48 protein-coding genes, 1 tRNA gene and 3 pseudogenes (1 of these 52 running past the window's edge) are annotated in these 57671 nt (G+C 63.7%); 30 read left to right on the forward strand and 22 right to left on the reverse strand.

What is annotated here, in order from left to right; all coding sequences use genetic code 11:
* Window positions 1–34: 34 nt before the first annotated feature.
* On the forward strand, window positions 35–355 hold the full coding sequence (locus HDG39_RS30605; RefSeq protein ID WP_409259224.1) for a lysis system i-spanin subunit Rz: 321 nt from the start codon (window positions 35–37) through the stop codon (window positions 353–355).
* 319 nt (window positions 356–674) lie between these two features.
* On the opposite strand, the gene HDG39_RS30610 is transcribed toward HDG39_RS30605, so the two are convergent.
* The 3 genes and pseudogenes from HDG39_RS30610 to HDG39_RS30620 all read right to left on the reverse strand — a co-directional run bounded on the left by HDG39_RS30610 (window position 675) and on the right by HDG39_RS30620 (window position 2720).
* The gene (locus HDG39_RS30610; protein WP_184011436.1) at window positions 675–1205 is read right to left on the reverse strand and encodes a chromate transporter; all 531 of its coding nucleotides are present in this window, start codon (window positions 1203–1205) and stop codon (window positions 675–677) included.
* Window positions 1202–1776: pseudogene (locus tag HDG39_RS30615) on the reverse strand (chromate transporter). Before HDG39_RS30615 ends, HDG39_RS30610 begins: the two are co-directional and overlap by 4 nt.
* A gap of 200 nt (window positions 1777–1976) precedes the next feature.
* The gene (locus HDG39_RS30620; RefSeq protein ID WP_035471771.1) at window positions 1977–2720 is read right to left on the reverse strand and encodes an LOG family protein; all 744 of its coding nucleotides are present in this window, start codon (window positions 2718–2720) and stop codon (window positions 1977–1979) included.
* Window position 2721: 1 nt separating this feature from the next.
* Here HDG39_RS30620 and polA point away from each other — a divergent pair, with 1 nt between their 5' ends.
* The 3 genes from polA to HDG39_RS30635 all read left to right on the forward strand — a co-directional run bounded on the left by polA (window position 2722) and on the right by HDG39_RS30635 (window position 7939).
* The gene (gene polA / locus HDG39_RS30625) at window positions 2722–5463 is read left to right on the forward strand and encodes a DNA polymerase I (RefSeq protein ID WP_184011438.1); all 2742 of its coding nucleotides are present in this window, start codon (window positions 2722–2724) and stop codon (window positions 5461–5463) included.
* A gap of 157 nt (window positions 5464–5620) precedes the next feature.
* Complete coding sequence (locus HDG39_RS30630) at window positions 5621–6976, forward strand: NAD(P)/FAD-dependent oxidoreductase (protein WP_184011440.1); 1356 nt, start codon at window positions 5621–5623, stop codon at window positions 6974–6976.
* 90 nt (window positions 6977–7066) lie between these two features.
* Window positions 7067–7939, forward strand: coding sequence for a dienelactone hydrolase family protein (locus HDG39_RS30635; RefSeq protein ID WP_184011442.1), 873 nt, complete (start codon window positions 7067–7069; stop codon window positions 7937–7939).
* A 50-nt stretch (window positions 7940–7989) separates the two neighbouring features.
* On the opposite strand, the gene HDG39_RS30640 is transcribed toward HDG39_RS30635, so the two are convergent.
* Both HDG39_RS30640 and HDG39_RS30645 read right to left on the reverse strand, forming a co-directional pair.
* The gene (locus tag HDG39_RS30640; RefSeq protein ID WP_184011444.1) at window positions 7990–8859 is read right to left on the reverse strand and encodes a sulfurtransferase; all 870 of its coding nucleotides are present in this window, start codon (window positions 8857–8859) and stop codon (window positions 7990–7992) included.
* Window positions 8860–9008: 149 nt separating this feature from the next.
* Window positions 9009–10115, reverse strand: coding sequence for an aromatic ring-hydroxylating oxygenase subunit alpha (locus HDG39_RS30645; protein ID WP_184011446.1), 1107 nt, complete (start codon window positions 10113–10115; stop codon window positions 9009–9011).
* A gap of 319 nt (window positions 10116–10434) precedes the next feature.
* Between HDG39_RS30645 and HDG39_RS30650 the strand changes: the two genes are divergently transcribed.
* The 4 genes from HDG39_RS30650 (at window position 10435) to folE2 (ending at window position 14667) form a co-directional block, all read left to right on the forward strand.
* A complete protein-coding gene (locus HDG39_RS30650; protein WP_018424190.1) occupies window positions 10435–10743 on the forward strand; it encodes an exodeoxyribonuclease VII small subunit in 309 nt (102 codons plus the stop codon).
* Window positions 10740–11621 carry a polyprenyl synthetase family protein gene (locus HDG39_RS30655; protein ID WP_184011448.1) on the forward strand — a complete coding sequence of 294 codons (882 nt, stop codon included), beginning with the start codon at window positions 10740–10742 and terminating at the stop codon, window positions 11619–11621. Before HDG39_RS30650 ends, HDG39_RS30655 begins: the two co-directional genes overlap by 4 nt.
* Before the next feature lie 86 nt (window positions 11622–11707).
* Window positions 11708–13615 (forward strand): 1-deoxy-D-xylulose-5-phosphate synthase, encoded by a 1908-nt coding sequence (dxs, locus tag HDG39_RS30660; RefSeq protein WP_184011450.1) that lies wholly within the window; start codon window positions 11708–11710, stop codon window positions 13613–13615.
* Window positions 13616–13860: 245 nt separating this feature from the next.
* A complete protein-coding gene (gene folE2 / locus HDG39_RS30665) occupies window positions 13861–14667 on the forward strand; it encodes a GTP cyclohydrolase FolE2 (RefSeq protein ID WP_018424193.1) in 807 nt (268 codons plus the stop codon).
* Between the two features lie 94 nt (window positions 14668–14761).
* Here the strand turns inward: folE2 and tsaD are convergent, their stop codons facing one another.
* The gene (gene tsaD / locus HDG39_RS30670; RefSeq protein ID WP_184011452.1) at window positions 14762–15790 is read right to left on the reverse strand and encodes a tRNA (adenosine(37)-N6)-threonylcarbamoyltransferase complex transferase subunit TsaD; all 1029 of its coding nucleotides are present in this window, start codon (window positions 15788–15790) and stop codon (window positions 14762–14764) included.
* Between the two features lie 145 nt (window positions 15791–15935).
* Between tsaD and HDG39_RS30675 the strand changes: the two genes are divergently transcribed.
* The 8 genes from HDG39_RS30675 (at window position 15936) to HDG39_RS30710 (ending at window position 25524) form a co-directional block, all read left to right on the forward strand.
* Window positions 15936–17171, forward strand: a complete 1236-nt coding sequence (locus HDG39_RS30675) for a BaiN/RdsA family NAD(P)/FAD-dependent oxidoreductase (RefSeq protein ID WP_184011454.1) — start codon at window positions 15936–15938, stop codon at window positions 17169–17171.
* Window positions 17172–17220: 49 nt separating this feature from the next.
* On the forward strand, window positions 17221–17433 hold the full coding sequence (gene rpsU, locus HDG39_RS30680; RefSeq protein ID WP_018424196.1) for a 30S ribosomal protein S21: 213 nt from the start codon (window positions 17221–17223) through the stop codon (window positions 17431–17433).
* Window positions 17434–17673: 240 nt separating this feature from the next.
* Window positions 17674–18120 carry a GatB/YqeY domain-containing protein gene (locus HDG39_RS30685; RefSeq protein WP_184011456.1) on the forward strand — a complete coding sequence of 149 codons (447 nt, stop codon included), beginning with the start codon at window positions 17674–17676 and terminating at the stop codon, window positions 18118–18120.
* 117 nt (window positions 18121–18237) lie between these two features.
* A complete protein-coding gene (gene dnaG, locus HDG39_RS30690; RefSeq protein ID WP_184011458.1) occupies window positions 18238–20118 on the forward strand; it encodes a DNA primase in 1881 nt (626 codons plus the stop codon).
* 91 nt (window positions 20119–20209) lie between these two features.
* The gene (gene rpoD, locus HDG39_RS30695) at window positions 20210–22600 is read left to right on the forward strand and encodes an RNA polymerase sigma factor RpoD (protein ID WP_184011459.1); all 2391 of its coding nucleotides are present in this window, start codon (window positions 20210–20212) and stop codon (window positions 22598–22600) included.
* Between the two features lie 153 nt (window positions 22601–22753).
* Window positions 22754–22841 (forward strand) — tRNA-Ile (locus HDG39_RS30700).
* Between the two features lie 462 nt (window positions 22842–23303).
* Window positions 23304–23480: a hypothetical protein gene (locus tag HDG39_RS30705; protein ID WP_184011461.1), complete on the forward strand. Its 177-nt coding sequence runs from the start codon at window positions 23304–23306 to the stop codon at window positions 23478–23480.
* Window positions 23481–24375: 895 nt separating this feature from the next.
* Window positions 24376–25524 (forward strand): porin, encoded by a 1149-nt coding sequence (locus tag HDG39_RS30710; RefSeq protein WP_184011463.1) that lies wholly within the window; start codon window positions 24376–24378, stop codon window positions 25522–25524.
* 153 nt (window positions 25525–25677) lie between these two features.
* Here the strand turns inward: HDG39_RS30710 and HDG39_RS30715 are convergent.
* Window positions 25678–26781 (reverse strand): annotated as a pseudogene (locus tag HDG39_RS30715) (porin); the annotation flags it as partial.
* A 246-nt stretch (window positions 26782–27027) separates the two neighbouring features.
* Here HDG39_RS30715 and HDG39_RS30720 point away from each other — a divergent pair.
* The gene (locus HDG39_RS30720) at window positions 27028–27384 is read left to right on the forward strand and encodes a transposase (protein WP_184011465.1); all 357 of its coding nucleotides are present in this window, start codon (window positions 27028–27030) and stop codon (window positions 27382–27384) included.
* 18 nt (window positions 27385–27402) lie between these two features.
* Here the strand turns inward: HDG39_RS30720 and HDG39_RS30725 are convergent.
* Window positions 27403–27782, reverse strand: a pseudogene (locus tag HDG39_RS30725) (helix-turn-helix domain-containing protein); the annotation flags it as partial.
* Between the two features lie 147 nt (window positions 27783–27929).
* On the opposite strand from HDG39_RS30725, the gene HDG39_RS30730 reads away from it, so the two are divergent.
* The gene (locus tag HDG39_RS30730; RefSeq protein ID WP_184011467.1) at window positions 27930–29564 is read left to right on the forward strand and encodes an acyl-CoA synthetase; all 1635 of its coding nucleotides are present in this window, start codon (window positions 27930–27932) and stop codon (window positions 29562–29564) included.
* Between the two features lie 81 nt (window positions 29565–29645).
* On the opposite strand, the gene HDG39_RS30735 is transcribed toward HDG39_RS30730, so the two are convergent.
* Window positions 29646–30284, reverse strand: coding sequence for a LysE family translocator (locus tag HDG39_RS30735; protein ID WP_184011469.1), 639 nt, complete (start codon window positions 30282–30284; stop codon window positions 29646–29648).
* A 475-nt stretch (window positions 30285–30759) separates the two neighbouring features.
* Between HDG39_RS30735 and HDG39_RS30740 the strand changes: the two genes are divergently transcribed.
* Window positions 30760–31026, forward strand: a complete 267-nt coding sequence (locus HDG39_RS30740; protein ID WP_184011471.1) for an H-NS family nucleoid-associated regulatory protein — start codon at window positions 30760–30762, stop codon at window positions 31024–31026.
* 96 nt (window positions 31027–31122) lie between these two features.
* Here HDG39_RS30740 and pcaG read toward each other — a convergent pair whose 3' ends face one another.
* Window positions 31123–31710, reverse strand: a complete 588-nt coding sequence (gene pcaG / locus HDG39_RS30745) for a protocatechuate 3,4-dioxygenase subunit alpha (RefSeq protein ID WP_184011473.1) — start codon at window positions 31708–31710, stop codon at window positions 31123–31125.
* A gap of 3 nt (window positions 31711–31713) precedes the next feature.
* A complete protein-coding gene (gene pcaH / locus HDG39_RS30750; protein WP_090808441.1) occupies window positions 31714–32418 on the reverse strand; it encodes a protocatechuate 3,4-dioxygenase subunit beta in 705 nt (234 codons plus the stop codon).
* Window positions 32419–32529: 111 nt separating this feature from the next.
* Here pcaH and pcaQ point away from each other — a divergent pair, with 111 nt between their 5' ends.
* Both pcaQ and HDG39_RS30760 read left to right on the forward strand, forming a co-directional pair.
* Entirely contained in the window at window positions 32530–33552 is a 1023-nt protein-coding gene (gene pcaQ / locus HDG39_RS30755; RefSeq protein ID WP_184011476.1) for a pca operon transcription factor PcaQ, read from the forward strand.
* A gap of 270 nt (window positions 33553–33822) precedes the next feature.
* Window positions 33823–34950 carry a 4-hydroxyphenylpyruvate dioxygenase family protein gene (locus HDG39_RS30760; RefSeq protein ID WP_184011478.1) on the forward strand — a complete coding sequence of 376 codons (1128 nt, stop codon included), beginning with the start codon at window positions 33823–33825 and terminating at the stop codon, window positions 34948–34950.
* Between the two features lie 52 nt (window positions 34951–35002).
* Here HDG39_RS30760 and HDG39_RS30765 read toward each other — a convergent pair whose 3' ends face one another.
* A complete protein-coding gene (locus HDG39_RS30765) occupies window positions 35003–35941 on the reverse strand; it encodes a LysR substrate-binding domain-containing protein (RefSeq protein WP_184011480.1) in 939 nt (312 codons plus the stop codon).
* Window positions 35942–36065: 124 nt separating this feature from the next.
* Here HDG39_RS30765 and HDG39_RS30770 point away from each other — a divergent pair, with 124 nt between their 5' ends.
* Together HDG39_RS30770 and HDG39_RS30775 are read left to right on the forward strand one after the other, a co-directional pair.
* Entirely contained in the window at window positions 36066–37103 is a 1038-nt protein-coding gene (locus tag HDG39_RS30770; protein ID WP_184011482.1) for a DUF1338 domain-containing protein, read from the forward strand.
* 63 nt (window positions 37104–37166) lie between these two features.
* Window positions 37167–40139 carry an FAD-binding and (Fe-S)-binding domain-containing protein gene (locus HDG39_RS30775; protein WP_184011525.1) on the forward strand — a complete coding sequence of 991 codons (2973 nt, stop codon included), beginning with the start codon at window positions 37167–37169 and terminating at the stop codon, window positions 40137–40139.
* Window positions 40140–40162: 23 nt separating this feature from the next.
* On the opposite strand, the gene HDG39_RS30780 is transcribed toward HDG39_RS30775, so the two are convergent.
* From HDG39_RS30780 to HDG39_RS30790, 3 genes are all read right to left on the reverse strand, one after another.
* Window positions 40163–40798 (reverse strand): helix-turn-helix domain-containing protein, encoded by a 636-nt coding sequence (locus HDG39_RS30780; protein WP_184011484.1) that lies wholly within the window; start codon window positions 40796–40798, stop codon window positions 40163–40165.
* A 196-nt stretch (window positions 40799–40994) separates the two neighbouring features.
* Complete coding sequence (locus HDG39_RS30785; RefSeq protein WP_184011486.1) at window positions 40995–41816, reverse strand: isocitrate lyase/PEP mutase family protein; 822 nt, start codon at window positions 41814–41816, stop codon at window positions 40995–40997.
* Window positions 41797–41964 carry a hypothetical protein gene (locus HDG39_RS30790; protein WP_184011487.1) on the reverse strand — a complete coding sequence of 56 codons (168 nt, stop codon included), beginning with the start codon at window positions 41962–41964 and terminating at the stop codon, window positions 41797–41799. The genes HDG39_RS30785 and HDG39_RS30790 overlap by 20 nt, the downstream gene beginning before the upstream one ends.
* A 115-nt stretch (window positions 41965–42079) precedes the next feature.
* Between HDG39_RS30790 and HDG39_RS30795 the strand changes: the two genes are divergently transcribed.
* A complete protein-coding gene (locus tag HDG39_RS30795) occupies window positions 42080–42391 on the forward strand; it encodes a hypothetical protein (RefSeq protein ID WP_184011489.1) in 312 nt (103 codons plus the stop codon).
* 188 nt (window positions 42392–42579) lie between these two features.
* Here HDG39_RS30795 and HDG39_RS30800 read toward each other — a convergent pair whose 3' ends face one another.
* The 3 genes from HDG39_RS30800 to HDG39_RS30810 all read right to left on the reverse strand — a co-directional run bounded on the left by HDG39_RS30800 (window position 42580) and on the right by HDG39_RS30810 (window position 45428).
* Entirely contained in the window at window positions 42580–42888 is a 309-nt protein-coding gene (locus HDG39_RS30800; protein ID WP_184011491.1) for a DUF4148 domain-containing protein, read from the reverse strand.
* Between the two features lie 191 nt (window positions 42889–43079).
* Complete coding sequence (locus tag HDG39_RS30805) at window positions 43080–44174, reverse strand: aldose epimerase family protein (protein ID WP_184011493.1); 1095 nt, start codon at window positions 44172–44174, stop codon at window positions 43080–43082.
* Between the two features lie 33 nt (window positions 44175–44207).
* A complete protein-coding gene (locus HDG39_RS30810; protein WP_090808461.1) occupies window positions 44208–45428 on the reverse strand; it encodes a XylR family transcriptional regulator in 1221 nt (406 codons plus the stop codon).
* A 270-nt stretch (window positions 45429–45698) separates the two neighbouring features.
* Between HDG39_RS30810 and xylA the strand changes: the two genes are divergently transcribed.
* The 6 genes from xylA to HDG39_RS30840 all read left to right on the forward strand — a co-directional run bounded on the left by xylA (window position 45699) and on the right by HDG39_RS30840 (window position 54109).
* Entirely contained in the window at window positions 45699–47021 is a 1323-nt protein-coding gene (gene xylA / locus HDG39_RS30815) for a xylose isomerase (protein WP_184011495.1), read from the forward strand.
* Between the two features lie 130 nt (window positions 47022–47151).
* On the forward strand, window positions 47152–48180 hold the full coding sequence (xylF, locus tag HDG39_RS30820) for a D-xylose ABC transporter substrate-binding protein (RefSeq protein WP_184011497.1): 1029 nt from the start codon (window positions 47152–47154) through the stop codon (window positions 48178–48180).
* Window positions 48181–48275: 95 nt separating this feature from the next.
* Window positions 48276–49835, forward strand: coding sequence for a D-xylose ABC transporter ATP-binding protein (xylG, locus tag HDG39_RS30825; RefSeq protein ID WP_184011499.1), 1560 nt, complete (start codon window positions 48276–48278; stop codon window positions 49833–49835).
* Entirely contained in the window at window positions 49832–51031 is a 1200-nt protein-coding gene (locus HDG39_RS30830; RefSeq protein WP_184011501.1) for a sugar ABC transporter permease, read from the forward strand. The genes xylG and HDG39_RS30830 overlap by 4 nt, the downstream gene beginning before the upstream one ends.
* A 290-nt stretch (window positions 51032–51321) precedes the next feature.
* A complete protein-coding gene (locus HDG39_RS30835; RefSeq protein ID WP_184011503.1) occupies window positions 51322–53592 on the forward strand; it encodes a xanthine dehydrogenase family protein molybdopterin-binding subunit in 2271 nt (756 codons plus the stop codon).
* A gap of 55 nt (window positions 53593–53647) precedes the next feature.
* Entirely contained in the window at window positions 53648–54109 is a 462-nt protein-coding gene (locus HDG39_RS30840) for a (2Fe-2S)-binding protein (protein ID WP_184011505.1), read from the forward strand.
* Between the two features lie 215 nt (window positions 54110–54324).
* On the opposite strand, the gene HDG39_RS30845 is transcribed toward HDG39_RS30840, so the two are convergent.
* The 4 genes from HDG39_RS30845 to HDG39_RS30860 all read right to left on the reverse strand — a co-directional run.
* The gene (locus HDG39_RS30845) at window positions 54325–55893 is read right to left on the reverse strand and encodes an efflux transporter outer membrane subunit (protein ID WP_184011507.1); all 1569 of its coding nucleotides are present in this window, start codon (window positions 55891–55893) and stop codon (window positions 54325–54327) included.
* Window positions 55890–56897, reverse strand: coding sequence for an efflux RND transporter periplasmic adaptor subunit (locus HDG39_RS30850; protein WP_184011509.1), 1008 nt, complete (start codon window positions 56895–56897; stop codon window positions 55890–55892). Before HDG39_RS30850 ends, HDG39_RS30845 begins: the two co-directional genes overlap by 4 nt.
* Window positions 56894–57103, reverse strand: a complete 210-nt coding sequence (locus tag HDG39_RS30855) for a DUF1656 domain-containing protein (protein WP_184011511.1) — start codon at window positions 57101–57103, stop codon at window positions 56894–56896. Before HDG39_RS30855 ends, HDG39_RS30850 begins: the two co-directional genes overlap by 4 nt.
* 70 nt (window positions 57104–57173) lie before the next feature.
* A protein-coding gene (locus HDG39_RS30860) for an FUSC family protein (RefSeq protein WP_184011513.1) crosses the window boundary here: on the reverse strand, window positions 57174–57671 show its final stretch. The gene runs 1605 nt beyond the window's last position; the window shows 498 of its 2103 coding nt (coding positions 1606–2103); the start codon falls outside the window, past its right edge — the gene reads right to left on this strand; the stop codon is at window positions 57174–57176.

Below are 57671 nucleotides of genomic sequence, written 5' to 3' on the forward strand. Positions count from 1 at the left end.
CGCGCTCGCAGAAACCGTGCGCGCAGCGTCGGCTGTGGCCGCAGTCGAACAAACCTACCGAACGGAACAAACCAATGCTCAAAAGACGATTGATACTCTTCGCGCCGATGTGCGTGCTGGCGATGTTCGGCTGCGCGTTGCAACCGCCAGTTGCGCTGCTTCAGCCGGTGGCAGTGGCGTGCCCGGTGCTGGCGCCGCCGCCGGCGGAACTGATGGAACCGGAACAGCCGAACTTGACGGATCGACTGCTGATGCTCTTCTCGGCATCACCGGGGACGGTGATCGGGCAATCCGAAAACTGACCGCGTTGCAGGAGTACGCGCGCGAAGCACAGCGGATATGCGGGCCGCGATGAGTTCCTGGCGATCGGCAATGCACGGGGTCTCAATGGAACCCGCGAATGGCTGTCTAACTTGGCGAGCGAATCTGCCGCAAACCCTCGCCAGAGCCTGCTCAATAAATAGGCGTTAAGTTAGACAAAGTGCGGTAACACATTGATTCTTATAGATTGAACAACTACAAGCTGCGGAGTTTCGCGGAAGTCGCGTTTCAGTAACTCAGGCCGAGGCACTGACAAACAGCCCGCTTACGCTGGATGTGCCGCTTTGAAGATGGCTCGCGAGCGACGTCGGAACCAATCGGCTTCGTTGGTTGTCGAGGTGACGCTCGCCGGCTCAACCCTGCCCGAACCCGGTCAACCCGATCAAGCTCCCCGCCGCCAGCAGCCACAGCGGATGAATTCGCGTCTTCGTCGCCATCACGGCCGTGAATGCAGTAATCGCCCACGCTATCGCGGTCGGATTCGACGCGCGTGTGATCAGCGCCGCGCTCGCCGCGACGAGGCCGGCCGTCACCGGCACGAGTCCCAGCTGCGCAAAGCGGCGCCACGGACGGTCCTTGAAGCGGTCCCACGCATGCAGCGCGAGAATCGTCACGAGCGACGACGGCCCGAACTTCGCAATCGACGTGACGAGCATGCCTGCCCAGCCGGCCACATGCCAGCCGATCAGCGTGACGACCATCAGGTTCGGGCCGGGCGCGGCTTGAGCGAGCGCGAACAGCGCGCTGAACTCGCTGGCCGGCATCCAGTGATGCACGTCGACCACCTGCCGCTGCGTCTCCGGAAGGATCGTATTGCCGCCGCCGAACGCGAGCAGCGACAGCTGACTAAAAATCGCCGCAAGTGAAACGAGCGTGTCGTTCATCGCGCGCTCCTTGCAGCAAGATAAATGCTGAGCGGCGTGAGCACGAGCATCGTCGGCAGCAGCGGCAGTCGCAGCATGGCAATCGCGACGAAGCCGAGCGCGGCGATCAGCGCGGCCAGCGGCTTGTTGCGCAACGGCAGCACGATCTTGAACGCCATCGAAATCAGCAGGCCCGAAGCCGCCGCGGCGAGCCCCGCGAACAGATGACGCACGTGCGGATTGTTCTGCGTGTGCTCGTACAGCACGCCGAGCCGATCACCGCCAGCGAAGGCCCGGCGATCAAGCCGAGCAAACCGGCCAGCGCGCCTGGCACGCCGCGAAAGCGCATGCCGATCGCGACCGACAGATTGATCACGTTGCCGCCCGGCAGGAATTGACAGAGCCCGAGCAGGTCGGTGAATTCGTCGCTGGTCAGCCAACGGCGTTGTTCGACGAGTGCGCGGCGCGCGAGCGGCAAGGCGCCGCCGAATGAAATGAGACCGAGGCCGAGAAAGCCGCCGAAGATCTCACGCAACGTCGGCGTGGGCGCGAGCGCGAGCGCGGCTTCGGGTGAGCTGAGTTCGTTGTTCATATTGCGAGCTTCGAGTACCAGCTGAGCACGTTAGCGCCGGACGGCATGAGTGCAAAACGATTTGTTCGCCAATCCGGTTGACAGTCAGCGCGCCGCAAACTGGCCTGCAAAACGAAAGCGGGCAGCCGGAAGGCTGCCCGCCATGCGCGCGACGATAGGCATCGTGCTACGCGCAATGCGAGGCGCGCAGCCTCTTTCCATTACAGGTAGAACATCCGGTCTTCTTCCGACTTGACCGGATGAACTTCGCCTTCCTCGCGGTCTTCGTAGAACTTGAGCACCGCTTCGAGCACCTGGTCCGGATTGTCGATCACCTGCATCAGATCGATGTCGGTCGGATTGATCAAACCCATCGGAATCAGAGCGCTCTTGAACCACGCGAGCAGACCTTCCCAGAACTCGGCGCCGACCAGAATGATCGGCACATGGCGCGACTTCTTGGTCTGGATCAGCGTGAGCACTTCGGCTAGTTCGTCGAGCGTGCCGAAGCCGCCGGGCATCACGATCACCGCGTCCGAGTTCTTCACGAACGTGACCTTGCGCGTGAAGAAATGGCGGAAGCGCAGCGAGATGTCCTGCCACTGGTTGCCCGACTGCTCGTGCGGCAACTCGATGTTCAGACCGACCGAAGGCGCCTTGCCCGCATGCGCGCCCTTGTTGGCCGCTTCCATGATGCCGGGGCCGCCGCCCGAGATCACCGCGAAGCCAGCATCCGACAATTTGCGCGCGATCTGCGTGGCGAGTTTGTAGTACGGCGAGTTCGGTTTCAGGCGTGCCGAACCGTAGATGCTGACCGCCGGGCGAATCTCCGACAGGTACTCGGTCGCCTCGATAAACTCTGCCATAATCGTGAACATCTGCCACGATGCGCGGGCTTTCTTGGCCGTTGCGCGCTCTTGATCTGCGAGCGATCGCAGACTCGGAATCACTTTTCTCTTAGTCATAATGCCTGAAGAACGAAGCCTTGAAGGTAAGACCCTGCTGTTGGTCGACGGTTCGAGTTATCTGTACCGGGCCTACCATGCGATGCCTGATCTGCGCGGTCCCGAGGGTGGCCCGACGGGTGCGCTCTACGGGATGATCAACATGCTGCGGCGCATGCGCAAGGAAGTCACAGCAGAGTATAGCGCGTGCGTGTTCGACGCCAAGGGCAAAACGTTTCGCGACGACTGGTATCCGGAATACAAGGCGAACCGTCCGTCGATGCCGGAAGATCTTGCCCGTCAGATCGAGCCGATTCACGTCGCGGTGCGTGCACTCGGCTGGCCGCTGCTGATGATCGATCGCGTCGAAGCGGACGACGTGATCGGCACGCTGTGCACCGAGGCGGAAAAGCTCGGCATGAACGTGGTCGTGTCGACCGGCGACAAGGACCTCGCGCAGCTCGTGTCGAACCGCGTGACGCTCGTCAATACGATGACCAACGAAACGCTCGACCGCGACGGCGTGGTCGCGAAGTTCGGCGTGCCACCCGAGCGCATCATCGATTATCTGTCGCTGATCGGCGATACCGTCGACAACGTGCCGGGCGTCGAGAAATGCGGCCCGAAAACCGCGGTCAAATGGCTGACGCAGTATGAGTCGCTAGATGGCATCGTCGAGCATGCGAGCGAGATCAAGGGCGCGGTCGGCGAGAATCTGCGCAGCGCGCTGGACTTTTTGCCGATGGCGCGCAAGCTCGTCACAGTCGAGCGTCATTGCGATCTGACCGGGCACATCGTGTCGATCGAGGAGAGTTTGCCGAGCCTGCCCGAATCGCGCGAAGAGTTGCGCGAGGTGTTCACGCGCCACGGCTTCAAGACGTGGCTGCGCGAAGTCGAAATCGCCGATGCGGTCGAAGGTCCGGAAACCGACGTGCCCCCCGCGTTGTCCGTCGATCACGAGCGCCACTACGAGACCGTGCAAACATGGGAGCAGCTCGACGCGTGGCTCGACAGGATCAATGCGTCTGAGCTGACCTCGTTCGATACCGAGACCACCTCGCTCGATCCGATGATCGCGCAGATCGTCGGCTTGTCGCTGTCGGTCGAAGCGGGCCGCGCCGCGTATGTGCCGCTCGCGCATCGCGGCCCCGACGCGCCAGTGCAACTGCCGCGCGACGAAGTGCTCGCGAAGCTCAAGCCGTGGCTCGAAAGCGCCGAGCACAAGAAGGTCGGCCAGCATCTGAAGTACGACGAACAGGTGCTCGCGAATTACGGCATCGAAATGCGCGGCGTCGAGCATGACACGCTGCTCGAATCGTACGTGCTCGAATCGCATCGCACGCACGACATGGACAGCCTCGCGCTGCGTCATCTCGGCGTGAAGACGATCAAGTACGAAGAGGTCGCGGGCAAGGGCGCGCAGCAGATCGGCTTCGACGAAGTCGCGCTCGACAAAGCCGCCGAATATGCGGCCGAAGACGCAGATATCACGCTGCGTTTGCATCAGGCCTTGTATCCGCAGATCGCCGCGGAGAAATCGCTCGACCATGTGTATCGCGAGATCGAAGTGCCGACTTCGCGCGTACTGCGCAAGATGGAGCGGACCGGCGTGCTGATCGACGCGGAGAAGCTGCGTCAGCAGAGCAGTGAGATCGCCACGCGTCTGATCGAACTCGAAGGCAAAGCGTACGAACTGGCCGGCGGCGAATTTAACCTCGGCTCGCCAAAGCAGATTGGTCAGATTTTCTTCGAGAAGCTCGAACTGCCGGTCATCAAGAAGACGCCGAGCGGTGCGCCTTCCACCGACGAAGAGGTGTTGCAGAAGCTCGCCGAAGACTATCCGCTGCCGAAGATTCTGCTCGAACATCGCGGCCTGTCGAAACTGAAGTCGACCTATACCGACAAGCTGCCGCGCATGGTCAATCCGCACACCGGCCGCGTACATACGAACTACGCGCAGGCCGTCGCGGTGACGGGGCGGCTCGCGTCGAACGATCCGAACCTGCAGAACATTCCAGTGCGTACCGGCGAAGGTCGGCGCATCCGCGAGGCGTTCATCGCGCCGCCCGGGCACAAGCTCGTCTCCGCCGATTATTCGCAGATCGAATTGCGCATCATGGCCCACATCTCTGGCGACGAATCGTTGTTGCGCGCGTTTTCGCAGGGCGAGGACATTCACCGCGCGACCGCGTCGGAAATCTTCAGCGTGACGCCGCTCGAAGTGTCGAGCGATCAGCGGCGCGTCGCGAAGGTCATCAACTTTGGGCTCATCTACGGCATGAGCGCGTTCGGACTCGCGTCGAACCTCGGCATCACGCGCGATGCGGCGAAGATTTATATCGACCGCTACTTCGCGCGCTATCCCGGCGTCGCGCGCTATATGGACGAGACGCGTTTGAGCGCGAAGGCGAAGGGCTACGTCGAAACGGTGTTCGGCCGTCGTCTGTGGCTGCCCGAGATCAACGGCGGCAACGGTCCGCGCCGCCAGGCCGCGGAGCGGGCCGCGATCAACGCGCCGATGCAGGGTACCGCGGCCGACCTGATCAAGATGTCGATGATCGCCGTGCAGAACTGGATCGAAGACTCGAAGATCGGCACGCGGATGATCATGCAGGTGCATGACGAACTGATTCTCGAAGTGCCCGACGCTGAGTTATCCGAAGTCCGCAAGCGTTTGCCAGAACTGATGTGCGGCGTCGCCGCTCTGAAGGTGCCGCTCGTCGCCGAGGTCGGTGCGGGCCTGAACTGGGAGGAAGCGCATTGACATGCACGTGACATGCGCACGATAACGTCGTGCGCATGTCACACATGGGTTTTGGCGACTTGTGACTTCCCAGGCGGGTCGAGGACAATCGGTTCAGGACGGCGCATTCACGCGCAGCGTCGCGACAGATAATTCATCGGCTACACGGAGAAGTGCAATGCATCGATTTATCGTCGTTGGCGGAGGTGCGGGAGGATTGGAACTGGCGACGCGTCTTGGCGATCGCTATGGGGCCGACAAGAAGGGGCGCAGCGCGCAGGCCCAGGTCACGCTGGTCGACCGCTATCCGACGCATATCTGGAAGCCGCTGCTGCACGAGGTGGCGGCGGGCAGCATGGACCCGTTCACGCAGGAGCTCCCGTACGCGGCGCAGGCGCGCTGGCATGGCTTCGCATTCCAGCAAGGCGACCTGACCGCACTCGACCGCACGAACCGACGCATTACGCTCGGCACCGTGCTGGACGACGACGGCGCTGAACTGCTGCCCGAACGCGAGCTCGAGTACGACACGCTGATCATCGCGATCGGCAGTACCACGGCCTTCTTCGGCGTCAAGGGAGCGGCCGAATTCTCCATAGCACTGGATACGGTCAGCGAGGCAGAGCGTTTCCGCAAGCGCCTGATCGCCGCATGCATGCGCGCCGAGCATCAGGCGCACGAACCCGTCGAGTCGAGACCGGGACCCGGCACGTGGACCTCCAGCGAGCCGCGCATTCAGGTGGCGATCGTCGGCGGCGGCGCGACGGGGGTCGAGTTGTCGGCGGAGTTGCGCAATACCGCGCAGGTGTTGTCCGCGTATGGCTTGCACAAGCTCGATCCGCGGCATGACGTCGGCATCGTGCTGATCGAGGCGGGGCCGCGCATTCTGCCCGCGTTGCAGGAGCGCGTTTCCACGGCCACCGCCGAATTGCTGACCAAGCTCGGCGTGAAGCTGATGATCGGCGAGACGGTTGCCGAGGTCGCGCCGGGCTACATCCGCACCGCGAGCGGTCACACCGTGCGGGCCGATCTGACCGTGTGGGCGGCGGGCATCAAGGCGCCGGCGGTGCTCGGTCAGCTCGACGGCTTGCCGGTCAACCGGCTCGGCCAGCTGGTCGTGCGCCGTACGCTCCAAACCGGGATCGACGACAACATCTTCGCGCTCGGCGACTGCGCGGCCTGCGAGTGGCCGGGCAACGAGCGCAACGTGCCGCCGCGCGCGCAGGCCGCGCATCAGCAGGCGAACTTTCTGATGAAAGGACTGGCGGCGCGCCTCGACAACAGGCCACTACCGGAATTCACTTATCGCGACTTCGGCTCGCTGGTCTCGCTCGGCCACTTCAGCGCGGTCGGCAATCTGATGGGCGGGGTGATTGGCGGCAATATGCTGATCGAAGGGCTGTTCGCGCGCTTCATGTACATGTCGCTGTACCGGCTGCATATCGCGGCGCTGCACGGCTATCCGCGCATGGTGCTCGACACCTTCGCGCACTGGTTGCGCCGTACCACGCTGCCGCGCGTCAAGCTGCACTGACGCGCGCGGACGATCTCCTCAGTTGAATGTGCAACGGGATGCGCGCAAGGCGTATCCTGTTGCCTCTAACAATACTTCGAGGAGCGCCCCATGCTGAAGCCTGAAGTCGACTGTCTGATCCCGCACGTTCCTTTCGATCGGCGCACCTTTATCAAGGCGACGCTGGGCTCCAGCTTCGCGGCGGCGGTGCTGCCAGTCTCGGCGCAAACCATTCATACCGACAGCGACGGCCTCGAAGCAGGGGAGGTGGCATTTCATTCGCTCGGTACGCTGATACCGGCTTATCGCGCGCAGCCGAAGGGCAAGACGCATCTGCCGGTGATCCTCGTCGTGCATGAAATCTTCGGCGTGCACGAGCATATCGCCGACGTCTGCCGGCGCTTCGCGAAGCAGGGCTACCTGGCGATCGCGCCGAACCTGTACGAGCGCGAGGGCGATCCGACTGTCTACACGAGCATGCAGCAACTCAACGAGCAACTGGTCAGCAAGGTGCCCGACGAGCAGGTGCTGGCCGACCTCGACGCGGCCGCCGCGTGGGCCGGCGAGAATGGCGGCGACCTCAACCGGCTCGGCGTGAACGGCTTCTGCTGGGGTGGGCGCATCTCGTGGCTGTATGCCGAGCACAATCCGCGCGTGAAGGCGGGCGTCGCCTGGTATGGTCGCGTAACCGGGGCGAAGAATGCGATGACGCCGGCCAATCCGATCGATCTCGTCGCTGACCTTCATGCGCCGGTGCTCGGCCTGTACGGGCGCCAGGATCAAAGCAATCCGCAGGACACGCTCGAGCAGATGAAGCAGGCGATCGCGCAAGGGCCGCAAGCAGGACGCGGCTCGCAGTTCGTCGTTTATGACGACGCGGGTCACGCGTTTTTCGCCGATTACCGTCCGAGCTACAGGAAGGCCGATGCCGAGGATGGCTGGCGTCGCGCGCTCGTGTGGTTCAAGCAGCACGGCGTGGCTTGAAGCGCTGCTCGAATTCCTCGCGTCCGGTTACGACTTGCGGCGGCTCGCGCTCAAGGTTTCGCCCCCGTCGCCACCGGCCGTTTCGGGTCGGAACTCCATTCGCTCCAAGAGCCCGCGTACAACGCTGAACCATGCAGGCCGGCAACCTCCATCGCTAGCGAATTGACGCAGGCGGTCACGCCCGAGCCGCATTGCAGCACCACGTGTTCGGGCGGCGTATCGCCGAGCAGCGCGTGGAATTCCTCCCGCAGTGTGTGCGCCGGCTTGAAGCGGCCGTCGGGGGTAAAGTTGTCCTTGAAGAAGCGGTTCAGCGCGCCCGGGATATGGCCGCCGACGCGGTCGAGCGTCTCGTTTTCGCCGCGATAGCGATCGGCCGCGCGCGCATCGACGACGATTCGCTCCTTCGAACCGAGGTTGCGCTCGACCGCCCGGGTATCGATGGTCACGGCGAGCGGCGCGGCCGCCTTGAAGTCGCCGGTGTTCTGCGCGGGCACGTCCTGCGTCAGCGGTTGGCCGGCCGCTTCCCATGCCTGCAGCCCGCCGTCGAGCAGCGCGACCGCGTCGTGACCGAGCCAGCGCAACAGCCACCAGACGCGCGCCGCGTACATGCCACCTTGTGCGTCATATGCGACGACCTGTTGACCTTGCTTCAGCCCCCGCGACTCCAGCGTTTCGACGAGCCGCGCGCGATCGGGCAGCGGATGCCGGCCGTTCGAGCCGTTCTTCGGCCCGGACAGATCGCGATCGAGATGCAGATAGTGCGCGCCCGGCAGATGGCCGGCCAGCCAGGCTTTCTCACCCGCGTCGGTATCGGCGAGGTCGAACCGGCAGTCGATCAGGAACACGCTGCCCGGCGCGGCCGTGAGCCGCTCGGCAAGATTGGTCGCGGAGATCAGGGTGGTGTAATGAGTGTGGGGCATGAGCGTCTCCTCGATACGGGCGATGGCGGCTGCGGGCCGCGTCGTTCACGCGGCTGGCGAATGGCCGGTCTATGTCGGTAGTCTAAACAAAAAAAGACGGGTCGAAGCCCGTCTTTCCTTGAGTCGATCGATGCGCCACGCGGCGCGGATCAGATCGTGCCGAGTTCGCGCCGCAGAAACTCGTGGAAGTGCTGCATGCCGTCTTCCATCGGGCTCTGATACGGTCCGACCTGTGATTCGCCGCGCTCCATCAGCGCGAGGCGGCCGGCGTCCATGCGCTCGGCGATCTCGTCGTCTTCGCGGGCCGTCTCCATATAGGCGGCGCGCTCGGCTTCGACGAAGTCGCGCTCGAACAGCGCGATTTCCTCGGGGTAATAGAACTCGACCACGTTGGTGGTCTTCTGCGGACCGCGCGGAATTAGCCACGACACGACCAGCACGTGCGGATACCACTCGATCATGATGCCCGGGTAGTACACCATCCAGATCGCGCCGAACTCGGGCGGATTGCCGTCGCGAAAGCGCAGCACTTCGTCGTGCCACTTGCGATACGTCGGGCTGCCCGGTTGCTCGAGCGCCTTGTGCACGCCGACCGTCTGCACGCTGTACCAGTCGCCGAACTCCCACGTCAGATCGTCGCAATTGACGAAGCTGCCGAGGCCCGGATGGAACGGTGCGACGTGATAGTCCTCCAGATAGACCTCGATGAAGGTCTTCCAGTTGTAGTTGCACTCATGGACTTCGACGTGATCGAACATGAAGCCCGAGAAATCGAAGTGGCGCTTGGTGCCGAGGCGTGCAAGATCTTTCGCGACGTCGCGACCCGGCGCCTCGAACAGCAGCCCCTGCCAGTTCTGCAGCGGCGTGGCGCCGAGATTCAGGCACGGGTTGTCGGCAAAATGGGGGGCGCCGAGCAAGTCGCCCTTCAGGTCGTACGTCCAGCGATGCAGCGGACAGACGATGTTCTGCGTCTGGCCGCGGCCGTTGAGCATGATGGCTTGCCGGTGGCGGCACACATTCGACAGCAACTCGACTTGCGACTGCTGGTTACGGACGAGTACCCGCCCCTCGCGTTCGCTGGGCAAGGCGAAATAATTCCCCGCTTCGGGCACCATTAGATCGTGGCCGATGTAGCGAGGACCTTTCTTGAAAAGGGTGTCGATTTCGCGCGTAAGAAGCGCTTCGTCAAAGTAAGCCGTGACTGGCAGCTGGCTGTGAACAGACCGCAACTGCAATGCATTGCTCAGATTGGACATTCCCACTCCCGATGAAGACGTGAAAGCAGTGAACAACCCAACCATCGAAGATTCGATTTAGGGAGCCCGCGATTATACCCGTTTCCCCGTGACAGGGGCACTTAAGTCCCTGATTTGGGTTAAAAATGTCAGGAAAGTTCGGCATTTTCGCCGCAGACCTCAAGCTTTTTTTCTGAGAAACTTCAGGGTCGAAGCGGGGCAAAGGTGGGCATCAGACAGGCTCGAAGCGAGGCGGCAAGGCAGGACGCAGGCGGGCGGCGGATCGAAAATGTCGCTTTTGCCGTAGAATGTCCGACTTGTTTTAATTTTGCGACTATTCATGGCGAAGACCGCATCGAAAGATTCCGCCGCCGCGCCAGCCGAATGTGGCGACAGCGCACCGCTGCCGGAGAACTACGAGGCCGCGCAGGCTGAGCTGGAAGAGCTCGTCGCGCGCATGGAGGGCGGTAGCCTGAGCCTCGAGGAATCGTTGGCCGCATACCGTCGCGGCGCGGCACTTGTCGGATTCTGTCAACAGCAGCTCGAAAAGGTCGAGCAGCAGGTGCGGGTGCTGGACGGCGAGACACTCAAGCCGCTGCCCATGAATAGCGCAGGCACAGCCGCGACTGAGAGCGGGGACGACCTATGACATTCGAACAATGGACGCGCGCGGTGCTCGAACGCGTCGAAGCGGCTCTGGAACACTATCTGCCGGCCGGGACGACCGAACCCGCCAGGCTGCACGAGGCGATGCGCTATGCGGTGCTCGGTGGCGGCAAGCGGGTGCGGCCGCTCCTGTGCCACGCGGCCGGCGAGCTGACCGGCGCGCGCGCCGAATGCCTCGATGCGGCGGCGGCGGCACTGGAAATGATCCACGTGTACTCGCTCGTGCATGACGACATGCCCTGCATGGATGACGACGCGCTGCGCCGCGGCAAGCCGACGGTCCACGTCAAGTATGACGAAGCGACCGCGCTGCTGGTCGGCGACGCGCTGCAGTCGCAAGCATTTGTCGTGCTCACGTCCGACGTGATGGGCCTGCCGCAGCAGGCGTCGCTCGTGCGCGAGCTTGCGCTCGCAAGCGGCTCGATCGGCATGTGCGGCGGCCAGGCCATCGATCTGGCGAGCGTCGGCCACACGCTGACCCGCCCGCAGCTCGAGACCATGCATCGAATGAAGACCGGCGCGCTGCTGCGCGCGGCCGTGCGCATGGGCGCACTGGCCGGCGAGACGCCGGACACGCAGGTTCTGGCGTCGCTCGACGCCTACGCCGCCGCGGTCGGTCTCGCGTTTCAGGTCGTCGACGACATTCTCGACGTCACGACCGACTCCGCAACGCTCGGCAAGACCGCCGGCAAGGACGCGAAAGACGGCAAGCCAACCTACGTGTCGATTATCGGGCTCGACGCGTCGCGCGCGCTCGCGGCGCAACTGCGCAGCGACGCGCACGCAGCGCTCGCGCCGTTCGGCGCACGCGCACAGCGTCTTGCCGAACTGGCCGACCTGGTGGTGAACCGGGTCAGCTGAACGCGAAAGCCCGCCGTCGCGCACCCTCCATGCCCGGGGTGCATGTATGAAGTGCGGGCGCGAAGTTTTCCTACAATGGAACGACGATGTACGACTTGCTGAAAACCATCGACGACCCGGCAGCCCTGCGCCGCCTCGATCGCCGCCAATTGCAACCGCTTGCCGGCGAGTTGCGCGCCTTCGTGCTCGACAGCGTATCGCAGACGGGCGGCCATCTCTCGTCCAACCTCGGCACGGTCGAGTTGACCATCGCGCTGCATTACGTCTTCGATACGCCGCACGACCGGATCGTCTGGGACGTCGGCCATCAGACCTATCCCCACAAGATCCTGACCGGTCGTCGCGACCAGATGCACACGCTGCGTCAGTTGGGCGGTATCTCGGGCTTCCCGAAGCGCGACGAATCGGAATTCGACACCTTCGGCACCGCGCACTCGAGCACGTCGATTTCGGCCGCGCTCGGCATGGCGATCGCGAGCAAGCTGCAAGGCGACAACCGCATGGGCATTGCCGTGATCGGCGACGGCGCGATGACGGCGGGCATGGCCTTCGAGGCAATGAACAACGCGGGCGTCGAAGACGACGTGCCGCTGCTCGTGATCCTCAACGACAACGACATGTCGATCTCGCCGCCGGTCGGCGCGCTCAATCGCCATCTCGCGCGTCTGATGTCGGGGCGCTTCTATGCGGCCGCGCGCGCGGGCGTCGAACGCGTGCTGCGCGTCGCGCCGCCGGTGCTCGATCTCGCGCGCAAGCTCGAGGAGCACGCGAAGGGCATGATCGTGCCGGCGACGCTGTTCGAAGAGTTCGGCTTCAACTACATCGGACCGATCGACGGTCACGATCTCGATTCGCTGATTCCCACCCTGCAAAACATCAAGGAACTGCGCGGGCCGCAGTTTCTGCACGTGGTCACGAAGAAAGGCCAGGGCTACAAGCTGGCCGAGGCTGATCCGGTGCTGTACCACGGTCCGGGCAAGTTCAATCCGGCCGAGGGTATCAAACCGGCCGCGACGCCGTCGAAAAAGACCTACACGCAGGTGTTCGGCGAGTGGCTGTGCGACGCGGCCGAGCTCGACTCGCGCGTGATCGGCATTACGCCGGCAATGCGTGAAGGCTCGGGCATGGTCGAGTTCGAAAAGCGCTTCCCGGATCGTTACTTCGACGTCGGCATCGCCGAGCAGCACGCGGTGACGTTCGCGGGCGGCCTTGCCGCGGACGGCATGAAGCCGGTCGTGGCGATCTATTCGACCTTTCTGCAACGCGCGTATGACCAGCTGATTCACGACGTCGCGCTGCAAAACCTGCCGGTGGTGTTCGCAATCGATCGTGCGGGTCTCGTTGGTGCGGACGGCGCGACGCATGCGGGCGCGTACGACCTCGCGTTCATGCGTTGTATTCCGAACATGACCGTGATGGCGCCGTCGGACGAAAACGAGTGCCGGCAGATGCTGTACACCGCGTTGCAGCAGTCGCATCCGACCGCTGTGCGCTACCCGCGCGGCGCGGGTGCCGGGGTCGCAACGGTCAAGCAGATGGCCGCGTTGCCGCTCGGCAAGGGCGAAGTGCGTCGCGAGACGTCGGCGCCGGCCGGCAAGCGCATCGCGATTCTCGCGTTCGGCACGATGGTCGCGCCGTCGCTCGCGGCCGCCGAGCAACTCGACGCCACCGTCGCGAACATGCGCTTCGTGAAGCCGCTCGACACCGAACTCGTGCGCGAGCTGGCCGAGACGCACGACGCGATCGTCACCGTCGAGGAAGGCTGCATCATGGGTGGCGCGGGTTCGGCGTGCGTCGAAGCCCTGCTCGCAAGTGGGGTTATGCGCCCCGTACTACAATTGGGCCTCCCCGATCGGTTCATCGATCACGGGGACCCGGCCAAGCTGCTCGCCGCGTGCGGTCTCGACGCCGCGGGTATCGCCCGGTCGATCCGCGAACGCTTCCTTGCGAGCGGCGCGGTCGGCGGTCAGTCGTCCGTGAAGCGCGTCGCGTAAAGCGCTGTCGGCTGTCGTGCCGTCGTAGGTTCGACTCATGCCGCCGTCATGCGACGGCGGCTTCGGCAATCTCCAGTTTGAACCGACGGGTGTTGTGGGCCGTCACCCAACGCCGGCGCGAGCCGGCGTTCGCCGTTGCGCGCGCTGCTCCGCATTGCCGATGGGTGCCTCGCACTCGCTGCGCGACAGTCGCCAATGCAGCGAAACCTTGGCGCAGCCCGGCGCTTTCCAGAAAGGACAAAAGAATGAATCAGATGAATCCCGCTTTCGTGATGCCCGACGTGCAAAGCACCCCCGACACGCGCCAGATTCCGATCCAGCGGGTCGGCGTGAGGGGCGTGCGTCATCCGTTGACGATTCGCACGCAAGGTGGCGAAGCGCAGCCGTCGGTCGGCACGTGGAATCTCGACGTGCATCTGCCGGCCGAGCAGAAGGGCACCCACATGTCGCGCTTCGTCGCGTTGCTCGAAGAGAACAAGGCGCCGCTCGAACCGGCCACGTTCCGCACGATGCTCGCGGCTATGCTTGAAAAACTCGAGGCCGAGGCGGGCCGCATCGAAGTGTCGTTCCCGTACTTCGTGAACAAGACCGCGCCGGTGTCGGGCGTGCAGAGCTTGCTCGATTATGAAGTCACGCTGACCGGTGAGACCCGCCATGGCGCGACGCGGGTATTCCTGAAGGTGCTGGTGCCGGTCACGAGCCTGTGCCCGTGCTCGAAGAAGATCTCGCAGTACGGCGCGCACAATCAGCGTTCGCACGTGACCATCGATGCCGAGCTGAACGGCGACGTTGCTGTCGAAGAGTTGATCCGTATCGCCGAGGAAGAAGCGTCGTGTGAACTGTGGGGCCTGCTCAAGCGCCCGGACGAGAAGTTCGTCACCGAGCGCGCGTATGAAAATCCGAAGTTCGTCGAAGACCTCGTGCGCGACGTTGCCCAGCGTCTGAATGCCGACGAGCGCATCGTCGCGTATGTGCTCGAAGCGGAGAACTTCGAGTCGATTCACAATCACAGCGCGTATGCGGTGATCGAGCGGGACAAGCGCCTCGCCTGATACATTCCTGATCGCTCCACGCCGGTTCGTTGCGAAAGCATTGAAGCAAAAAAGCCGCTTGTAAAGCGGCTTTTTGTCCTCTTGGGGCGGCGGTTCAGTGCGCGAGCGACGTCAGATCCCAACGCGGCTTCACGGTGAACGCGTACTCGTGGCCGGCCTGTTCGGGCCAGCGTTGCAAACGCAGCGCGCCGGCCAGCGCGATCATCGCCCCGTTGTCCGTGCACAGCGACAGGTCCGGGTAGTGGACATAGAAATTGCGCTTCTGCGCGGCGGCCGACAGCGCTTCGCGCAACTGCCGGTTCGCGCCGACGCCGCCCGCCACCACCAGCCGGTTCAGCTTCGTGCGCTTGAGCGCCGCTAGAGATTTCGCGGCCAGCACTTCGACGGCGGCATCGACGAAACCGCGCGCGAGGTCGGCCTTGGCCTGCTCGCAGATGTTCGCGCCGCCCAGCCGGTTCGCGTGTGTGAGCACGGCGGTCTTCAGGCCGCTGAAGCTGAAATCGAGGTCGCCGGAATGCAGCATCGGGCGCGGCAGCACGACTGCGCCGGGTGTGCCGAACTCGGCCATGCGCGAGACTTCGGGGCCGCCCGGATAGCCGAGGCCCAGCAGCTTGGCGGTTTTGTCGAAGGCTTCGCCGGCGGCGTCGTCGAGCGTCTCGCCGAGCGTCTCGTAGAAGCCGACGTCCGTCACGCGCATCAACTGCGTGTGGCCGCCCGAGACCAGCAGCGCGACGAACGGGAACGGCGGCGGCTCGTCGACGAGCAGCGGCGACAGCAGATGCCCTTCGAGATGGTGAATGCCCACGGTCGGCTTGTTCCACGCCATCGCCAGCGAATTGGCGACGCTCGCGCCGACCAGCAGCGCGCCCGCGAGCCCGGGCCCTTGCGTGTAAGCGATCGCGTCGATGTCGCCGCGCGCGACGCCGGCGCGCTGCATCACCTCTTCGAGCAGCGGCAGCGCGCGGCGGATATGGTCGCGCGATGCAAGCTCCGGCACGACGCCGCCGTACTCCCGATGCATCGCAATCTGCGAATGCAGCGCGTGCGCGAGCAGGCCGCGCTCCGTGTCGTAGAGCGCGAGACCGGTTTCGTCGCAGGAGCTTTCGATGCCGAGAACGAGCATGATGAATCGCTTGAGACGGCCGCGCGCGACGCGCGTCCGAAAGTAGAAGGTAATCCTGAAAGTATACCAGCGCGGACAGGCAGCCGCAGGCGGCCGGCAGAGCACGGGCATGGATGCGCGGGCCCGGCAGGTACAATGCGGCCCCATGGAATCCTTCGATATCGCGGTGATCGGCGCGGGCGCGGCCGGCATGATGTGCGCGGCCGTGGCCGGTCAACTCGGCCGGCGTGTGGCGCTGATCGACCACTCGCAGCGTCTCGCGGAAAAAATCCGTATTTCCGGCGGTGGTCGCTGCAACTTCACGAATCTGTATGCGGGGCCGGCCAATTATCTGTCGGCGAATCCGCATTTTTGCCGCTCGGCGCTCGCGCGCTATACGCCGCGCGATTTCATGGCGTTGCTGAAGCAGCATCGCGTGACATGGCATGAGAAGCACAAGGGCCAGCTGTTCTGCGATCAGTCGAGCGACGCGGTCATCGACGTGCTGAAGAACGAGTGCGACGCCGGTGGGGTTGCATGGCGCACGCCGCTGTCGGTCGAAGAGGTGCGCCAGGACGCCGAAGGACAGTTCCTGCTCGGCGCGACGACGGGCACGATCGCCGCCCGTGCGCTCGTGATCGCGACGGGCGGTCTGTCGATCCCAAAGATCGGCGCGACCGATTTCGCGTACCGGATCGCCAGGCAGTTCGGCCACAAGTTGATCGACACGCGTCCCGCGCTGGTTCCGCTGACCTTCGCTCCGGCCGACTGGGAGCCGTTCGCGGCGCTATCGGGCGTGTCGCTTGAAGTACAGCTGTCGACTGGCAATACGAAGACCGGCGCCGAATTCACCGAAGATCTGCTGCTCACGCACCGCGGCCTGTCGGGCCCAGGCGTGCTGCAGATATCGAGCTACTGGCAGCCCGGCGAGCCGATTCACATCAATCTGCTGCCGGAGCGCGACGCCGCGACCGCGCTCATCGACGCGAAAAACGGCACGAAGCGGCAGATCGCCAATCTGCTATCGGAATGGGTGCCGCAGCGGCTCGCGCATGTCTGGCTCGACACTCACCAGGTGGCCGCCGAGGCTCGCGTCGCCGATCTGCCGGACAAGGCGCTGCGCCGCATCGGTGAGGCTCTGTCGCGCTGGAACCTCACGCCGAACGGCACCGAGGGTTATCGCAAGGCCGAAGTGACTCGCGGTGGGGTCGATACGCGCGGTTTGTCATCGACCACGATGATGAGCGCGCGGGTGCCGGGCCTCTACTTCATCGGCGAGGCGGTCGACGTGACCGGTTGGCTCGGCGGCTACAACTTTCAGTGGGCGTGGGCGTCGGGTGTCGCGGCGGGCGAGGCGGCAGCCGAATATGCCCGGGGGCTTGACGGCGCAATGGCTTTGTGAGAAAGCTCTGCTATACTCCTGAACCTTTACAAAGTTCCGTTATTGAAAAATGACGACCATCCGCGTAAAAGACAATGAGCCGTTCGAAGTCGCCATGCGCCGTTTCAAGCGCACCATGGAGAAAAACGGCTTACTGACGGAACTTCGCGCTCGCGAGTTTTACGAGAAACCCACAGCCGAACGCAAGCGCAAGAAAGCGGCGGCAGTGAAGCGTCATTTCAAGCGTCTGCGTGGCCAGATGCTGCCAAGGAAGCTCTACTGATTCTGGCGTTGCCGCGCTCCGCTTCGCACGAGGCGCGGCAGCATCCAAGCCGATGGCGGCACGTCAGGTGCCATCACGGGAAACCCGGCCCATCGGGCCAACCGGCAGGGTCGCATCCACTACGCATATTGCCCAACCCGCTTGAGGAAGAAGTCCCAAGCGGGTTTTTGTGCTGATGCGGCGGTATCGCCGCCGTCGACCGGCCGGTTTTTCAACTTTTCAACGCAATTCAGGTGAGTGATGAGTCTCAAGGACCGGATCAACGACGATATGAAAGCTGCCATGCGGGCGCGCGAGACCGAACGTCTCGGGACGATCCGCCTGCTGCTCGCCGCGATCAAGCAGCGTGAAGTCGATGAGCGGGTCACGCTCGACGACGCCGCCATAACCTCCGTCGTCGACAAGATGATCAAGCAGCGCAAGGATTCGATCAGCCAGTTCGAGGCCGCAGGACGTACGGATCTTGCGGACAAGGAAAAGGCCGAGTTGGCCATTCTTTCCGCGTACATGCCTGAGCAGATGTCCGAAGCGGAAATCGTTGCCGAGGTGCGGGCGGCAGTCGCGCAAACCGGCGCTGCCGGCCCGCAGGACATGGGCAAGGTGATGGGCGTGCTGAAGCCGAAGCTGGCCGGCCGCGCCGACATGACGGCCGTCTCCGCACAGGTCAAGGCCGCGCTCGCTAAGTAACTCTGTCGATTTGTCCGGGTCGCGCGCCTCCTGAAGGCGAGGCGCGGGATCCGGTCGCGGTGTCGAGCCCGGGCTCCGGGCTTGGATTTTGAAGCTTTCCAGGCAGCGTCATTTACTGTGATCCCACCGTCATTCCTGCAGGACCTGCTCAACCGCGTCGATATCGTCGACGTGGTCGGCCGGTATGTGCAGCTGAAAAAGGGCGGCGCGAACTTCATGGGGCTGTGCCCGTTTCACAACGAGAAGAGCCCCTCGTTTACGGTTAGTCCGACTAAACAGTTTTATCACTGCTTCGGCTGCGGTGCGCATGGCACGGCCATCGGTTTCCTGATGGAACACGTGGGTGCGTCGTTTCCCGAAGCGGTCAACGAGCTCGCGCAATCGGTGGGTCTCACCGTGCCGAACGAGCCTTCTTCCGGATATGGCGGCGGCGGTGGTGGCGGAGCTGGCAGCGGCTACGCGCCGGCGGCATCGAAGGCCGTGACAACCGCGCTGTCCGATCTCATGCAGACCGCCTGCGACTACTACCGTAAGCAACTGCGCGGTGCGCCCGGTGCGATCCAATATTTGAAGAAGCGCGGCCTGACCGGCGAAGTCGCCGCGCGCTTCGGTCTCGGCTATGCGCCGGACGGGTGGCAAAACCTCGAGGCGGCGTTTCCGAACTATCGCGACGACGCCCTGGTCGAAGCGGGTCTCGTGATCGTCAGCGAAAAGTCGGACGCGCAGGGTCAGAACCGCCGCTACGACCGCTTTCGCGAGCGGATCATGTTCCCGATCCGCAATGTCAAAGGGCAGGTGATCGGCTTCGGCGGCCGCGTGCTCGACAGCGGCGAGCCAAAATATTTGAATTCACCGGAAACGCCGCTATTTAACAAGGGCAGCGAGCTGTACGGGCTGTTCGAGGCGCGTCTTGCGATTCGAGAGCAACATTACGTGCTGGTCGTCGAAGGTTATATGGACGTGGTCGCGCTGGCCCAATTGGGCTTCCAGAACGCGGTCGCGACCCTCGGCACCGCTTGCACGCCGATTCATGTGCAGAAACTGATGCGCCAGACCGATACGGTCATCTTCAGTTTCGACGGCGACGCGGCCGGCCGGCGCGCCGCGCGTCGCGCGCTCGATGCGTGCCTGCCGCATGCCGCCGACAACCGGACGATCCGTTTCCTGTTCCTGCCCAGCGAGCATGATCCCGACAGCTACGTGCGCGAGTTCGGCACCGAGGCTTTCGCCGAGCAGGTCGAACGGGCGATGCCGTTGTCGCAGTTCATGCTCAATGAGGTGTTGACCGGCAAGGAGCTCGATCAGCCCGAAGGCAAGGCCCGCGCGCTGTTCGACGCGAAACCGCTGCTGCAGGCGTTGCCGGCCAATGCGCTGCGCGCGCAGATCATGCATATGTTCGCAGACCGGCTCGATGTGCCGTTCAGCGAAGTCGCGGCGCTTTGCGAAGTCGACGCGCGGATCGCGGCCGCGGCGCGCGAGGCGCCGGCCCGCAAGGACCGGCGCAGCGTGACCGGCATCGAGGAAAAGACGCTGCGCAATCTGGTGATGTATCCGCGCACGGTCGCGATGCTCGACGAAGAGGCCGAAGAGGCGCTGCTCACCGTGACCCGGCACGGCGAACTGTTCGCGGAAGTGACGACGCACGCGCGAGCCCTCGGCGATTCGGCAGCGTTCCAGTTGTTGTCCGATCTCTTGCGAAATGGCGCGAACGCCCCAACTTTCGAGGAAATCTTTCGCAAAATTCTAGACTATGATGAAAACGTCCGGGATTTGCTGCTGAAAGACCCGCAGGACGCGGCCGTCATCGAGGAACGGCGCGAGCAGGAACGAATTGTCGGCGAGGAGCTGAAAGCCGCGATTTTGAAGATGCGATACGACGCTTATTGCGATCGTCTCGAACAGCTTTCGCGACAGTCGCGGCATACGCCGGAAGAGTTTGCCGAGTTTTCGGAGCTCAACCGGAAGCGGGCCGACATGAAGCGTCAACTCGGGCTGTAGCGGAGAGGCCGAAACCTCGGGTGGTATAATCAAAAGTTTCTAGCGGTTTGTTTTTTCAAGGGTTTTCCTAGCAAAGGCGAAAGGCGATGCGATGGCAAAGACGACAGGCGGAAATCAGACAACGGGCTCACGCGCTAAAGAGCGCACCGGAAAAGTTACCGAAGCCAAGCTGACTACAACCGCCAGAAGAACGTCTGCTGCCAGCGTTGCACCGGCTGCCGGGAAGAAGTCGTCGACCACTGCGGCCGCGCAGGCCGCACCGGTTCGGGCGGCGAAAGCTGTAGCACCGCCGGCTGCCAAGCGGGCGGGTGTCAGAAGCGCAAGGGAAGCGGCTGCCGTTCAGGACGATGCGGTAGCGCGCGTGACTTCAGTATCCACGGTTCAACCGGCTGTTGTCCAACAGCCGGGGATCGAGACTACAGCCGGTACGGCGAACTCCATGACGAAAAAGCTGAATGAAGTACCCGTCGATGACGATGCAACCCAGACCGAAGAAACCGCTGCCGCCGCACCGGGCAAGACGGAGAAGGTCAAGGCTCGCGACCGCCGTGCAAAGGAAAAAGCGCTGCTGAAGGATGCGTTCGCGTCGTCGCAGCCTGGCACGGTGGAGGAACTCGAGGAGCGTCGCTCCAAGCTGCGCGCGCTGATCAAGCTCGGCAAGGAGCGCGGCTTCCTCACGTACGCTGAAATCAACGATCACCTGCCGGACAACTTCACCGAGACCGAGGCGATCGAAGGCATCATCAGCACGTTCAACGACATGGGCGTCGCGGTCTACGAACAGGCCCCGGACGCTGAAACGCTGCTGCTCAACGACAACGCGCCCGCAGCTTCGTCCGACGACGAAGTCGAAGAGGAAGCCGAAGTCGCGCTGTCCACCGTTGACTCCGAATTTGGCCGCACCACCGATCCCGTGCGTATGTATATGCGCGAAATGGGCACGGTCGAGCTGCTTACGCGTGAAGGCGAAATCGAAATCGCGAAGCGCATCGAAGACGGCCTGAAGCACATGGTGATGGCCATCTCCGCGTGCCCGACCACGATCGCCGACATTCTCGCGATGGCCGAGCGCGTCGCCAACGACGAAGCGCGCATCGACGAACTCGTCGACGGTCTGATCGACGCCGACGCGGAAGACGCCGACGGCTTCTCCGCGCAGGAGGCGGAAGCGATCGAGAACGAAGACGAGGAAGCCGAGGAAGAGGACGAAGAGGACGAGGAAGAAGACGATGGCGCGGCGCAAGCCACCGCCAACGCCGCGCAGCTCGAAGCGCTGCGGCGCGCGTCGCTCGAAAGATTCGCGTCGATCAGCGAATGGTTCGACAAGATGCGTCGCGCATTCGAGAAGGAAGGCTACAAGTCCAAGTCGTATCTGAAGGCGCAGGAAACCATCCAGAACGAGCTGATGACGATCCGCTTCACCGCGCGTACCGTCGAGCGTCTGTGCGACACGCTGCGCGCGCAGGTGGATGAAGTGCGTCAGGTCGAGCGTCAGATCCTGCATACGGTCGTCGACAAGTGCGGCATGCCGCGTGCGGAATTCATCGCGCGTTTCCCGGGCAGCGAGACGGACCTCGAATGGGCCGGCAAGATCGTCGCCGAAGGTCACGCGTATAGCGCGATCCTCACGCGCAACATTCCGGCGATCCGCGAACAGCAGCAACGTCTGCTCGATCTGCAGGCGCGCGTGGTGCTGCCGCTGAAGGACCTGAAGGAAACCAACCGTCAGATGGCGGCTGGCGAACTGAAGGCGCGCCAGGCGAAACGCGAGATGACCGAGGCCAACCTGCGTCTCGTGATCTCCATCGCGAAGAAGTACACGAACCGCGGTCTGCAGTTCCTCGACCTGATTCAGGAAGGCAACATCGGCCTGATGAAGGCGGTGGACAAGTTCGAATACCGTCGTGGCTACAAGTTCTCCACGTATGCGACGTGGTGGATCCGCCAGGCCATTACGCGTTCGATCGCCGACCAGGCGCGCACGATCCGGATTCCGGTTCACATGATCGAAACGATCAACAAGATGAACCGCATCTCGCGTCAGATCCTGCAGGAAACCGGTCTCGAGCCGGATCCGGCGACGCTCGCCGAGAAGATGGAAATGCCGGAAGACAAGATCCGCAAGATCATGAAGATCGCGAAGGAGCCGATCTCGATGGAAACGCCGATCGGCGACGACGACGATTCTCATCTGGGCGACTTCATCGAAGATACGAACACGGTCGCCCCGGCGGATGCGGCGTTGCACGCGAGTATGCGCGACGTCGTGAAGGACGTGCTCGATTCGCTGACGCCCCGCGAAGCGAAGGTGTTGCGCATGCGTTTCGGTATCGAGATGAGCACGGATCACACGCTCGAAGAAGTCGGTAAACAGTTCGACGTGACGCGTGAGCGGATTCGCCAGATCGAGGCGAAGGCGCTGCGCAAGCTGCGTCATCCGAGCCGTTCGGACAAGCTGAAGTCATTCCTCGAAGGGAATTGACGGCGACGGCCGCGGTTGGCCGCAAATGATGCGATCAAAGGGGCCTCCCGGTCGTTTCGCCGAAGCGAAGCGGTTGCGGAGGCTCCTTTTTCGTGTAGTATGTCGGCCAATCGACGAAACGGGCCCGGCCTTCACGACCGGGTCTTTTTTCTTGGGCTGGACGCCGTGTTGGTTGCAGGCAGTGGACTCATAATCCACCTCCGAAAGGACATCGTGGGTTCGAATCCCACCCGGCCCACCAAAGTATCGAAAAAAGGGTTCCGAATTCCGGAACCCTTTTTTGTTTTTTGGGCGGCCTTCGGCCGCCTGAGCTTGGCGACCCGGTGCCCAGCTTCAACCCCCCAGCCGCGTCGCTCGACGAAGCCAACGAGACCTGCCGCAGCGTCGCGTCGAGCGCTGACGCGGGTCGCATTCTGTTTCGCATGGCTATTCGGGCTGGAGCCGTGCCTCACAGCATCGTCCGATGAGGTGGCGAACTCGCGCCCGGAGCGTCACTGAGTTGTCGGGCGTTGCAAACTCCGTTTCGAGTCAGCGCAATTTCTACAGACGGCGTCGCTAAGCGAGTTGGGCCGCGCGGTGCTCGCACGTTCGGGCGGCTGAAAGCGGCGCCTGCCTCGCCGTTCATCGAGCGCCGCACGCGATCGCGGGAATAGCCGTTGCGCATCCAACGTAGGGAAACCTTCCCATTCACCTGGAGGCCGTCATGCAAACCGATCCAACCATCGATCCCGCCGCGCCTCCTAATCAGCCGCTCGAGGAACCCAACGGCGAGCCGCGTCCGTTGCCCGACACACCTCCGGACACCGACCCGCTCGCGCCGGGCTCCTCGCCCGAGGACGAGGACGAGGAGGCGCTTAAGCGCGCTCCGCGCAAACCATAAGCGGTGATCACGCGTAATCAGGGAAAATCCGTGTAAAAACGGGCGCCACCCCGCCGTTAATTGAATGCGGAAGGCTTGTTGACGCACGCCGCCCCCTTTCAGCGCGGGCCTTGTCACGCGACGGCCGGGGTCGCAATTCAACTCCGCGTAACGCCCGTGCTGAAGGCTTTTTCGAATCGCGCGCGCATCTTATAGAGACGTGACAGTGGGTGCTCTCTAAAGCGAGCAATTAGAAGACCGCCGCAATGGCAGTGTCTCAATAGTGAATGCTGATTCGACGCGGCGGGCCCGGACCGTTGCGCTGCCCGGGGGCGGCGGCGATTGCTTGCGTCGATCAATAAAGATTGGGTGAATAAGTCGCCTTGGTGAGCCGACGAGTTAATCGCCCCGCCGGAAACCATTAATTGGCGTATACGCGAGGAGGACTGCATTAACTCTATTAAGTTCCGGCGCTCCGAAAATAAATCTCAAGCGACGCGGAAACCGTCTCTTCAACCATTCGATTACAAAAAATATCGGCCGGTCTTTTCGTCAATTTGCTCCGACCCGATTACGTCACGCGTATTAAAGTACTGTTGCAAACGCACAACTTAGGATATTGACGCGTTGCAAATTCGTTTTGGCCGGAGCTGGCGATCCCGCACCTAGATCTTGCAATAAACGATGGAAAAACAAGAAGTTATACCCATCGGCACCAACATTGTTGCGAATTTCGAAAAATCCTGTTGCGTGAATTACCTGCGTCGGTACCAGGGTGTCCCCCTACACTCACGCTTCGCTTCAAGGGTGCCCGGTCGATCCCCACGGTTCGGCCAAGCGGGCGGCGGCAAATGCGATGCATCGGCTGCTGAAGCAGGTCCTGCTCCCCGTATAAATTTTTCGAATTGGAGTTCCCATGAAAAAGAGTCTCATCGTCGTTGCGGCTGCCGCATCGTTCGCTTCGGTCGCTGCTCACGCACAAAGCAGCGTGACCCTGTACGGTCTGCTCGACGCAGGTCTGACGTACACCAGCAACGTTGCCCACAACTCCAAGTGGGCAGCAGGTAGCGGCGGTATCAACCAGAGCATGTTCGGCCTGCGTGGTTCGGAAGATCTGGGCGGCGGTCTGAAGGCAATCTTCACGTTGGAAAGCGGCTTCAACATCAACAACGGCAAGTTCGCTAACAACAACGGCATGTTCAACCGTCAGGCCTTCGTCGGTCTGTCGAGCTCGCAATTCGGTACGGTCACGCTGGGTCGCCAGTACGACGCAGCGCAGGACTACCTCGCACCGCTGACCGCGACGGGCAGCTGGGGCGGCACGTACTTCGCGCACCCGTTCAACAACGACAACCTGAACACCAACGGTGGTCTGTCGGTCAACAACTCGGTCAAGTACTCGAGCGCTAACTACGCTGGCTTCACGTTCGGCGGCACGTACGGCTTCTCGAACCAGGCTGGTGGCTTCGCAAACAACCGTCAGTACAGCTTGGGCGCCGCATACCAGTGGCAAGGCCTGCACCTCGGTGCTGCCTACGCTCAGCAAAACAACCCGGCTGCTAACGCAAGCGGCGCATCGGACGGCGTTCTGGCGAACACCGCGGGCGTGCTGCAAGGCGACTTCCGTCAGCGTCAGTTCGGCGCAGGCGCTTCGTACGGCTTCGGCCCGGCGCTGGTTGGCGTGGCATGGACGCAATCGCGCGTCGACAACCTGGTTGGTGCAGCTCCTGGTCAGCGTCAAGGCCACACCAACAACTACGAAATCAACGGCAAGTACAACGTGACCCCGGCTATGGCTCTCGGCGTCGCGTACACGTTCACCGACGCGCGCGGCTACGGCATCAACGCCGACGGTAACGACATGAAGACCCGTTACCACCAGATCGGCCTGCAGGCTGACTACTCGCTGTCGCGTCGCACCGACGTCTACGCTCAGGCTGTGTACCAGCACGCAATGGGTGACGGCGGCGTGGCTTCGATCTACAGCGGCGACAACACGGTTCCGACCGCGTCGTCGTCCAAGAACCAGACGGCTGCTACGGTCGGTCTGCGTCACCGCTTCTAAGCTTCAGCAGAAGCTGCCTGTAGTACAGAAAGGTGCCGTTCGCGGCACCTTTTTTTATGCGCGCGGCAGACCGGTGAGCCGGTTTCCGTATGCGAGGCGAAAAAAACGGGCGTCCCTGGGGACGCCCGTTTTGCCATGACGACGTGAAACGATTTAGAAGATTGTCAGCAAACCGAGCGCAACGCCGGTCTGGTTGTCGCGGCCCGGCAGTTCGACCGACGCCGCGCCCGACACCTTGTCGAAATCGACGGTGCCGTACACCTCGGTGCGCTTCGACAGCGCGTACTCGGCCAGTGCGACGAACGTGTAACGCTAGCCACTGCCGAGCTGACCAGCGCCGATCGCCGCGTTCGACATGTGGTGGTCGTACGCGGCGCCCGTCAGCGTCAGCGCGCGCGTGGCCTGCCACGTGACGCCGGCGAACGGTCCGTTGTCGATGCGGCCCGAGCCCTTGACGATATCGACGCCCGGCACGAGCGTCTGCTGCGCGAGCGCGCTGTCGACGAAGCCGGTGTCGTCCTTCGAATGCAGATAGCCGACGTACAGCTTCGTCGAGCTGAACGCATAGACCGCGTTCGCGTCGAAGATGGTCTGCTTGTGATTGCTGTTGTCGCTGTTCTGCTGCACGCCGGCCGCGACCGATAGCGGACCCGCCACGTACGACAGCGTGAAGCCGTACATGTTGCCCGCGCCGAGATGGCCCGGCACCTGGCCCGAGAAGCCGCCGCCGGTCGATTCCGAGTTCGTGCCGAATGAGTAGATCGCGGCCACCGTCAGGCCTTTGAACGCGCCTGTGTACTTGATCGCGTTATCGGCGTATAGCCCCGCGCCGAGCGCGCCAGGCAGCCACGAGTTCTCGTTGTAGTTGCCGACCGTGAGCGGGTCGTAGGTGTCGCCGAGCAGGTCGAACAGCGGCGTCTTCTGGCGACCGAGTGTCAGCGTGCCGTACGGGCTGCTGACGCCGACGTACGCGTTGCGGTTGAAAATGCGCTGGCTATCCGAGGCCGAGCCGTCCTGCAGGTTGATGCCGCTTTCCAGATCGAAGATCGCCTTGAGACCGCCGCCGAGCTCTTCCGAGCCGCGCAGACCCCAGCGGCTGTTGGTGATCGCGCCGTTCGTCATGTAGAGACGATCGTCGTTTTTGGCGTTCGAGTTCGTCAGATAGCGTACGCTGACGTCGGCGACGCCATACAGCGTGATCGAGCTTTGTGCCGAAGCTTGTTCGGACGTCGCGGCAAGGGCGGCGCTGCCGACGAGCGCGGCGGACGCGGCGCGCGCCGAGTGGGGCGGCGCCGGGCGCGCCGATGATAGATCACCGTCCGCGCAGCACCATCAGCGCTTTCGCGCAATAACCTATTGCAATTTTCGACAATTGCACCACCATTCTTGGTGACAAAAGTTGACTTTCTCCCAGGCACGCTTCGAGTAGTCTCGAACGAATTGACGTATCGACACGACTTTCGGAGCGACGCCAACACGCGTTTTACGCGTGCGCTTTCCCGCATGAATAGTCCATCTTCCGAATCCATCGCGACCTCGCCAGTCGTTCAGGAGCTGACCGACGAGCAATGGCAGCGGGTCGCGCCGCTGTTACCTGAAACCTTGCATGATGACGGCCCGCGCCGTGGTCGTCCGCCGATCGAAATTCGCCACGTGCTCAATAGCGTGATGTGGGTGCTGCACACGCGCGCGCCGTGGAGCGCAATGCCCGAGCACTACGTCCCGTACCAGACCGCGCATCGCTACTATCTGCGCTGGAAAAAAACGGGCGTGTTGAGCGCGATCATGTTCGCGCTGTTCAAGACCGACGACGCTCTCGAAACGCGCGCGACGCGCAAGAGCGGCGTGCGCGCCGGGTAGGGAGCGTCAGTCGCGTCGCTAGATCTGTTCCCGCCCGTACGCAGCCAGCCGCTCGAGATCGAGCACCTCGATCCGGTTATACGACAGTCGCAAAATCCCCAGCTTCCCGAGGTTCTGCAGCGCCTGATTGATGCGCTGCCGCGACGCTCCCGCGAGCAGACCCACTTCTTCCTGTGAAATCGCCAGTGTGCGACCTGTGTCCGGATACAGATCCGGATTGAAAAGCTACGCGAGCGATTGCGCGACGCGCGCGGCGGCACGCCCGATAGCGTGCAGCTGCGGCCCGACGCGTAGCAGATAGCGAGCTTGATGAGCCCCGAGTGCACGCCGAACCAATAGTCGGACAGTTGCTGGCGACGGGCGATCCACGCACCGCCTTCAAAGTGCTCGGCGTGAGCCAGGTCAAGGCGGGGCGTCAGTGGTGGCACTCTGTCATTTGAATCACAGACAGTTGATGACGACAATTGCTAGGCTAGGCCCTGGTTCATTCATAGAACACGATCACAACAATCGGCGGCGCGGCTCGCGCCTCAGGAGACGAAGCAATGACACAGCACATGTTCGACGAAGGCCTCGGGCAGCGCGAGGCCAATTATGTCCCGTTGACGCCGATCGATTTCCTCGTGCGCGCAGCGCAAGTGTATGGCGAGCGGCTCGCGATCGTCCATGGGGAGATCCGCCGCAACTGGCGCGAGACCTATGAGCGTGCGCGGCGGCTCGCGAGCGCGCTGCACGAGGCCGGCATCGGCCGCGGCGACACGGTCGCCGCGCTGCTGCCGAACATCCCGCCGATGGTCGAGGCGCACTTCGGCGTGCCGATGGCCGGCGCCGTGCTGAATACACTGAACACGCGGCTCGACGTCGCGACGCTGCTGTTCATGCTGCGCCACGGTGAGGCGAAGGCGCTGATCGTCGACACCGAATACGGCGAGTTCGCGCATCGCGCGGCGCTAGAATTCCCGGAGCTCCGCGTGATCAGCGTGGCCGACGCGCAGCCCGCCGACGCTGCGCAGTTCATTCGCGCGACGGACTACGAGCAGTTCCTGCAAACCGGCGACCCTTCCTTCGAGTGGACTCCGCCCGCCGACGAATGGGACGCGATCGCGCTGAACTACACGTCGGGCACGACCGGTGACCCGAAGGGCGTCGTATACCATCACCGTGGCGCATATCTGAACGCGCTGAGCAACATCCTCGAATGGGACATGCCGAAGCACGCGGTCTATCTGTGGACGTTGCCGCTGTTCCACTGCAACGGCTGGTGCTTTCCTTGGACGGTGGCCGCCCGCGCGGGCGTCAACGTCTGTCTGCGCAAGTTCGACGCGAAGATCGTGTTCGAGTTGATTCGCCGCGAACACATCACGCACTACTGCGGAGCGCCGATCGTACAGAGTTCGCTCGTCAATGCGCCGGCCGAATGGCGCGGGGGCATCACGCATCGCGTGTCGACGATGGTCGCGGGCGCCGCGCCGCCGCCCGCGGTGATCGCGAAGATGAAGCAGATCGGCTTCGATCTGACGCACGTGTACGGGCTCACCGAAACCTACGGGCCGGCGGCCGTCTGCGCGAAGCAGGACGAATGGGACGCGCTCGACGATCAAATCCGCGCCGACCTGACCGCGCGCCAGGGCGTGCGTTATCACCTGCAGGCGGCGGTCGCGGTGCTCGATGCGGACACGCTCGCGCCGGTGCCGGACGACGGCGAAACGATCGGCGAGATCATGTTTCGCGGCAACATCTGCATGAAGGGCTATCTGAAGAACGAGCGCGCGACCGAAGCTGCTTTCAAAGGCGGCTGGTTCCATACCGGCGATCTCGGCGTGCGCACGGCCGACGGCTATATCCGCATCCGCGACCGCAGCAAGGACATTATCATTTCGGGCGGAGAGAACATTTCGAGCATCGAGGTCGAGGACACGCTGTACCGGCATCCTGCGGTGTCGGTGGCGGCGGTGGTCGCGATGGCCGATCCGAAGTGGGGCGAGGTGCCGTGCGCGTTCATCGAGTTGAAGGAAGGCGCGCAGGTGACCGAGGAGGAAATCATCGCGCACTGCCGACTGTTTCTGGCCGGCTACAAGTTGCCGAAGGCGGTGCGCTTTGGCGAGTTGCCCAAGACGTCGACGGGGAAGATCCAGAAGTTCGAGTTGCGCGCGCGGATCAAGGCGGAGGCGAAAGGGTAACGCGTCGCGATTACCGCTGATTCAGGGCGGCGCGAGTGGCGCGCATCGAGTCACGACGGTGCGCGCCGCTTCGTGTTGCCGTCAAATTCCCATCTTGTGCGCGTTAAAAATCAGCCGCAGGCCCAGCGCGGTCACCGCGCTCGCGGCGATGCGATCGATCCACGCCTTCCAGCGCAGATAGATTTCGCGCGGCCGTTGGCTCGAAAAGCACAGTGCGACGATCGTGTACCAGCCCGCCTCGATCGCGAAGATCGCCGGCGGCAGCGCGAAATAGCACCACACCGGCGGATGCTGCGGCAGCAGCGCAGCGAAGATGCTGCCGTAATAGACAGCCGTTTTCGGATTGCTGAGCTGCGTGCTCAGGCCGATCCAGAACGACTTGCGCGGATTGCCGCCGCTGCCGGTTTGCGTTTCGCTGAATGCGAGCGGCTTCGCGGCGCCGCGCCAGATTTTCGACGCCAGATAGACCAGGTAGACGCCGCCGGTCACTTTCAGCCCGACGTAGAGCCATTCGACCGTCGCGAGCAGCGTATAGAGCCCGAGCAGCGCGATGCCGCTAAAAAACACACCGCCGATGCCCATGCCGAGCGCTGTCGCGAGACCGTCGCCGCGCGACAGACCGATCGCATTGCGTGCGACGATGACGAAGCTGGGCCCCGGACTCATCGCGCCCAATAGCAGCGCGGCGAGGATCGTGAGGATGGCGGTCGAGGCGGGCATGGTGATGTCTCCTGATGTCGGGCCGATGACAGAAGTTCTAGCGAATACCGGGTCTCGCATTGTCCGCCAACTGCGCGGAGGAAGCCACGAATACCGAAAACTCGGAAGCCGTGCAATCAGTGCAATTAGAAAGAGTTCTTTGCTGCGGCAAAAATACATCGAATGCTAGAATGACTTTTCATACGCGGAAGCTCCCTTGTGACGACGAGGCGACGCACGACGCGAAACACGGGCGCAATTCGAGCCACGCCGATCTTTCGAGTAGCCGATTCGCTTGATTCCAGCACTTCAACTCAGGCGCTTTAATTCAGGATCTGACAGGCATCACTTGCAAATGCGGGTTTTCACGCATTTGCATGGATCGCGTGAATTCGTCGAATTGCTTCCATTCAAATTGAATTACGCACGAGCCTCGTGTTGTTATGCGAGTTGCCCGTTTGTCTAATGCCAGCAAGAGCTGCGACACCAATACGTTATGAAAGAACGAGAAGGACAACAACGACTGTTCGAACGCGACGAGAACCTGCGCGAGCGCATGATCGCGTGGATCCGCCGACGCATGGACGACCACGGCATCACACTCGAAGCGCTGGCAGAATCGCTCGAGGCCGATGCGAACGCCGTGGCCGCAGTGCTGTATCGCGACGCGTTCGGTAACAAGTGGGACGGTCGCGGCGATAAACCGGCGTGGCTCGCGCGCGCGATTCACGCCGGACAAAGCATCGATCATTTCCGCTGCTGAGCGCGCGCAGGCGCACCGCGAAACGGCCGCGCGAAAAAAAGCCCGCGCAAGGCGGGCTCGATCTTTACTGCTCGCAGTCTCGCGACGGATCGCGCATCACAGGTCGAAAAACACGGTTTCCTGCTCGCCCTGCATGTGGATGTCGAAGCGATACACGTTGGCCGTACTGGCAACGCGGCGCGCGATCAGCGTATTACGGCGCTCGGCCGGCACCGACGCCAGCACGGCGTCCTGCTCGTTCGCCTGCGCTTCGTCCTCGAAATAGATGCGCGTGAACGTGTGCAGCAGCATGCCGCGCATCGTCAGGATTACGTCGATGTGCGGGGCTTCGTCGGGATTCGCGCGGCCCGGCTTCACCGTCTCGACGATGAAGCGCTTGTGCGGATCCGTGCCCGTACCGACGCGCGCAAAGCCGTGAAAGCCGGTCTTCAAAATTTCTTCGCGCGATTCCGGATAGTGGCCGTTCGAGTCGACTTGCGACATCTCGATCATCGCGTCGCCGATCACCTTGCCGTCGCCGTCGAACACCTGACCGACGATCGTGATGTGCTCGCCGGCCGCTTCCATGTCGGCCAGCACGTTCGTGAACAGGCTCTTGAAGTCGAAATCGTATTGCTGCGGGCAAAGACCGTAGGCGAAGTACGGACCAACGGTTTGCGAAGGCGTTTGCTTGAGGGTCGTCATGGCTTAGCGCTCCATCGGGGTTTCGTTCGGGCCGCGCAGCACGATGTCGAAATCGTAGCCGAGCGCGTAGGCCTCTTGCGTGGTGTCGAGCGAGAACTTCGAGACCATGCGCTCACGGGCGTGCTCGGGCGTGCCCTGGTAGATCGGGTCGAATGCGAGCAGCGGATCGCCGGGAAAGTACATCTGCGTGACGAGACGCGAGCCGAAGTGGTCGCCGAACAGCGAGAAATGGATGTGCTGCGGACGCCAGGCGTTCGGATGGTTGCCCCACGGATACGCGCCCGGCTTGATGGTCATGAAGCGGTAACGGCCTTCGTTGTCGGTGATGCAGCGGCCCGCGCCGAGGAAGTTCGGGTCGAGCGGCGCGTCGTGCTGGTCGGCCTTGTGCACATAGCGGCCGGCGGCGTTCGCTTGCCAGACTTCCACCAGCGTGTTGCGCACCGGGCGGCCGCCTTCGTCGAGCACGCGACCCGTCACGATGATGCGCTCGCCGAGCGGTTCGCCATTGCGCACCGCGTTGCGGGTCAGGTCGCTGTCGAGCGGGTCGAGGTCGTCGGTGCCGTAGACCGGCACGCGCTGGTCGCGCAGCCGCTCCTTCAGCGGAATCAGCGGACGCGACGGACCGCGTTTGACCGACGAACCGTACGGCGGATAGATGTACTCGGGATGGGACGCGAAATCTCGCGGCGAAAGAATTGAATCTTCCATGAGGTGTCTCCGTTGGAGGAATCGGGGGATGCGACGTTATGACTGGCACTTTATACAAAACGTGCGGTTATGAAAAATGACGTTTTTGCCCGTTTCGTATAACCTTCCGTTATGCAACGCAGTCTCGCGGATAGCCGCGTCAAATTTCGTCATCTCCAGTGCTTTCTGGCCGTCGCGCAGTTCGGCAGCGTCCAGCGGGCGGCGGACAGTTTGTCCATTACGCAGCCGGCGGTATCGAAGACGGTCGCCGAGCTGGAGACCATTCTCGGCGTGAAGCTGTTCGAGCGCGGCCGTCACGGCGCGGTGCCGACGCGCGAGGGGCAGCTTTTCATGCCGCACGCGAGCGCCTGCGTGAGCGCGCTGCGCCAGGGCGTCGATCTGCTTGCGCGGGCCGAGGGCGCGGCCGCCGCGACGCTCGAAGTCGGTGTGCTGCCCACTGTCGCCGCGGTGCTGGTACCGCCCGTGCTGAGACAGTTCGCGACGCAGTGGCCGCGCGTAATCGTGCGCCTCGCGACCGGCGCAAATCCGGAATTGCTCGAACGCCTGAAAGCGGGGTCGATCGAATTGGCGATCGGCCGCCTCGCGGACCCGGAGCGGATGGTCGGCCTGAGTTTCGAGCAACTGTTTACCGAGCCGCTGATCGCGGTCGTGCGCGCCGGGCATCCGCTGGCGCAAGGGAAGGCATTGCCCGCCACGTCGCTGGAGGAATTTCCGATCGTGCTGCCGCCGTTCGGCACGCTGATCCGCCAATCGGCCGAGAGCCTGCTCAGCGCGTGGGGCGTGCCGCCGTTGTCGGCGTTCGTCGAGGTGTTGTCGGTATCGACGGGGCGCGCGCTGACGCTCGAAAACGGCGCGGTGTGGTTCGTGCCGCAAAGCGCGGTCGAATACGAACTCACGCACGGCATGCTGGTGCGCTTGCCGCTGCCGTTTGCGGGCACCGGCGAGCCGGTGGGGCTGATTCGTCGCTCGGATACACAGCCGTCGGCGGTGGGACGCGCGTTCATCGAGGCGGTGCGCGAGGTCGCGCGGGGCAGAATGGCGGCGGTGTCGGGCAAGGATGCGGGCAAAGGCGTCGGTAAAACCGTCGGCAAAACGGCGCGCAAAGGCAGCCCAGAGGACGCGCCGCTCGACTGATGCGCCCGCCTGCCGCACGCATGCCCGCGAGCACCGGCGGCGTGCCGTTCGACATATGAACCAACCAGTACAAAAGGAAGCTTGCGAACGCCCCGCGACCCGGTGTAAAAACACGGTGCGAAAGCCGCCACAGGCCGTTGTTCCTGCGGCACGCCGCGTGCGCGCCACGAGCGAGCACGTACCACGCAGCCCCTCGCGAACGACCGGAACACTTCGCGCCGAACCCGGAAAGACCGGCCCCGCATCGAAAGACCGTACAAGGAGATTGCCATGCCCAGCGACTTGCCCACTCCAGAGGCCGCGCAGCGCGCCGTATTGGCGCCGGAGCACAATCCGCTCGGCACGGCGGGCCTCGAGTTCGTCGAGTTCGCCGCGCGCGATCCGCAGGCGCTCGGCGAGACCTTCACGCGGCTCGGCTTCAAGGCGATCGCGCGTCATATCAGCAAGGATGTGACGCTGTATCGCCAGGGCGAGATGAATTTCCTGATCAACGCGGAGCCCGATTCGTTCGCAGCACGCTACGCGGAAGAATACGGGGTCGGCATCTGCGCGATCGGGATTCGCGTCGCCGACGCACAGCGCGCGTTCGAACGCGCGGTGGAACTCGGCGCGTGGGCGTTCGAAGGCGAACGCCTCGGTGCCGGCGAACTGTTGATCCCGGCAATTCAAGGCATCGGCGATTCGCACATCTATTTCGTCGATCGTTGGCGCGGGCGAGGCGGTCAGCGCGGCGGCCTCGGCGATATCTCGATCTTCGACATCGACTTCCGGCCCATCGAAATCGACACGGCCGCAGCCGATCTGAATCACGCGGGCAGCGGCCTGATCGCGGTCGACCATCTGACGCAAACCGTTGGCGAAGGCCGCATGCAGGAGTGGATCGACTTCTATCGCGACCTGCTGAATTTCCGCGAGATTCACGAGCTGCACGCCAACTGGCACGTGTCGGCGGAATCGCGCGTGATGGTGTCGCCGTGCGGCGCGATCCGCGTGCCGCTATACGAGGAAGGCACGGGCCGGACCAACCTGATGCACGAGTATCTGCCCGATCATCCGGGCGAAGGCGTGCAGCACATCGCGCTCGCCACCGACGACATCCTCGCGTGCGTCGAGCGTCTGCTCGCGAACGGCGTCGAATTCGTCGAGCCGCCGCCGCGCTACTACGAGCAGCTCGATGCACGTTTGCCGGGACACGGGCTCGATGTCGAACGACTGCGGCGCACGCATGTGCTCGTAGATGGCGAGATCGGCGCGGACGGCGTGCCGCTGCTGTTTTTCCAGACCTTCGTGCGCCGCCGCGCCGGCGAGATTTTCTTCGAGATCGTGCAACGCCAGGGACATCATGGCTTCGGCGAAGGCAATCTCGCCGCATTGGCCCAGGCGCGCACCGGCAGCTGAACACTGCGCGTAGTCGCATGCGTGATTGGATCACTTCCGCATGCGGCTTTCGTCACCTCACGCCCCCCTCGGGCCGCTCCACCAGCTCCGGATAAATCGCGCCGTATGCGGCGGCCTCGCGCAGCAGCCACTCGCGGAAACTCGCGAGCGGCTTGCCGTGACTCAATTCGGTCGGATAGACAAGGTAGTACGCGGCCTCGGCGAGCGCGGGTGTGTCGAACGGAATCACGAGACCGAACTGCCGCAACTGCGTGTCGACGAAAAAGCGCGGCACCAGCGCAATGCCGAGTCCGGCCGCGGCCGCGCTGATCAGCATCGTGTGCAGTTCGTAGCGCACGCCCTGCATCGTGCGGTTGTCGTCGACGCCGAAATTCGCGAACCAGGTCGCCCAACCATCGGGTCGCGTCGTCGAATGCAGCAGCGGATAGTGAAGTAATTCGGCGACGTTGCGGACCGGCCGCTTCAGCAGACTCGCCGCGCAGATCGGCACCACTTCCTCGCGAAACAGAAAATCCGCCGACGTACCCGGCCAAGTCGGCTTGCCGTAATGAATTGCCGCTTCGAAATGCGTGTCGGCGAACGGAAACGTCGCGGTACGCACGCCCATGTTCACGCGCACCTCGGGGTATTGTTCATTGAACGAGGCCATGCGCGGAATCAGCCATTGCGATGCGAACGTCGGCAATACCGCGAGTTCCAGATAGCCGCCGCCGCTGCCGTGCGCGATGATCGATAGCGTGTCGCGATCGAGGTGTTCGAGCGAGCGTCTCACCTGCGCGCTGTAGACCTTGCCCGCGCGCGTCAGCACCACGCGTTGCTTGACGCGCACGAACAGCCGCACGCCTAGATTGCTTTCGAGCGTATTGATCTGTCGCGACACCGCGCTTTCGGTGAGGAACAGTTCGCGCGCCGCATGCGTGAAGCTCTGATGCCGCGCGGCGGCTTCGAACGCGAGCAGCGCGCCCATGTTGGGAATCTTGAACTTTCGCACGTTAATTCCAAAAACGCATCAAGTCGCGAGTTTATCTCGCTTTACGGGGCGCAGAGCGTTTTGAATAATCTCGCCCGTTATGAGGCGCTCGTGCAGCGCTCAACGTATAGCGTGGAGAAGCCGGATGCGAAACTTGAAGAATGCGAACGTCGAACAACTGCTGGTGAAGCTGCTGGGCGCGGAGAAAGCCGCGCGCCTTTTTGCGACGCTGAATCATCCGCATGTGTTGAACGAGTGGGAGAGCGGCAGCGTCACGCGCGCCGAACTCGCACAGGCGATGAACATGGCGCTGTTCGACGATCTGCTCGCGCGCTCGGAAAACGGCCGCCGCTATACGGAGGAAACCATCGCCGCCGGCGGCAGCGTGTACTTCGATCATGGCGCGCTGCGCACCGTGCGCTGGCCGCACAGCGGCGCGCTGCCGTCCGGCGAGGCCGCGTTCGCGCGCATCCTGCGGCCGCTCGGTTTTCGGATCAACGGCCGTTACCCGCTCGATCGTCTCGGCATGACCGGCCGCGCGTGGGCGCATGAGGACGCCGCCGACGAGATCGCGCAGTTCTTCGTCAGCGAACTGCACCCGGAGCGTTTTTCCGCGGCGTTCCAGCAGGCGGTGACGAACGTGATCGGTGCCTCGCGCGATCCGTTGACGCCGCGCGCTCACGGCCTCTTGTGGGAACTCGAACGCGATGGCGTGCTGCCGCTCGATGCGGCGCACGAGTTGCTACCGGTGATCGTCGGTGCGTTCGCGCGTCAGCACGAGATGCCACACGAAGCCGATTACGAAGTATTGTTGAAGGAATCGGCGGAGATGGCGTGGATCGCTACCGAAGGTAACGCGTTCAATCACGCGACCGATCGCGTCGCGGACGTCTTCAAGCTGTCGGACGAACAGAAGGCGAAGGGTCGGCCGATGAAGCCCGAAGTCGAGCATTCGCGTTCCGGGCGTGTGTTCCAGACCGCGTATCGCGCGGATGTCGTGCCGCGTGAATTTCGCGCGGCCGACGGCAGCGTCGTTACGCGCGACGTGCCGGGCTCGTTCTTCGAATTCATTACGCGCAAGCGCAGTTTCGATCAGAACGCGCGCCGCTGGGAAACGGACCTGCGTTTCGACGCGGGCAACGCACAGGGCATCTTCCGGATGACCGCGAGCCAGGCGGCCTGAGCGCATACGGCGGCGCGAGCGCCGACATCGCAGACGAGGTGCGCAGTGGGGACGTCATTGTCATTGGATGAAGAGCGGCGGCTTGGCGCGCAGCGGGGCGCTTTGAATGAACCGCGTGTCGCCACGCCTTTCTCGGCCAGCGCGGAGCTATTGCAGGCGCTCGAAAGCGACCTGCGCCAGCACGTGCGCGGCGAGGTGCGATTCGATCAGGGTTCCAAGGCATTGTACGCATCGGATGCGTCGAACTATCGGCAAGTCCCGCTCGGTGTCGTGGTGCCGGCCGATATCGACGATCTGCTCGCAACGCTCGCCGCATGCCGTCGCAACGACGTGCCGTTTCTTGCGCGCGGTGGCGGCACGTCGCAGAACGGCCAATGCGTGAACGTCGCGGTCGTGGCCGATGCGAGCAGGTATCTGAACCGCGTCGTCTCGATCGATCCGCTTGCGGGCGTCGCGGTCGTCGAACCGGGCGTCGTGTGCGACTCCTTGCGCGATGCCGCCGAACAGCACGGCCTCACGTTCGCACCCGACCCCGCCACGCATAGCCGCTGCACGCTCGGCGGCATGATCGCGAACAACTCGTGCGGCGCGCATTCGGTGATGGCCGGTAAGACCGTCGAGAACATCGAAGCGCTCGAAATCGCGACCTTCGACGGCGCGCGTTTCTGGGTCGGCCCGACCTCCGGGGAAGAACTCGAACGCATCATCGCGGCGGGTGGCCGACAAGGCGAAATCTACGCGGCGCTCAAGCAACTGCGCGACACGTACGCCGAACGGATTCGCGCGAAATTCCCACAGATCAAGCGGCGCGTGTCGGGCTTCAATCTAGATCAACTGCTGCCGGAAAACGGCTTCAACGTCGCGCGTGCGCTCGTCGGCAGCGAAGGCACGTGCGCGCTCACATTGCAGGCGAAAGTGAGGCTCGTGAAGAGTCCGGCCAGGCGCGTGATCGTCGTGGTCGGCTTTACCGACATCTATACGGCGGCGGACGCGGTGCCGCATTTCATGCGCTGCGGGCCGATCGCAGTCGAGGGACTCGACCGCGCGATCATTCGCGGCTTGCAGGCGCGCGGCCTGAAGAAGGACGAGATCGCACTGCTGCCCGAAGGCGATGCGTGGGTCGTGCTCGAATTCGGCGCGGACACGCAGGACGAGGTGCTGCAACAGGCACGCGACGCGGCCGCGTATTTCCAATCCGGCGCGGCCGGGCCGCAAATCTCGACGATGCTCGTCGAAGATCGCGCCTTGCAGGCGAAGGTGTGGTCGATTCGCGAGACGGGGGCGTCGGCGGTCGCGTTGTCAGTGGATCGCGACAAGCCCGATCCAGTGGTCGGATGGGAAGACGCGGCGGTCGATCCGCTGCGGCTCGGCGACTATCTGCGCGCCTTTCAGGCGCTCGTCGATCGCCATGGCTACGAGACGAGCCTGTACGGCCATTTCGGCGACGGCTGCGTGCACGCGCGCATCACGTTCGATCTGCGCAGCGCGGAAGGTATCGCGACGTGGCGCGGGTTCTTGCGCGAAGCGGCGGAACTGGTGGTCCAATTCGGCGGCTCGCTGTCGGGCGAACACGGCGATGGTCAGGCGAAGGCCGAGTTTCTGCCGATCATGTACGGCCCCGAGCTGATGCAGGCGATGGAGCAGTTCAAGGCGATCTGGGACCCGGCGAATCGTCTGAATCCAGGCAAAGTCGTGCATGCATACCGCGCCGACGAAAACCTGCGCATGGGCCCTGCGTACAAGCCGGTGACGCTGCATACGAGGCTCGCGTTCGCGAGCCAGGAAGGCGACGGCTTTCAGCGTGCGATCGAACGCTGCATCGGGATGGGCAAATGCCGCTCGCTCGAAGGCGGCACGATGTGTCCGAGCTATCGCGGCACGCGCGAGGAAAAGTACTCGACCCGCGGGCGTGCGCATCTGTTCTGGGAAATGCTGCAAGGCGACGTGATCGCCGACGGCTGGAACAGCCGCGAAGTAAAAGAAGCGCTCGATACCTGCCTCGCATGCAAGGGCTGCAAGTCCGATTGCCCGACGCATACGGACATGGCGTCGTACAAGGCGGAGTTCCTTTCTCACTACTATGAGAACAATCGTCGGCCGCGTCAGGCGCTGTTCATGGGGCGGATCGGCGAATGGGCACCGTGGGCCGCGCGTTTTCCGCGCGTGACAAACTTTCTGACAACGGCGCCCGGTTTGTCCGCGCTCGGCAAATGGATCGCGGGCGTGGCGCAGACGCGTGCGTTGCCGCGGTTCGCCGCTGCAACGTATAGGCGGAGTGCGTCGTCGCAAGCATCCGCGATTCATGCGCTCGGCGGCGACGCAAACAAGGTGATCCTGTGGGTCGATACATTCAACGACCACTTCACGCCCGAGATCGCGCAGGCCGCCGCGGATGTGCTCACGCAACTCGGCTGGTACGTCGTGTTGCCGAAGAAACGTTTGTGTTGCGGGCGTCCGCTGTACGACTTCGGCCTGCTCGAACGCGCGCGCGAGCTGCTCACGCATATCGTCGACGACCTCGCGGACGACATCGCCGCCGGCGTGCCGCTGGTCGGTCTGGAGCCTGGCTGTCTATCGGTGTTCAAGGACGAGTTGCTGAAGCAACTCCCCGATCATGCGTTGGCGAAGAAGCTGTCCGCGCAAACGTATCTGTTTGCCGATTTCGTCGCGCGTCAGCCGTTCGAGTGGCCGACGCTCGCGGCCGATGTGATCGTGCATGGCCATTGTCATCAGAAGGCGCTATTCGGCATGCAGGGCGATACGGCGTTGCTGAACAAGCTCGGCGTCAGATGGAGGCTGCTCGATACCGGCTGCTGCGGGATGGCGGGATCGTTTGGCTTCAACGTCGAGCATCATGCGTTGTCGAAGAGGATCGGCGAGGACATGTTTGAGGCCGTGCGTGACGCTGTGGCGGCGAATGCGGAAACGATCGTGTTGACCAACGGCTTCAGTTGTCGCGAGCAGATCGAGCACGGTACGGGGCGACACGCACTGCATATCGCGCAACTCGCGCAACGGGCGCTGGCGGCGCGCTGAGTGCGCGCGCCGCGCAGGGTGCGCTATTTCTTCGCTGACTCGTTCGCGGCAGGCGGTGTATGCGGAAGGTCCGCGTTGGTCGCCATCCACAACACTTCGGCGTCTTCCTCGCTAGTCGACACCGCCGCGTGACCCGTGCGGCTGTCGAAGTAGAGGCTGTCGCCCGCGTTCAGATGTGTCGGCGCGTACAGCTCCGAATAGAGGCACACGCTGCCGCTGATCACGTAGAGAAACTCCTCGCCTTCGTGGCGGCCCCAGTCGTCGAATGCATCGAGCGTGTGCGCCGAGATGCGGATGCGAAACGGCAGCATCGCCTTGTGCGCCAGGTCGGTGGCGAGCAACTCCATCTGATAGCCGCGATAAGCGTGGCGCTGGCCCTCGTTCCTGCGAGTCAGTGCGCGCCGGCCGCTCGCGCTGACTTTCGGCGTCGAGCCGAATAGTTCGCCAATTTCGATCTTCAAGCCCAGCACGATTTTTTGCAGCACGTCGAACGTGGGGGACATCAGGCCGTTTTCGACTTTCGACAGCGTCGAGCGCGAGACACCGCATAGGCGGCTCGCGGTTTCGAGCGTCAGATCCTGCGCTTGACGGGCGGCGCGCACGCGCCGGCCGAGATCGGTGGAGGACGTGTCGGCGGATTTGGTGAGGTGGGTGTCCATGAGGCTTGCTGCTGGTCGGGTATGCGCTTGATCGGGCGAATAATGTTTCCGATCATAACATTTGGCGTGATCGGGGCCTTTGTGCGCCGATTCACGCGCTCGTGCGCTTTTCTCATCGGAAACGTCACGGTTTTTCCGATGCGTTCGACGCAGCGTGGCGATCTGGAATTGATGAGGCGTCCTTTGCGCGGCGTTTTCACGCGCTGCGATTGAAAAGCTCATTGAGCTGCGTGCCCGCCGTCGCGCCGGTGAAGTCGAAGCGGCCATCGGCCAGCGCCTGAGCGGCGTGCATGAAGCCACCCCACGCCGCGCGCGCGAGCCCGCCGCCGACACTGATCCGCCGCACGCCGAGCGCCGCCACGTCCTGCAACGTCAGGGTCGATGTCGAGCCGATCAGCAGATTGACGGGCTTCGGCGCGACGGCCGCGACCACCGCTTCGATCTGCTCGCGCGTCTGGATGCCGGGCGCATACAGGCAGTCGGCGCCCGCCGCCGCATAGGCCTTCAGACGCGCAATGGCATCGTCGAGATCGGGCTTGCCGGCGAAGAAATTCTCCGCGCGGCCGACGAGCAGCGTGTCGCCGCCGTTCTGATCGATCGCGCGTCGTGCCGCGCTGAGCCGCTGCACGGCGACGTCGACCGGAAACAGCGGCGCGGCGGGGTTGCCGGTCGAGTCTTCGATCGACAGACCCGCGACGCCCGTTTCCACCGCGAGCGTCACGCTCTCGGCGACTTCTTCCGGGTCGCGGCCGAAACCGTTTTCGAAGTCGGCGTTGACCGGCAGATCGGTCGCGTCGACGATTGCGCGCAGGTGCGCGAGGATCGTTTCGCGCGGCAACGTGTTGTCCGCATGTCCGGTCGACCACGCAAAACCAGAACTCGTGGTCGCGAGCGCCCTGAAGCCGAGTGTATGCAAATAACGGGCGCTGCCCGCGTCCCACGGATTGGGCAGCACGAAACAGCCAGACGAGTGCAGCGCGCGGAAAGCGGCGCGTTTTTCAGCGGCGGTGCGGGGCATCGCATGTCTCCTTGGTGTGAGAGGGAGCGGCTCCCTCGTTGAGGGGATAACGCCGGGCCAACTGTTGCGCAGGCGAATCGGCATTCACCAGGGGAAAGTCTATGTCCGTATCGAAACCGTGGTAGATGAAATTGGTGGCGACTTTCATAGACGTTTCCAATAATTGAAAACGGCGGCAGGTGAATAAGCCGGCTCAGAGATGCGAAGGGCCGAGCGGGAAGACGGCATTCGCGACGAGGTCATTTCCCCAAAGGAGGCACAACATGAACATCGCGACCCAGATGCGGTCGATCCCTGCCGTGTTGGTGCTCACGCTCGTTGGCTGCGCCGCAGGCGGCGGGAATGGCGGCGCGCAAACGCATCTGAGTGCAACGCAATGCCGCGATCTGACCGATCTCAGGAACAAGGCACCGGCCACGCACCAGCGGAGCATGAGCGAACTGACAGCGCTGCGGCAAGCGGGCTACCACCCTGAACGACGCTTTGATCCTGACTATCCGGCGAGTCTCGAGCGCGCGCAGAGGCAGGTGGACCTCTGGTATCAGGCGGAATGCCCGCAGGCACGGGCTGGGTGAATCTGCGGCGGCGTCAGAATTAGCGGTACGTTGTTGGCGCCGCATAAACGTAAAAAGCGGGCACATGCCTTGAAAACATGCGCCCGCTTCATATCGGTTCGAAACGGCGAAAACCGCAAAGACGGGAAAGGGCCGTTAACTCAAGAATCTTTCCTCGCTACGGACATTCGCCATACGTTCGCGACTCGTCACTGACCGTCCGGATTGACCCACATCGGATGATGGCCCGCTTGCGATGATCCGCCCATCGACGACCCATAGCCAGACGTGTCGCCTTGGCCCTTCGCGTTCGTCGCGGAGACGCGTGCCTCGGCCGCCTGGATGTCTGCGGGATATTGGGCATCGAGCGCGATGGCCGGGTTATAGCCATTCTGTTCGAGTTGCTGCACCTCTGCCTTGACTTCGGCCCGCGTGATCGGCTGTTGCGATTGCGCGAACGACGCGACCGGCGCAGCGATCATGGCCGTAAGCGCAACTGCCTGGATAAGCGATTTCATGATGTTTCCCTCCGTAGTTGTCTGTCCGGCACCGCAGCGATACCGGTGCCATAAGCGCAGTCTAGAAGGGGGCGAACTTGGGGAAAACCACTAGCCGACTAATTCAGTATTGCAGAGAACGCGTAGTCGGCGAGTTGTAATCTCGCCGTCGCGGTTCTCGTAGAACAGCGAAAATGCGTCCGTCAAGCTGGTTACACACCTTTGCGCACATCGACCCGATAACTCGTGATTTGCCGATAAGTATCTCCGGGTCGCACGATCACTTCGTTCTGCCCGGTCATATTGACCTCGTTCGGGAAACCGCCCGCCTCGAGGCACAAGCCGGCGTGCCGCTGGTAGCGGACACCGCCGCGTCCCGGGTTGCCGTTCAACGCGTTGCCCGTGTAAAACTGCAAGCCCCGCTGATCAGTGGCGACGGTCAGTTCGCGTCCGCTGCCCGGATCGTATGCACAGGCGACTTCGCGCAGCGGCGGCGCGTGGCCGTCGTTGCCCTTCGTCGCGTTTGCCGGCGCCTCGCGCAGCACGTAGCAATGATCGAAGCCGCCGGCGCGCGCGAGTTGCGCGTGCGGCCAGTCGAGCCGGCCGCCGATCGGCGCGCTCTGCCGGAAGTCGAATGCGTTGCCCGCGACGTCGGCGAGCTTGCACGGAATCATCGTCGCGTCGACTTCGAAAAAGCGCTCGGCGTCGATCGACAGCACGTGGCCGCGAATGTCGGTGCCCGCGCGCCCGGTCAGGTTGAAGTACGGATGGCTCGTCAGATTGAGCGGCGTCGGCGCGTCGGTGATCGCTTCGTAGCCGATCGTCAGCGTGCCGTCGTCGTCGAGCGAATAGCGCACTTGCACCGTCACGTTGCCCGGAAAACCGGCATCGCCTTCGGGCGACTCAAGCCGCATCAGCAACGCGCCGTCGTCCTCGGCGACCTCCCACAACGCCCGATGAAAACCGACCGTGCCGCCGTGCAGCAGATTCGGACCTTCGTTGCGATCGAGCGTGTACTCGATGCCGTCGAGCGAAAAGCGCGCGCCCGCAATGCGATTCGCCCAGCGGCCGATCAGTCCGCCCATGTAGGTCGAGGCCGCCACGTATTCGGCGGGCGTGTCGTGACCGAGCAGAATATCGCCGAGACGTCCGGCGCGATCCGGTGCGTGCCACGAAACCAGCGTCGCGCCGAGGTCGCTGATGGCGACTTTCATGCCGTGCGCGTTGCGCAACGTGTAAAGCCGTACGCGATCGCCGCCCTGCAGTGTGCCCCACGGCTCGGAAGAGAGTTGTGCGATGCTGATCATGTGGTCAGTGCGAAGAAAAAATAGAAAGCATGCTCAGCCAGCGGTTTTGGTCTTCGGGCCCACGCGCTCCTGGTATTCGCGCGGCGTGCAGCCGAGTTCGCGGCGAAATACCGCGTACATGTACTGCAGCGACGTGAAGCCGCACCGGATCGCGACTTCCGCGCTCGACGCATCGCGTTTCGCGAGCAGCGACTTCGCGACGTCGAGCTTGTGGCGCAGGATCTCCTGATGCACGGTGCACTGACGCTCGCGCCGGAAATACTCTTCGAGCGACGAACGCGACACGCCCACATAGTCGGCCACCTGCTCGGTGCGAATGCCCTGGCACGCGTACTGGCGAATGAAATGGCGAGCGCGCATCACGTAAGGACTCGCGAGCGGCTGATGCCGCGTCGATTCGAGCACGTTGATGCCGACCGGCGGCACCAGAATGCGGCGCCCCGGAAAGCGCGCGCCGTGCAGCATCTGATGCAGGATGTGCGCGGCGGTACGGCCCATTTCCTCGGTGCCCTGGATCACCGACGACAGCGGAATGCGCGTCAGCGTCCGCGTGAGCGGATCGTTGTCGATGCCGATGATCGCGACTTCCTCCGGCACTGGAATGCCCGCGATCAGACATGCCTGCAGCAAATGCCGCGCACGCGCGTCGGTCACCGCGATGATGCCGACCGGCTTCGGCAGTTGCCGCAGCCACGTGGTCAGCTGTTCGATGGCCTGGTTCCAGGACGGCGCGCTCGTCGACAGACCGCGATAGATCTCGCTATCGATCTGCGCCGCGCTGCGTCCGTCCGCGCTGCGCAGATGCGCGAAGGCGAGTTCGCGCTGTTGCGCCCAACGGTTTTCCTGCGCCTGCGGCAGGCTGTACAGCGCGAAGTTTTCGAGGCCCGCGCCGATCAGGTGCGTGTACGCGAGCGACACGAGCTTGCTGTTGTCGGTCGCGATATAGGGTAAATCCGGGGGGTACTGCGTCGGGTCCTCGTACGACGAACCGACCGCGACCACCGGCAGTGGACAGTCGCGCAGGGCTTCGTCGACGGCGGGATCGTCGAAGTCCGCGATGATGCCGTCGCCGTCGAAGCGCTGGATACCCGCGAGCCGGCAGCGGAAGTCTTCTTCGAGGAAGAGATCCCACGCGACGCGCGTCGACAGCAGGTAGTTGCCGATGCCGGTGATGATCTCGCGATCGTAGACCTTGTTCGCGTTGAACAGCAGCGCGATGCGATGGGTTGTCTGAGGTGCTTGTGGACGGGTCATGGCGGTGAGCGGCGGGTGGATCGATGGACCACGCGCCTTTGTCTCCATTGTGTCGGGTGCCTGGGAGCAATCCCGTTTTTAAGCGTCTGGTTATTCTAGGCGCCGATTCGCGCGACGGCAGTAAACAAACGCGCGGGCGGTAAGAAACATCAAGCGAGCTGCGCAATTTCGCAATTGCCGGCACATCGTGCAAGCGGCAGCATGGCGTCACTTTGTCGGCCTGCGCGGCTTCTCGCGTGGATTGCAATGCAACATACATTGGAGACGCCGATGTCCTACTTCGAACACATTCCAGAGATTCGTTACGAAGGCCCGCAATCGGACAACCCGCTTGCGTACCGTCACTACGACAAAACGAGGAAGGTACTCGGCAAGACGCTCGAGGAACATCTGCGTATCGCCGTCTGCTACTGGCATACCTTCGTATGGCCCGGCGTCGATATCTTCGGTCAGGGCACGTTCCGGCGGCCGTGGCAGCAACCCGGCGACGCAATGGAACGGGCGCTGCAGAAGGCCGACGCCGCGTTCGAATTCTTCTCGAAGCTCGGCACGCCGTACTACACGTTCCATGATACCGACGTCGCGCCAGAAGGCGCGAGCGTGAAGGAATACAGCGAGAACTTCCTGCGCGTGTCCGACTACCTCGCGCGCAAGCAGCAGGATACCGGTGTCAAATTGCTGTGGGGCACCGCGAATCTGTTTTCGCATCCGCGTTACGCGGCCGGCGCCGCGACTAATCCGAATCCGGAGGTTTTCGCCTTTGCGGCGACCCAGGTGCGTCATGCGCTCGACGCGACGCTGCGCCTCGGCGGCGAAAACTACGTGTTGTGGGGCGGCCGCGAAGGCTACGACACACTGCTCAACACCGACCTCGTGCGCGAGCGCGAGCAGTTCGCGCGCTTCCTGCACATGGTCGTCGAACACAAGCACCAGATTGGTTTCAAGGGCGCGCTGCTGATCGAGCCGAAGCCGCAGGAGCCGACCAAGCATCAATACGACTACGACGTCGCGACCGTGCACGGCTTCCTGCTGCAGCACGGCCTCGACAAGGAGATTCGCGTCAACATCGAGGCGAATCACGCGACGCTCGCGGGGCACTCGTTCCATCACGAGATTGCGACCGCATTTGCGCTCGGCATCTTCGGTAGCGTCGATGCGAATCGCGGCGATCCGCAAAATGGCTGGGACACTGACCAATTTCCCAACAGCGTCGAGGAACTCACGCTGGCCTTCTACGAAATCCTGCGCCACGGCGGCTTCACGAGCGGCGGCATGAACTTCGATGCGAAACTGCGGCGCCAGAGTGTCGATGCGGAAGACCTGTTTTATGGCCACATCGGCGCGATCGACAACCTCGCGCTCGGCCTCGAACGCGCCGCGGTGCTGCTCGAAAACGAGCGCCTCGAGCAGTTCAAGCGGCAACGCTACGCGGGCTGGGATGGCGAGTTCGGCCGCAAGATCCTGTCCGGCGACTACTCGCTGTCGACGCTTGCGGCGGACACGCTGGCGCGCGATCTCAATCCGCGGCATGTGAGCGGGCAACAGGAACAGATGGAAAACATCGTAAATCAGGCGATTTATAGCGGACGTTGAATAAAGATCGCGCGGCCACGTCGACCGCGCGCACCAGCAAGCTGTGGGTTGTCGCTTGTCCGAGTCTGCGGCTCGCAGCGCAGACCGATACGTCCGGTATTCCGGCTATCACTACACAAAGGAGACATCAATGAAATTCGCAATGCGTCGTAACGTACTTAGCTCGCTGTTGTGCGGCGCGGTACTCGCCAGCCTGTCGCTCGCCGCGCCGCTCGCGCACGCCAGCAAGGATCATCCGGAAATCGGCTTCTGTATCGACGATCTGCGCGTCGAGCGCTGGTCGCGCGATCGCGACTATTTCGTCGCCGCGGCGGAAAAGCTCGGCGCGAAGGTGTCGGTGCAATCGGCCGATGCGAGCGAAGAGCGTCAGATCTCGCAGATCGAAAACCTGATCTCGCGCGGCGTCGACGTGATTGTGATCGTGCCGTTCAACTCGAAGACGCTCGGCAACGTCGTGGCCGAAGCGCGCAAAGCGGGCATCAAGGTGGTGTCGTATGACCGTCTGATTCTCGACGCCGATATCGACGCCTATATCTCGTTCGACAACGAGAAGGTCGGCGAGATGCAGGCGCAGGGCGTCTATGACGTGCGTCCGAAGGGCAACTACTTCATGCTCGGCGGCGCACCGACCGACAACAACGCGAAGATGCTGCGCCAGGGCCAGCTGAAGGTGCTGCAACCGGCGATCGACAAGGGTGACATCAAGGTGGTCGGCCAGCAGTGGGTACCGGAGTGGAGCGCATCTACCGCGCTGCGCATCATGGAAGACGCGCTGACCGCGAACAACAACAAGATCGACGCAGTCGTCGCGTCGAATGACGGCACCGCTGGCGGCGCGATCCAGGCGCTCGCCGCGCAGGGCCTCGCGGGCAAGGTACCGATCTCGGGTCAGGATGCCGACCTCGCTGCCGTGAAGCGCGTGGCGGCCGGCACGCAGACGATGACGGTCTACAAGCCGCTGAAGCTGATCGCGGGCGAAGCGGCGAAGCTGTCGGTCGCGCTTGCCAAGGGTGACAAGCCGGCGTTCAACGCGCAATACGACAACGGCAAGAAGAAGGTCGATACGGTGCTGCTGCAGCCGACCAAGCTGACGAAGGCGAACCTCGACACCGTCGTGAAGGACGGCTTCTACACGCAAGAGCAACTCGCGAGCAAATAACACAGAGACGGGCCCTATGTGAACGCCACGCTCCCGGGTCATGGCGCCCGGGAGCGCGGTCGAACATCGGCCCAACTTGCAGCGAGGCATAGCGAATGACGCAACCTCTTCTGACGATGCGCGGCATCGTCAAAGCTTTTTCCGGCGTGAAGGCGCTCGACGGCATCGATCTGACCGTATCGCCGGGCGAATGCGTGGGCCTGTGCGGCGAAAACGGCGCGGGCAAATCGACGCTGATGAAGGTGCTGTCCGGCGTGTATCCGCACGGTACGTGGGACGGCGAAATAACCTGGGAAGGCGAGACGCTGAAGGCCGCGAGCGTACGCGACACCGAACGCGCGGGCATCATCATCATCCACCAGGAACTGATGCTCGTGCCGGAGTTGTCGGTCGCGGAAAACATCTTTCTCGGCAACGAAATCACGCTGCCCGGCGGCCGCATGAATTACGCGGCGATGTATCAGCGTGCCGACGAACTGCTGCGCGAACTCGGCATCAGCGGCATCAACGCCGCGCAGCCCGTGATGAACTATGGCGGCGGCCATCAGCAGCTGATCGAAATCGCGAAGGCGCTGAACAAGCGCGCGAAGCTGCTGATCCTCGACGAACCGTCGTCGTCGCTGACCGCCTCCGAAATTGCGATTCTGCTCGATATCGTGCGCGATCTGAAACGGCGCGGCATTGCCTGCGTGTACATTTCGCACAAGCTCGACGAAGTCGCGGCCGTCTGCGACACGATCAGCGTGATTCGCGACGGCCGCCATGTCGCGACCGAGCCGATGCACGCCCTGACGACCGAGCGGATCATCTCGCTGATGGTCGGCCGAGAGATCAAGAACCTGTTTCCGCGCGAGCCGCATCCGATCGGCGACGTGATCTTCGAAGCGCGCAACGTGACCTGTTTCGACATGACGAATCCGCGCCGCAAGCGCGTGGACGACGTGTCGTTCTCGTTGCGGCGCGGCGAAATTCTCGGTGTCGCCGGGCTCGTCGGCGCGGGCCGCACCGAGCTGATGCAGGCGATTTTCGGTGCGTATGCAGGCATCAGCGAGGCGCACGTCGTGCTCGACGGCAAGCCGCTGAAAATTCGCGCGCCGATCGACGCGATTCGCGCCGGCATCGCGATGGTGCCCGAGGATCGCAAACGCCACGGCATCGTGCCCGGCATGAGCGTCGGCCATAACATCACGCTTGCGGTGTTGCAGCGTTTCGCGTCGGGCGGACGTATCGATTCCGCGGCCGAACTCGACACGATTCAGACGGAAATGAAGCGGCTTTCCGTGCGCGCCGCGAATCCGATGTTATCGATTGCAAGTCTGTCGGGCGGCAATCAGCAGAAGGCCGTGCTCACGCGCATGTTGCTGACCAACCCAACCGTGCTGATTCTCGACGAACCGACGCGCGGCGTCGACGTCGGCGCCAAATACGAGATCTACAAGCTGATCTTCCAGCTGGCGCAGCGCGGCATGTCGATCGTGATGGTGTCGTCAGAATTGCCGGAAGTGCTCGGCATCAGCGACCGGGTGCTCGTGATCGGCGAAGGCGAGTTGCGCGGCGACTTCATCAACGACGGCCTCACGCAGGAAGACATTCTCGGCGCCGCGATCCGCCCCGTGCATCTATCTTCGAACCCAACCGCAGCGAGTGCCGCATGACTCCCGAAGTAACTTCCCAACGCACCGACAACGCCGCGCCGCGAGGCGCATTCGGCGGCACGCAACGGATCCAGCAACTGTTCGCGCGCTACAAGATTCTGGCGCTGCTGATCGCCGTCGCCGTGATCTGGATTTTCTTTTCGGCGCTCACGCACGGCGCGTTCGTCACGCCCCGCAACCTGTCGAATCTGCTGCGGCAGATGTCGATTACCGGCATGCTCGCGTGCGGTATGGTGTTCGTGATCATCGCCGGTGAAATCGATCTGTCGGTCGGATCGCTGCTCGGTTTGCTCGGCGGCGTCGCGGCGATTCTCGACGTGAACCGGCACTGGCCGATCGGCGTGACGATTCCGGTCGTGCTGCTGCTCGGCGTCGCGGTCGGCGTGTTCAACGGCTGGTGGTCGACGTATCGGCGCGTGCCGTCGTTTATCGTCGGGCTCGGTGGCATGCTCGCGTATCGCGGCATTCTGCTCGGCATTACCGGAGGGTCGACGATCGCGCCGGTGTCGGACAGCTTCGTGTTCGTAGGCCAGGGCTATCTGCCGCGGCTTGCCGGCGACACGCTCGCCGTCGTGCTGTTCCTGCTGCTGGCATTCCTGACGATCCGCCAGCGCGCGAATCGGCAGCGTTATCAGTTGCGCGTCGTGCCGTTCTGGCAGGACGTCGCGAAGGTGATCGGCGCGGGCGCGATCCTCGCCGGCTTTATCGCGATGCTCGACAATTACGGCGGCATTCCGGTGCCGGTGTTGCTGCTGCTCGCGCTGCTCGGCGTCTTTTCATGGATCGCGACGCAGACCGTGTTCGGACGCCGCATCTACGCGGTCGGCTCGAACCTCGAAGCGACGCGGCTCTCGGGCGTCAACACCGACCGCGTGAAGCTCGCGATCTTCGCGCTGATGGGGCTGATGTGCGCGTTCGCCGGCATCGTCAACACGGCGCGGCTCGCGGCCGGTTCGCCGTCGGCGGGCTCGATGGGCGAACTCGACGCGATCGCCGCGTGCTTTATCGGCGGCACCTCGATGCGCGGCGGCTCCGGTACCGTGTATGGCGCGCTGATCGGGGCGCTCGTAATGGCGAGCCTCGACAACGGCATGTCCATGCTCGACGTCGACGCGTACTGGCAGATGATCGTGAAGGGCGGCATCCTCGTGCTGGCCGTGTGGATCGACGTGGTGTCGGGTTCGAACCGCCGTTGATCCGGTCGGATGATCGCCTGATTGAATCAAGCGCAGGGTTCGCGGTGTGCCGGCGGTGACTTACGCCGGCACACCGCCGCCTCTGCGCGGTCGCAGTTAATGAAACACCCCACGACTTTCCCGCGCCGCTTTCAGTCCCCGCCTTCCCACGCCGCACGGCCGCTCGAGGTTCACGCGCGCATTTAAGTCTCACGCTCGCCGATTCGTCTTATTACTATTCGCAGACAAAGACGGGTGCATCGGCGCTGTCGCCGCTTTCCTACCATCGAGCCAGCCGAGCGAGCCATGCCATGTTGACGCGCAGAACCTTTCTGCTTGGCGGCGCCAGTGCGTTGGGCGGGCTGCTGGTCGGCTGGGCCGTGGTGCCGCCGCGCCAGCGCCTGATGACGTCGACGCCGCTGCCGACGCAAGGCACTCAGGTCGCGCTGAACGGCTGGGTCAAGATCGACGCCGACAACCGCGTGACGATCATGGTGCCGAAGGCCGAAATGGGGCAGGGCATCCATACGGGGCTTGCGATGCTGCTCGCCGAGGAGCTCGACGCCGACTGGGCGCAGGTCAAAGTCGAAGAGGCGCCGATCGACCGGATCTACAACGCGGTGCAGAGCATCGTCGACGATCTGCCTTTTCGCCCCGACGACGACAGCTACATCCGGCGCGGCACCGTGTGGATCACGAGCAAGGCAGTGCGTGAGATCGGCACGATGATGACGGGCGGCTCCTCGAGCATGAACGATCTCTGGACGCCGATGCGCGAGGCCGGCGCGTCGGCGCGCGTGATGCTGATCGAGGCGGCGGCCGAGCGCTGGGACGTGCCGGCCCGCGAATGCCACGTGGAAAAGGGCTACGTGCTGCACCGGTGGGGGCACAAGGCGACGTTCGGCGAGTTGTCGTCGATGGCCGCGCGCCAGCCGCTGCCGCGCAGCGTCGTCCTGAAACAGCCGGCCGACTTCAAGCTGATCGGCCAGCCCGTGCGGCGCATCGAAGCCGCGTCGAAAATCGACGGTGCGGCGCGCTTCGGCATCGACGTGTTGCCCGACGGTTTGGTCTATGCGAGCGTCGTGATGTGTCCGACGCTCGGCGGTACGGTCGCGCATTTCGATGCGACGCCCGCGCAAAAGATGCGGGGCTTCATCAAGGCGTTCGCCGTGCCGCCGTACGCGGGCGGCACCGGCGGCGTGGCCGTGATTGCGGACAACGCATTTCGCGCGATGAGCGCGGTCGAGGCGATCAACGTGACCTGGCATGACGGCGCGGCCGCGAAGGTGTCGAGCGCGGCGGTGGACTGCCGCCTCGTCGAGGCGCTCGACCATACGGACGGCCACGTGTATTACCACGTCGGCAACGTCGACAACGCGATGAGTCGCGCGGCGCGCACGATCGAAGCGGTCTATCACGCGCCGTACCTCGCGCATGGCGCGGTCGAGCCGCTGAACTGCACGGTGCAGGTCGCGGACGGCGCAGCGACCGTCTGGGTGTCGACGCAGATGCCGCGGCTGGCGCGGCATCATGCGGCGAAAGTGCTCGGCCTCGACGTCGATCTCGTCGATGTACAGACACAGTTGTTGGGTGGCGCATTTGGCCGGCGCCTCGAACTCGATTTCGTCGCGCAGGCCGCGGCGATCGCGCGCGAGGCCGATGGCCGTCCGGTGCAAACCATCTGGTCGCGCGCGCAGGACTTCACGCACGACTTCTACCGGCCCGCATGCGCGGCATGGCTTCAGGCCGGCTTCGACGAGCACGGCAAGCTGGTCGCCTGGCACGCGAAGTCGGCGGGCCAGGCGATCGTGCCGGATGCGCTCGCGCGTTACTACGGCGTGCCGCACATCCCGATCGACAAGACCACCTGCGAAGGCGCGTTCGATCAGCCGTACGAGTGGCCGGCCGCGCGCGTGTCGCACAAGATTGTCGAATTGCCGGTGCCGATCGGCTTCTGGCGCTCGGTCGGCCACTCGCATCAGGCCTTCTTCACCGAGAGCTTCACCGACGAAGCCGCCGCCGCGGCCGGCCAGGACCCGATCGCGTTTCGCGCGATGCTGCTCGTGCAGCATCCGCGTCATCTGGCGGTCCTGAAGCGTGTCGAGAAGTTGTCGGACTGGGGGCGTCCGCTCAAACCCGCCGCCGATGGCGCGCGTTGCGCTCATGGCGTCGCGTTGCACGAGGCGTTCGGCAGCGTGGTCGCGCAGGTCGCGGAGGTGTCGATCGGCGCGAACCGGCAGATTCGCGTGCATCGCGTGGTGTGCGTGATCGATTGCGGCTTGCCGGTGAATCCGAACCTGATCCGGCAGCAGATGGAAGGCGGCATCGTGTTCGGGTTGTCGAGCGCGTTGCAGAACGAGATCACGATCGTCAACGGCCAGGTGCAGCAGAAGAACTTCGTGGACTTTCCGGTCGTGCGGATGAACGGGTGCCCTGCGATCGAAGTCGACATCATGCCGAGCCAGCTGCACCCGCAAGGTGTCGGCGAGCCGGGCGTGCCGCCGATCGCGCCGGCGGTGGGCAATGCGGTGTTCGCACTGACGGGGCAGCGTTTGCGGACGCTGCCGTTGCGGCTTGCATGACGGACATCGGATCAGCAAAAGCTTGCGGTGTAGCGCGGCGAGTCAGGAGGCAAGCATGGCGGTACTGAGTATCAATGGACGCAGGGTGATGGTCGATGCCGACCCGGACATGCCGCTGCTATGGGTACTGCGCGGCGATCTCGGCATGACCGGCACGAAGTTCGGCTGCGGCGTGGGCATCTGCGGCGCGTGCACGATCAATCTCGATGATGCCGCGTGCCTCGCATGTCAGACGCCGATGTCGAGCCTGCATACGCAGAAGATCACGACGATCGAGGGTTTGCAGGGACGCGAGGCGCAGGCGCTGAAGGCCGCGTGGATCGAACTCGATGTGGTGCAGTGCGGTTATTGCCAGAGCGCGCAATTGATGGCGGCTTGCGCGTTGCTGAAGCACAAGCCCGATCCGACCGATGCCGACATCGACGAGGCGATGACGCCAGTGGTGTGCCGTTGCGGCACGTATCCGCGGGTGCGGGCGGCGATACATCAGGCGGCGGCGAAGGTGCGCAAGAGCTGAGCCGCTCTTGCGCGCCGCCGCCCGCCCAACTCAATTCGCCAACATTTCGACCACCGCGACCACTGCGGTGAAGATACCGATGCATCCGCCCAACGTGACTACACCCTGCATAAATGGCGACATACGAGACCCCGTAGCGTGAAGTGGTGTCACGTATTTAACCGAAAGTGAAAGCAAAAAGAAAGATTGTCAAAAATAAATCGTAAGACGACCGATCAAGGCGCTTTCGCAGTTGCGGCCGCCGACGCTCCCGACTTCGCGGACGGCTTGGCCGCGACAGGTGTTGCCTTCAGCTGCGGCCGCGTTTCGCCCGGCGTGCTTTGCCCGCCAACTTCCCAGCCGCCGCCCAGCGACAGGAACAGATTGACCTGATCGACCGCCACCTGGCCCTCCGCCGCCGCGAGCTGCGACTTCGTGGCCGTCAGCGTGCGCGTCGCGTCGAGATCGGAGATGAACGACTCTCGCCCGGCGCGATATAGCCGATGCGTTTCATCCGCCGATTGCGCCGCCGACTTCAGCGCCGCGCGCAGCGATTCGGCGCGCGCGTAATCGGAAGCGTAGGTAGCGAGGTTGGTCTCGGTTTCGCGCAGCGCGGTCAGCACCACGCCGTCGAACTTCGCGAGCGCGACCTGGCTCGACGCTTCGGCTTCGTGGACCCGTTGGCGCGCGCCATTGGTCGGGAAGGTCCAGCTGATCAGCGGACCGAAGGCCCAACGCGCAGTCGGCGAGGTGGGAATGTCTTCCAGAATGCCCGTGAAGCCCGCCGACGCGCCAATGCTGATGCTCGGATAAAGCGCCCCGGTCGCGACGCCGATGCGCGCTGTCGACGCCGCGAGCTGACGCTCGGCTTCGTGCACGTCGGGGCGTCGCCGCAGCAGCCCGGCGCCGTCACCGATCGGGATCGGCTGGTGGATTTGCGGCAGCCGGTCGCAGGCGAGCACGGCCGGCGGCAATTGCGACGGTGCCTGGGCGAGCAGCATCGCGAGCCGGTATTGCGCGATCTTGCGGCGCGCGGTGTAGCGTGGAATGTCGGCCGTCAGAGTCTCGACCTGAGTCTGGCCGCTCGTGACCGCGGTCTGGTTTCCGCGCCCCGCGTCGCGCAGACGGCGCGACACGTCCACGCGCTCCTTCTGTAGCGCGAGCGATTGCTGCGCGATGCGCAGTTCCTCGGCCGCCGAGCATTGTTCGACGTACGAGCGCACCACGTCCGCGACGACAGTGATGCGCGCGAGGTCGCCCGCGGCTTCCACGGCCTCGGTGTCCGCCGCCGCCGCTTCGACGCCGCGGCGCAGCTTGCCGAACAGGTCGATTTCGTACGAGACGTTGATGCCCATGTCACCCAGGTTGGTGACCGGCAGTTTCTCGAAGAGCAGGTATTGCTCGGCCGATTCCTGCGCGCGCTGGATCGCCACCGACGCGTTGCCCGAAAAACCGCCCTGCGCTTGCGCTATGCCCAGCGCCTCGCGCGAGCGCGCGAGATTCGCGGTCGCGACGCGCAGGTCGGTATTCGATTTCAACGCCTGGTCGACCAGACCGTTCAGCACCGGATCGTCGTACAGCTTCCACCAGACGGTCGGCAGATTGAGGGTTGACGTCAGCTTGGGATCGGCGCCCTCGATCGCTCCGTTCGCGAGCGGGGCATTGACGAGCGCCTGTTTCGGCAGCGTGTAGTTCGGCCCGACGTTGATGCAGCCGCTCAGCGCGACGGTGAGCGGCAATAACGGCAGCAGTGGCAGCAGCGGCAAGCGCGGTGTCAGCGAGGACAAGGTACGCACGAACTTCATTGCGACGCGCCCGACGGTGCGGTGCCCGACCCAGCGGCCCCGGACGCCACCGACGAACCCGGCGCCACCGGCGCAGCCGAAGCGGCGACCGTGCCAGATGCGCCACCCGTGCCCGACACGGCTCGTCTCCTGAGCGGCGACAGGTCACGCACCGACACCGTAGCGGTACGCCCCGCGATCAGGCGGAAATCGGCGGGCACTTCATCGAGCGCGACCCGCACCGGAATGCGCTGCGCGAGCCGCACCCAGCTGAACGCCGGGTTCACGTTCGGCAGCAGATTGGCGCTTTGCGTGCGGTCGCGGTCTTCGATACCGGCGACGATGCTCTGCACGTGCCCGCGCAGCGGCTTCGGCTCGCCCATTACGATGATGTCGACCGGCTGGCCGATGTCGATGCCGCGCAGCTTGGTTTCCTCGAAGTAGCCGTCGACGCGGAACGAATGCATGTCGACCACCGCGACCACCGCACGGCCGGCCGCGACGAATTCGCCGGCGCGCGGCGCGCGGTCGTTCAGATAGCCGTCTACCGGGCTTTTGATCGTCGAGCGCTCGAGGTTCAGCTTCGCGGTGTCGATCGCGACGTTCGCGTCGGCGAGCGCGGCTTCGCCCGCCTCGACGCGCGAGCGGCTTTCTTCGAGTACTTCGGCGGCGACGAGGTTGCCGAGCTGACGATTGCGCGCGTATTCGCGGCGTGCCTGATCGAGCGTCGCGCGGCGCTGCTGCGCCGTTGCCTCGGCCTGACGCAAAGCGAGCGTGTAGCGCGCCTGATCGATCCTGAACAGCACCTGGCCCTGCTTGACCTGCTGGTTGTCCATGACCTCGACCGACGAAATCAGTCCCGACACGTCGGGCGCGACCTGGATCACGTCGGCGCGTACGCGCCCGTCGCGGGTCCACGGCGCGAACATGTAGTAGTTGACGAGTTTCCACAGCACCAATGCTGCGACCACTACGACGATCAGGGTCAGCAGGATCTGACCGACGGAGAACCAGGTTTTTTTCACGTTATTAGTCTGTGCGAAACGACGACGACAAGGCCCAGCACCAGCACATAGACGCCGAGATCGAAGATGGTGCGATGCCAGACGAAGCGGTAAAAGCCGGTGTAATCGAGCGCGGTGCGAATGCCGAGGTTGATCAGATACGCGATCAACATCAGCACCAGCACGGACGGTACGAACACGCCGAAGATATCGATTTCACCGATCATCGCGGGAACTGGGAAAAGGGGGAGGCGGGGTGCGCAGGCGGGCGCAAGCAGGGGCGCAAGAATGGCTGCATCACGCGGCGGCCTCCGGTTCGGTCGGCGTTGGTTTCGTGAGGGTCGCCGGAAACAGCGAAAGACGCAAGCCGACCAGCGCGTGCAGCGCGTCGCGCAACTGACGCGCCGAGGTCTTCGAGGTTTCGGTCGGCGCCGCGGCGTTGGCGAGCCCCTGCGCGGTGACGCGCGCGACGGCCACGTCGATCAACGACATCAGGCTGTCCGGCACCGGCTCGCGGCGGCGTCGATCGATGCAGCTCTCGTAGTATGTACGCACTCCATCGAGAACATGATCGATCGCGCCGGCCGCTTCGCCGCCGAGCTTGCGTGTGAGGCGGCGCAGGTCCAGCGCGTTGAACCCGATGCGCAGATCGCGGAAGCTCTCGATCGACGGATGGCGGTAGTCGTCGGTTGCCGCGAGGCGCGGGATCAATTGCATCAGCCGGTCGAGCATGCGCGCGGCGAGATTGCGCGGATCTTCGATCGGCCGCGTCGACGCGGTCAGCGCGACGTCGGC

This window comes from Paraburkholderia lebeckiae, from assembly GCF_014201005.1.
GTDB lineage: Bacteria > Pseudomonadota > Gammaproteobacteria > Burkholderiales > Burkholderiaceae > Paraburkholderia > Paraburkholderia tuberum.

Coding starts and splice junctions, on each gene's coding strand:
- HDG39_RS30785 (WP_184011486.1), bottom strand. CDS start 41,816: ATGCCCCGCACCGCCGCTGAAAAACGCGCCGCTTTCCGCGCGCTGCAC.
- HDG39_RS30675 (WP_184011454.1), top strand. CDS start 15,936: ATGGAATCCTTCGATATCGCGGTGATCGGCGCGGGCGCGGCCGGCATG.
- HDG39_RS30635 (WP_184011442.1), top strand. CDS start 7,067: ATGCTGAAGCCTGAAGTCGACTGTCTGATCCCGCACGTTCCTTTCGAT.
- HDG39_RS30655 (WP_184011448.1), top strand. CDS start 10,740: ATGACATTCGAACAATGGACGCGCGCGGTGCTCGAACGCGTCGAAGCG.
- HDG39_RS30800 (WP_184011491.1), bottom strand. CDS start 42,888: ATGAAATCGCTTATCCAGGCAGTTGCGCTTACGGCCATGATCGCTGCG.
- rpsU (WP_018424196.1), top strand. CDS start 17,221: ATGACGACCATCCGCGTAAAAGACAATGAGCCGTTCGAAGTCGCCATG.
- dxs (WP_184011450.1), top strand. CDS start 11,708: ATGTACGACTTGCTGAAAACCATCGACGACCCGGCAGCCCTGCGCCGC.
- HDG39_RS30835 (WP_184011503.1), top strand. CDS start 51,322: ATGTTGACGCGCAGAACCTTTCTGCTTGGCGGCGCCAGTGCGTTGGGC.
- HDG39_RS30640 (WP_184011444.1), bottom strand. CDS start 8,859: ATGCCCCACACTCATTACACCACCCTGATCTCCGCGACCAATCTTGCC.
- HDG39_RS30710 (WP_184011463.1), top strand. CDS start 24,376: ATGAAAAAGAGTCTCATCGTCGTTGCGGCTGCCGCATCGTTCGCTTCG.
- HDG39_RS30735 (WP_184011469.1), bottom strand. CDS start 30,284: ATGCCCGCCTCGACCGCCATCCTCACGATCCTCGCCGCGCTGCTATTG.
- HDG39_RS30650 (WP_018424190.1), top strand. CDS start 10,435: ATGGCGAAGACCGCATCGAAAGATTCCGCCGCCGCGCCAGCCGAATGT.
- HDG39_RS30685 (WP_184011456.1), top strand. CDS start 17,674: ATGAGTCTCAAGGACCGGATCAACGACGATATGAAAGCTGCCATGCGG.
- HDG39_RS30805 (WP_184011493.1), bottom strand. CDS start 44,174: ATGATCAGCATCGCACAACTCTCTTCCGAGCCGTGGGGCACACTGCAG.
- xylA (WP_184011495.1), top strand. CDS start 45,699: ATGTCCTACTTCGAACACATTCCAGAGATTCGTTACGAAGGCCCGCAA.
- HDG39_RS30790 (WP_184011487.1), bottom strand. CDS start 41,964: ATGAAAGTCGCCACCAATTTCATCTACCACGGTTTCGATACGGACATA.
- HDG39_RS30705 (WP_184011461.1), top strand. CDS start 23,304: ATGCAAACCGATCCAACCATCGATCCCGCCGCGCCTCCTAATCAGCCG.
- HDG39_RS30845 (WP_184011507.1), bottom strand. CDS start 55,893: ATGAAGTTCGTGCGTACCTTGTCCTCGCTGACACCGCGCTTGCCGCTG.
- tsaD (WP_184011452.1), bottom strand. CDS start 15,790: ATGCTCGTTCTCGGCATCGAAAGCTCCTGCGACGAAACCGGTCTCGCG.
- HDG39_RS30630 (WP_184011440.1), top strand. CDS start 5,621: ATGCATCGATTTATCGTCGTTGGCGGAGGTGCGGGAGGATTGGAACTG.
- rpoD (WP_184011459.1), top strand. CDS start 20,210: ATGGCAAAGACGACAGGCGGAAATCAGACAACGGGCTCACGCGCTAAA.
- HDG39_RS30645 (WP_184011446.1), bottom strand. CDS start 10,115: ATGTCCAATCTGAGCAATGCATTGCAGTTGCGGTCTGTTCACAGCCAG.
- HDG39_RS30780 (WP_184011484.1), bottom strand. CDS start 40,798: ATGGACACCCACCTCACCAAATCCGCCGACACGTCCTCCACCGATCTC.
- HDG39_RS30840 (WP_184011505.1), top strand. CDS start 53,648: ATGGCGGTACTGAGTATCAATGGACGCAGGGTGATGGTCGATGCCGAC.
- HDG39_RS30795 (WP_184011489.1), top strand. CDS start 42,080: ATGAACATCGCGACCCAGATGCGGTCGATCCCTGCCGTGTTGGTGCTC.
- pcaH (WP_090808441.1), bottom strand. CDS start 32,418: ATGGAAGATTCAATTCTTTCGCCGCGAGATTTCGCGTCCCATCCCGAG.
- HDG39_RS30740 (WP_184011471.1), top strand. CDS start 30,760: ATGAAAGAACGAGAAGGACAACAACGACTGTTCGAACGCGACGAGAAC.
- polA (WP_184011438.1), top strand. CDS start 2,722: ATGCCTGAAGAACGAAGCCTTGAAGGTAAGACCCTGCTGTTGGTCGAC.
- pcaG (WP_184011473.1), bottom strand. CDS start 31,710: ATGACGACCCTCAAGCAAACGCCTTCGCAAACCGTTGGTCCGTACTTC.
- HDG39_RS30830 (WP_184011501.1), top strand. CDS start 49,832: ATGACTCCCGAAGTAACTTCCCAACGCACCGACAACGCCGCGCCGCGA.
- HDG39_RS30620 (WP_035471771.1), bottom strand. CDS start 2,720: ATGACTAAGAGAAAAGTGATTCCGAGTCTGCGATCGCTCGCAGATCAA.
- folE2 (WP_018424193.1), top strand. CDS start 13,861: ATGAATCAGATGAATCCCGCTTTCGTGATGCCCGACGTGCAAAGCACC.
- HDG39_RS30720 (WP_184011465.1), top strand. CDS start 27,028: ATGAATAGTCCATCTTCCGAATCCATCGCGACCTCGCCAGTCGTTCAG.
- HDG39_RS30810 (WP_090808461.1), bottom strand. CDS start 45,428: ATGACCCGTCCACAAGCACCTCAGACAACCCATCGCATCGCGCTGCTG.
- HDG39_RS30770 (WP_184011482.1), top strand. CDS start 36,066: ATGCGAAACTTGAAGAATGCGAACGTCGAACAACTGCTGGTGAAGCTG.
- HDG39_RS30610 (WP_184011436.1), bottom strand. CDS start 1,205: ATGAACGACACGCTCGTTTCACTTGCGGCGATTTTTAGTCAGCTGTCG.
- pcaQ (WP_184011476.1), top strand. CDS start 32,530: ATGCAACGCAGTCTCGCGGATAGCCGCGTCAAATTTCGTCATCTCCAG.
- xylF (WP_184011497.1), top strand. CDS start 47,152: ATGAAATTCGCAATGCGTCGTAACGTACTTAGCTCGCTGTTGTGCGGC.
- HDG39_RS30855 (WP_184011511.1), bottom strand. CDS start 57,103: ATGATCGGTGAAATCGATATCTTCGGCGTGTTCGTACCGTCCGTGCTG.
- HDG39_RS30760 (WP_184011478.1), top strand. CDS start 33,823: ATGCCCAGCGACTTGCCCACTCCAGAGGCCGCGCAGCGCGCCGTATTG.
- HDG39_RS30730 (WP_184011467.1), top strand. CDS start 27,930: ATGACACAGCACATGTTCGACGAAGGCCTCGGGCAGCGCGAGGCCAAT.
- xylG (WP_184011499.1), top strand. CDS start 48,276: ATGACGCAACCTCTTCTGACGATGCGCGGCATCGTCAAAGCTTTTTCC.